Raw genomic sequence first — 57671 nt, forward strand, 5'->3', positions numbered from 1 at the left:
GAGAGTAGGTCATCGTCAGGCTCTTATTCAAAAAGGCTCATCCGAAAGGATGGGCCTTTTTTTATGTCTGCTTGTCGGTGTTGTTACAAAAAAGATAAACCTCGCCTTCTGCGAACGAGAATGCCCCGTTGAATAAGTCGCTCGTTTTTACGCTTTATATTTAATGGCTGGCGTTTGATTGTCATATACGAAGTGGCAACATTTTTGTTGGCGCTTGTTGCGTTTATCTTGGGCCTTAAGCTACTAGTTATCAGTGCTAGCAAGCACTTACTTTTGCTTTTTGTGTCACTACTATTGCAGCTTAGCTACGCGTATACTTAGCGGCCCTAATTTGTGTGTGTTTTAACTATGCAGGCTTCCTCAGGTAAGAGCTTTCAGGCTTCCAAGCCCTATCTTGTGTTTAGCTCTGTCGGCGATCAGGCATTGATTGAGTCGTGGTGTAAAGGTAAAGGCCGGGACAGCTTTGATTTGGCGGTGTTTTATTACGGTGACAGCGAGCCTGAGTATTTAGCAGCAGCGGACTATGTGCAAAAAAGAAAGGGAAGTAAGTTTCAGAACTTAAAAGCGTTTTATAGTGCCAACTCAGCAGTGCTGGCCAACTACGATGCAGTATTGGTGTTGGATGACGACATCGAGATCGATGCGGATCGTATCGCGTATTTATTTGAATTAAGGAAAAAACTGGAGCTTTGGTTAATTCAGCCCAGTTTTAGTTACGATGGAAAGATTAGTTTTGAGCACACTCAGCAAAATCCTAAGTATCGCTACCGCTTTACCAATTTTGTCGAAATGAACTGTCCTTTGTTTGTCGAGCATAAACTTGCCGATTTTATGAGCATTTATGACGGCTCCTTACCTGGCTGGGGCATGGATTGGTGGTATCACAATGTTATCGGCGGTGCAGAGCAAAATAAAATAGCCATTGTCGATGAGGTTGCGGTCAGGAATCCTTTTGATCAAGAAAAGCGCGGTGGCCAGCGGGAAATAAACAAATTGGTCGGAACCAAGGATAGAAAAAAGCTTTGGCGCCAATGCATGGAAAAAAACGGTTATGAAGAGTTTGAGCCAGAGGTCTTCGGAGGAGAGAAGCGTAAGTTTGATCTTTTCCGCCTGTGTTACGGCTTTATTGCTTTGTCACGTTTTATTAAGCGCAAGCGTATTAAAGGGTTTTAGTCGCAAAAATGAAGCTGTTGTATAAAGAGAAGCAGGGGTTTCTGCGTCGCTGGTATCTCTTTGGAGTTCCCATTTTTAGTTATCGTCGTTTTCGCAGTGAAGAGCAGAAGCGGCGAGTTCTCGCATTACTACAAAGGAAGCGCGAGTTAGACCGGTCTTTTTGGGCGGGATCTGAGCCGTGGCGCTTCAGCTCTGATCCTGCTGCACCAATTGTTAGCTTAACAAGCTATGGGCAGCGCTTAGAGGCAGTGCATTTAACCTTGCAGTCTCTGGCGTCTCAAAGTGTGAGTGTTCACAAGGTAGTGCTGTGGTTGTCTGAAACTGAGTTTAACCAGGAAAACTTACCGGACAACATTCTGCACGCAGTTCGCAGGGGCTTGGAGCTTCGCTTTTGCCCAGACTGGCGCTCGTATAAAAAACTAGTGCCAACGTTAAGCGAGTGGGGGCATATGAATATCATCACAGCCGATGATGATGTGTTGTATCCCAGCACCTTTGTCGAAGGTTTATTAAAAGGTGCCGCGCGTTTTCCAGAAGCTATTATTGCTTATCGTGGACACCGCTGTACGTTTTCGTCTGAAGGGCAGTTGCTGCCCTACGATCAGTGGCAACATTGTGTGAAAGAGAGTGATCCGAGTGATGAGTTAATCGCCACCGGGGCGGGCGGTATTTATTACCCCGCCAATTCACTAAGTGGCGCAGCGCTTGAGCACAAGTTATTTATGAGTTTGGCGCCGAGCACGGATGACTTATGGTTTAAATGCATGGCTTTACTTAAAGGCACAAAAGTAGCCGTTATTGATGATCTTAACGGCTGGAGTCGTTACCCGTCCGAGCTATTTGAATCGAGCCAGCGCGATAGCTTGTATAGCATTAACTGCAAGGGTGAAAATGACCGAGCCCTCGCACGTTTATTTAAGCACTTTGATTTGACGGTAAGTGCGCGAGATAAATAACAGCAATGCGAAGTGGGCCAAGCTGGCACTGTGCTGTGAGTTTGCCGTGGGCGGTTTAAGACGACTTTACATTCAGCCCATAGCCCTTGAGCATTCCAACAACCCATTCGATGCTTTCGCGTGTTGGCGGTTCAAGGTTGCCCAATGGGTAGTCCAGGCCCATCTCGGCCCACTTGGTTTTACCTATGCGGTGATAGGGCAGGATATCCACTTTTTTTACATTCTTCATCGGCGCGAGAAATTCCCCAAGCTGCCTTAAGCTATCGCCGTCGTCGGTATAACCGGGCACAAGTACGTAGCGTATCCAGGTGGTTTTATTAATCTCAGCCAGGTGTTTGGCAAAGCGCAGCGTATACGTGTTGGGTACCTCAACCAAGTCGATATGCTTGGCGTTATTCATTTGTTTGATATCCAGCAGTACGTGGTCGGTAACCTCCATGAGCGCATCGAGTTTTTCACCCCAGAGCTGATTTCTAACGTAGCCGTTGGTATCGAGGCAGGTGTGGATGCCAAGCTTTTTAAACTGTCTAAATAGCAGGGTCAAAAACTCAGCTTGTAGCAAAGCTTCGCCGCCGGAGACGGTTACGCCGCCATTTGAGCTTTTCAGGAAGCTCGCAAATGGCAAAACTTTCTCGACTACCTCTGCAACACTGTAGAGTGTTCCCGCATTTAGATCCCAGCTGTCGCGGTTGTGGCAGTATTTACAGCGAAACTGGCAGCCCTGCAAAAAAATAGTTACCCGCAAGCCGGGCCCGTCCAGCGCCGAACAATTTTCAAAACTGTGTACGCGACCAAGCATGTGCTCCTGGTCGATGTCGATGATGTTGATATCTTGAAAGCGGTTGGCCATGGCTGTCTCTACTGCTTAACAACGGGGTAAAGCATTAACTATATTACTGCTTTTGTGTAAATTGCGGGCAAAAAAAAGAAGCCCCGAGGGACTTCTTCTTAGGCAGGTTGCGATACAGCCGATCAGATATCGCAACCGCTCACACAACCGTGGAAGGTACGGCTAATTACATCCGCCTGCTGCTCTTTAGTGAGCTTGTTAAAGTTCACCGCATAGCCTGATACGCGGATAGTCAGCTGAGGATATTTCTCAGGGTTCTCCATCGCATCGACCAGCATTTCGCGAGCAAAGACGTTTACGTTCACGTGGTGGCCACGGGCGCCGGCATAGCCGTCGAGCAAGCCAACAAGGTTGGTGATTTTGCTCTGCTCATCGCTGCCAAGTGAATTTGGCACCATGCTCATGGTGTAGCTGATACCGTCTTCGGCAAACTCATAGGGCAGTTTGGCTACGGAGAGCAAGGCGGCCAGGGCGCCCTCGGTATCGCGACCGTGCATAGGGTTTGCACCCGGAGCAAATGGCTCACCAGCGCGGCGACCGTCAGGAGTATTACCCGTTTTCTTACCGTAAACAACGTTAGAAGTGATGGTCAGAACACTCTGGGTAGCTTCGGCGTTGCGGTAAGTCTTGTGGCTTTGAACGTGCTCCATAAAACGCTTAACGATTTCTTGTGCAATGCTGTCAACACGGTCGTCGTTGTTGCCAAATTTAGGGAAGTCACCTTCAATTTCGTAGTCGGTAGCCAAGCCGTTTTCGTCGACAATTGGAGTAACCTTAGCGTACTTAATGGCACTGAAGGCATCGGCAACAATCGATAGCCCGGCGATACCGCAAGCCAGAGTGCGCTTGATATCGCGATCGTGCAGGGCCATCAGCGGGGTTTCGTAAGCGTACTTATCGTGCATGTAGTGAATAACGTTTAATGCACTGACGTAAACTTTAGCCAGCCACGCCATGTAGTCGTCAAAGCGCTTGTAAACCACGTCGTAGTCGAGCTCGCCGGTCAGAACGTCCATCTTAGGGCCGACCTGAGCACCGCTCTTCTCATCAACACCGCCGTTGATGGCGTAAAGCATGGTTTTAGCGAGGTTGGCACGGGCGCCGAAGAACTGCATTTGCTTGCCGATAGGCATCGCACTGACACAACAGGCAATACCGTAGTCGTCGCCGAACTTGTCGCGCATCAGGTCGTCACTTTCGTACTGGATAGAAGACGTGTCGATACTGACTTTGGCACAGAACTCTTTAAAGCCCAGTGGCATTTTTTCAGACCACAGTACAGTCAGGTTGGGCTCTGGAGCGGGGCCTAAGTTGTACAGGGTTTGCAGAACACGGAAAGAGCTCTTAGTTACCAGTGGGCGACCGTCGAGGCCAACACCGCCGATAGATTCAGTTACCCAGGTTGGGTCGCCAGAGAACAGCTCGTCGTATTCAGGGGTGCGCAAGAAGCGAACCAAGCGCAGCTTGATCACAAGATCGTCGATCATTTGCTGAGCTTCGTCTTCACTCAGAGTGCCCGCGTCGAGGTCGCGCTGAATAAATACATCGAGGAAGGTCGATACCCGGCCAAAGCTCATTGCCGCGCCGTTCTGGCTCTTCACGGCCGCGAGGTAGGCAAAGTAAGTCCACTGAATAGCTTCTTGAGCTGTTGCCGCAGGGCCGCTGATGTCGAAACCGTAGCTTGCCGCCATCTCTTTAATTTCACCGAGGGCGCGCACTTGCTCGCTGAGTTCTTCACGCAGGCGAATTGTGTCTTCAGTCAGTTCCCAGCTGTCGGTTTCGGCTTTCTCGGCCAGTTTGGCTTTAACGAGGTAATCGATACCGTACAGAGCCACGCGGCGGTAGTCACCGATAATGCGGCCGCGGCCATAGGCATCTGGCAGGCCGGTAACAATGCCGGCCTTGCGGCATTTAAGTATTTCTGGGGTGTAGGCGTCAAAGACACCGTTGTTGTGGGTCTTGCGATACTTCGTGAAAATCTCGGTCACTTTTGGATCGAGCGGTTTGTTGTAGGTATCGCAAGAGCCTTGAACCATGCGAATGCCACCGTAGGGAACAATCGCGCGCTTCAGTGGCGCGTCGGTTTGCAGGCCGACGATGCTTTCAAGGTCTTTGTTGATGTAACCGGGCTCAAAGGCTGTGACGCCAGCTGGATTTACCGTATCGATATCCAGAGGGCCGCCGGCTTTTTGCTCTTCTTTCAGCAGTTCAAGAACTTCGGCCCACAGTTTTTGGGTTGTTTCGGTAGGACCTGACAGAAACTCTGCGTTGCCCTCATAAACGGTGAAGTTGCGCTGAATAAAGTCGCGCACATCAACGCTGCTCTGCCACGGGCCGGCGTTAAAACCCTGCCACTGAGCAGGTATTTCGGCTTGACTTTGTTCGGCTTTATCCAAGTTGATATCGGCTTTTTGATTCATTATGTCCTACCTTGTTAATGCATCCCACGACCTCGGCCTTTTGGGCTGCAGTCGCCTTTGGATAGTTAGTGAATAGTCCGCTTAGAGCTAGTCCAGCTATGAGTGCATAGTAAGCCCTGTCTGTCCAAAAATTTTGATCTCGCGCAAATTTTGAAAGCTTTGTTACCAAAGGTACCGAGGCTTTAAAAGTGTTACGTTGCTTCGCACTTGGCGCCTTTTTTGCAATGTTGATTTAAGCTGTTTTTAGCTTGCTTTAGCGTACTTGTCGTTGAAACTCCTGTGTGTTTTTACTTACCAGCGCCGGCGTGAGCCTCTATAATTTCGAGCCTTTATTTCCGGCCGAGCTAGAAGCATGACCTGCCCGTTTATTCACCTGCGTGTGCGTACCGAATTTTCCCTTGTCGATAGCATAGTGCGAGTGAAAGCCCTAGTTTCTAACTTGGAGAAACTAAATCAGCCCGCGTGTGCCATCAGTGATGTGCACAACTTTTTTGGCCTTATTAAGTATTACAAAAGCGCTCAGGGTTTAGGTGTCAAACCGATATGTGCGGCCGATTTGTATTTGCTTGCCGACGACGAAGATGCCAGGCCCTCTTTGCTGACTCTTTACGCAATGAACGAGCGGGGCTATCGCAATATCACCGAGTTGATATCGCTATCCTATACCCACGGTCAGAAGCTGGGCCTGCCCCATATCAAAAAAGCGTGGCTGCAGGAAAAGAGCGAAGGTGTCATTGCTTTGTCCGGGGCAAAATTTGGCGATATCGGCCAGGCCCTGTTAAACGGTGATCGGGAGCTTGCACAAAGCCTTGCGAAAGACTATGCCGGTATTTACCCGCAGCGCTTTTATCTTGAACTGCAGCGCACCTCGCGCGAAGGTGACGAGCGCTATCTCCACGAGGCACTGGCGCTGGCTGATGAGCTCGGCCTGCCTGTTGTGGCAACCAACGATGTGCGCTTTTTAAAGTCTGACGAGTTTGAGGTACACGAAGCGCGGGTGTGCATTGGCGAGGGGCGAGCGCTCGACGACCCTCGCCGCGAGCGCCGTTACAGCGATCAGCAGTATTTAAAAAGCTCGGAAGAAATGTGCGAGCTGTTTGCCGATATTCCCGATGCCCTGGCCAACACCGTTGAAATTGCCAAGCGCTGCAGCTTAGATATTCGCCTCGGCGAGTATTTTCTACCGGAGTTCCCGATTCCTGACGGCCTGACTGAAGATGAATTTTTTGCCAAAATTTCATACGAGGGCCTCGATGAGCGCCTCGAACGTATTTTGGATAAAAGCGCCGCCGACTACGCCGAGCAAAAAAAGGTCTATAGCGAGCGTTTGCAGTTTGAGCTCGATATTATTTGCCAGATGGGCTTCCCCGGTTATTTCCTGATTGTGATGGACTTTATCCAGTGGGCCAAAGATCACGATATACCGGTCGGCCCCGGGCGCGGCTCCGGTGCAGGCTCCCTGGTGGCCTACGCGCTAAAAATTACCGACCTCGACCCACTTGAATACGACCTGCTGTTCGAGCGCTTTTTGAACCCAGAGCGGGTGTCGATGCCGGATTTTGATATCGACTTTTGCATGGAAAAGCGCGACCGGGTAATCAGCTACGTTGCCGACAACTACGGCCGCGACGCGGTCAGCCAGATTGTAACTTTCGGAACCATGGCCGCTAAGGCGGTGGTGCGCGATGTCGCACGTGTGCAGGGTAAAAGCTACGGCCTTGCCGACAAACTTTCCAAGGCCATTCCGCCCGATCCGGGCATGACCCTGAACAAGGCCTTCGAGCAAGAAGAACCTCTGCGCGAGATGCTTGAGCACGACGGCGACGCCGGTGAAATTTGGGAGATGGCGCTGCAGCTCGAAGGTGTTGCGCGCAACACCGGCAAGCACGCGGGCGGCGTGGTGATCGCTCCAACCAAGCTCACCGACTTTGCGCCGCTGTACTGCGATGAGAGCGGTGGCGGCCTGGTGACTCAGTACGACAAAAACGACGTTGAAGACGCCGGCCTGGTGAAATTTGACTTCCTCGGTCTGCGTACGCTGACCATTATCGACTGGGCGCTGGCGATGATTAATGCCCAGCTCGCCAAGCGCGGTGAAGCACCCGTCGATATCAGCGCCATTGAACTCGACGACGATGCGACTTTTAAACTGCTAAAACGGGCCGAGACGACCGCCGTGTTCCAGCTGGAGTCGCGCGGTATGAAAGACCTGATTACCCGCCTGCAACCGGATAATCTCGAAGATATGATTGCTCTGGTGGCTCTGTTCCGGCCCGGGCCTTTGCAGTCGGGCATGGTGGATGATTTTATCAACCGCAAACACGGCCGCGCCGAAGTGGCCTACCCGGATGCAAAATACCAGCACGAAAAATTAAAGCCCATTCTTGAGCCAACTTACGGTGTTATTGTTTATCAGGAACAGGTGATGCAAATCGCCCAGGAACTCGCCGGCTACACCTTAGGCGGCGCCGATATGCTGCGTCGGGCGATGGGTAAGAAAAAGCCCGAAGAGATGGCCAAGCAGCGCTCGACCTTTGAAGAGGGCGCAGCCAAGCAGGGCGTAGACCCCGAGCTGGCGATGAAAATCTTTGATCTGGTGGAAAAGTTTGCCGGTTACGGTTTTAACAAGAGTCACTCGGCGGCTTATGCCCTGGTTAGTTATCAAACGGCCTGGTTGAAGGCGCATTATCCGGCGCACTTTATGGCGGCGACGATGAGCTCGGATATGGACAAAACCGACAAGGTGGTGACCTTTATCGAAGAGTGCCGCAACATGAAATTAAACTTGCTGCCACCGGATGTGAATCGCGGCGAGTTTCATTTCACCGTCGACGACAGCAACAACATTATTTACGGTCTCGGCGCCATTAAGGGGCTCGGCGAGGGGCCCATTGAAAGCATACTCGAAGCGCGAAACAGTGGTGGGCCGTTTAAAGATCTGTTTGATTTTTGCGACAGGGTGGACCTGCGCAAAGTCAATAAGCGTGCGCTCGAAGCGCTGGTGCGCAGTGGTGCAGTCGACAAGCTCGGCTCCGGCGCAGAGCTCGACTACGACAGGGCACTGATGAACGATGCGATTCCCGAAGCTGTGAAAGCCGCCGAACAAAGCGCCGCCAATGCCAGCGCCGGCATGATGGATTTATTTGGCGAGGTTGTGCCCGGCGCGGATGCCGACAGCGACCCCTACGCCGAATTTAAGCGCGTACATCCGTGGAGTATTAAAGAGCGCTTAAATGGCGAGCGCGATACTTTGGGGTTGTATTTGACCGGCCACCCCATTGATGAGTACGACGCCGAGCTTAAATATTTTGTCAGCAGTCGTTTGGTCGAATTAAAAGCTGATAAAAATAGACAGACGGTTTGTGGTTTGGTGGTTGCCTTTCGGGTGATGAAAACCAAGCGCGGCGACTCAATGGCCTTTGTTACCCTCGACGACAGAACCGCGCGGCTCGAAGTTGCGGTGTTCTCAGATACCTACAACGAGAACCGGGAAAAGCTGCGCAAGGACGCACTGTTAGTTATCGAGGGGCAGGTCAGCCGCGACGATTACAACGGCGGTTTAAAAATGCGCGCCGATGCGATCAAAGAGTTTGCCGAAGCCAGGCAAAACAAAGTGCGGGCGCTCGAGCTTCAATTGCACGGCGCCAAGCTTGGACCGGCCTATGCCAAAGAGCTGGGTGCCTGCCTGCAGACGTATGCGGGTGCCTGTCCGGTGAAAGTGCGCTACCACCACGCAGACGCCAGTGTTGAGCTGGAACTTGGGCAAAACTGGGCGGTTGATGCTTCCGACGAGTGCATGCACAACTTGCGCGCGCTCTACGGTTCTCAGGCGGTAAGCTTGCGCTATCGTTGATGTGCGTGACTCGGCTTTCAGCCGCAGGCCATGAATGGTAGACTTGCGGCCGATTTTTTGCGGAGAATCAAACTTTCTTCGCGGGCGCATACCGCCCTTAGCAGCCCTTAGGCCTACAGGTACACAGACACATGAATTTAAACTATCTCGACTTTGAGCAGCCCATCGCGGACCTTGAAGGCAAGATTGCCGAGCTGAAGCTGGTTGGTGCCGACAACGACATCAATATAGGTGAAGAAATAAGCCGCTTGCAGGAAAAAAGCGTCAAACTCACCGAGAACATATACAGCAGTCTCAGCCCCTGGCAGATTGTACAGGTGGCTCGCCACCCTCAGCGCCCCTATGCGGCCGATTACATCAGCCGTATCTTTGACGATTGGGACGAGCTGCACGGCGATCGACATTTTGGTGACGACCACGCCATTATCGGCGGCATCGGCCGCATCGCCGGTAAGCCGGTGATGGTTATCGGTGAAGAAAAAGGCCGCAGTGTTAAAGACAAGGTCTACCGCAATTTCGGCATGCCAAAGCCCGAAGGTTATCGCAAAGCTCTGCGCCTGATGGAGATGGCCGAGCGTTTTAAACTGCCGGTGCTGACCTTAATCGACACTCCGGGGGCCTATCCCGGCATCGATTCAGAGGAGCGCGGTATTTCCGAATCGATTGCTCAGAACCTCGCGGTGATGAGCCGCCTGCGCACGCCGATTATATGTACGGTTATCGGTGAGGGCAGTTCTGGTGGCGCTTTGGCCATCGGTGTTGGCGATCAGCTAAATATGTTGCAGTACGCAACCTATTTTGTGATTTCACCTGAAGGCTGCGCCAATATTATTTGGAAAACGGTCGACAAAGCGCCACTTGCCGCCGAAGCGATGGGGGTGACCTCAAGTGTGCTCGAAGACCTTGGCATAGTCGATGAGACTATCCCCGAGCCCTTGGGTGGGGCACATCGCGATATGGACGCGATGGCTGAAAACCTAAAACAGCGTCTGCTTGCGCAGCTGGAAGAGCTGGAAGAGCAAGATATCGACAGCCTGCTCGACAAACGCTACGAGCGTTTGATGAGTTACGGCAACGGGCCAATCTAAAGCAGCGCGTACTTCGCATTTTAAGAAACGCATTAAAAAAACCGCACTTTATGTGCGGTTTTTTTTGAGCGCAACAATATGCCGCTGTGACATCGAAGCGTTGTTTTTGTGTTTATTTGCCACGGTTTATCAGGCACGTGTTTAGATTCTGGACTCCTAATATGGCGGTGTCACGCAGATGCCTGTCTATACTGAAGTCTGGATTTATAGCGAAAAACAACCATGTTTCAGATGAGCATACGCAAAACGGTGATGGCGCTGGTGGTCGGTAGTACGAGCATAGTCGGTCTGGTCGCCATTATCGCTTTTAGTAGTTTTAGTACCAAAGTTAAACACTTTGAGCAACTGATCGGCACGGAGATACATGCGGCGCTTCGAGCAGAGCGCTTGACGGTCGACTTTAAGCGTCAGGTTCAGGAATGGAAAAATGTGTTATTGCGCGGTCACACTGAAAAAGACCGCAGCAAGTACTGGGGGCGTTTTCAGACGCTCCAGCAGGAAAACCAGAACCTAGTCGCTGAGTTATTGGCAATGGACCTGCCCAGCGATGTCAGCAGTCATCTGCAGAGCTTTAAAAACGAACACGCGCGTATTTATTCGAGTTATCAAACTGGCTATCAGAAATTTCTTGCCGCTTACGATCACAAGCTCGGTGATCGCAGTGTGCGTGGAATTGATAGGCAGCCGACCAAAGCTTTGGAAGCTGCGGTTGCTGAGCTCAACGCTCTGGTTGAGCAGCACAGCGTTGAACTCATCGAAGCCTCCGCAGCTACAGCGCGTATTAGCATCGGGCTGATTACTGTCGTCGCCATTTTGGTCACCGCACTTAGCTGGTTTATCGCGACTAAACGAGTCAGTCTTCCAATCGTGCACCTGCGTCAGGCCTTGGTGCGTATTGCCGATGGCGACTTCAGTACTGCTCTGCCGCCGGCCGACGAAGATGAAGTCGGTGATGTCACGCGCGCTGTTGGTATTTTGCAAGATAAGCTGCAGCACTCAACGGAAAACTTGTTGTCGACAATGCAGGTGCTCGAAAACGCCGATGTGGCTTTGGCCGGTGCGACCAGCAAAATTCAAAATGCGACTCAAGAGCAGTATCAGCGCACCGACATGGTGGCCTCAGCTATGACCGAGTTGTCGGCCAGCTCTCGAGAAATTGCCGGTCAGGCTCAAGATGCTGCAGAGGCCTCGTCTCAGGCAGATCAAGCGGCTACCGAAGGTGAGCAGACGATGGCGAAGGCGATTCATACCATCGGTGAGATGAAAGCGCATATTAGTTCGACCACCGATGTGATCCGCTCTTTAGAGCAGAACACGACTCAAGTCGGCACCGTGCTCGATGTGATTGGAGGCATTGCCGAACAAACCAACTTGCTGGCATTAAATGCTGCGATTGAGGCTGCTCGTGCCGGTGAACAGGGGCGGGGTTTTGCCGTGGTTGCCGATGAGGTTCGCACCTTGGCTCAGCGAACTCAGGAGAGCACCGCCGAAATAAACCAAATTATTGAAACGGTGCAAAGTGGTGTTGCTGAAGCGGTTAAGGCGATTGAAACCGGTCAGGCTCAGTCCGAAGACAGTATGAGCACGGTTAGTGCTACCGGAGAGTCCTTGGCCGCGATTCGCTTGGCTGTCGACCGTATCCCGGCGTCAACCAATTTATTGCAGGCTCTGTGCAAGAGCAGAGCACGGTCAGTGATGATATCACTCAAAAAATCACCGAGATCGCCGGCATCGCCAACGACAGTGCTGAGCAGGCCAGTGCCGTGATGAACGCAGCTGCCGATGTTCGCTCAACTCGAGAGCAGCTTGAGGTTGTTGTCAACGAAATCCGTCATAGCTAAGCCCTGGTAATGAGGCCTCAACAAGTGCCTGATTTACTTGCTTGAGCTGCGTATAATGCGCGGCTCACAGCAGGTAGATCGATGTCAGAGCCCAAAACGCCCCCGTCTCTTCAAGAGCAGCAACAAACTTACACGTTATGCCAAACAACACTAGCTGAGCTCGATGCCCAGACTCAGGCGCGCTTGCGTAAGCTCGCGAGCTTTATCGGCAAGCGTTTAAAGCAAGCGTTGCCCGCTGATGCCAAGCTGGCGCAGTTGCAGCGTGAGATCGATGCCGCTCAGCAGCGTTTGTTAAAACGCATGGCTGCTATTCCGGCGCTTATTGAGTTTCCTGAAAACCTGCCTGTTGTTGCGCGTAAAGATGAAATTGCCGAGGCGATAGAAAAAAATCAGGTGGTGGTTGTCGCCGGCGAAACGGGCTCCGGTAAAACCACGCAGTTGCCGAAAGTGTGTCTTGAGCTGGGGTTGGCAAGTAAAGGCCTAATTGCCCACACCCAGCCGCGACGAATAGCTGCACGAACGGTTGCCGCGCGTATTGCTGAAGAGCTAAAGAGCCCGCTTGGCTCTTTGGTTGGTTATCAGGTTCGATTTACCGATCACAGTGATGAGCAGACCGCAATCAAGTTGATGACCGACGGTATCTTGCTCGCTGAAATCCAAAAAGATCCTTTACTGCAGCGCTATCAGGTCATCATTATTGATGAGGCCCACGAGCGCAGCCTCAACATTGATTTCTTGTTGGGCTATTTAAAGCAGCTATTACCAAAGCGCCCGGATCTGAAAGTGATTGTGACCTCGGCGACCATCGATGTTGAGCGTTTCAGCGAGCACTTTAACAAAGCGCCGGTAATCGAAGTCAGCGGCCGTACTTACCCGGTGGAGCTGCGCTACAGCCCTTGGCAGGAAGATGCTGAAGAATTAAGTCAGGCGGTGCTGGCTTGTACTGAAGAAATCCTTGCGGAAAGTCGCGGCAAGGGCGGCGACATTCTCGTATTTTTAAGTGGCGAAAGAGATATCCGCGAAGTGTCACTGGCGTTAAAAAAAGCTCAGTTGCCAGGCCTTGAAGTATTACCTCTTTATGCGCGCTTGAGCTTGGCCGAACAGAATCGTGTTTTTCAAAATCACAAAGGTCGGCGCATCGTATTGGCCACCAACGTTGCTGAAACTTCGTTGACGGTGCCCGGTATTCGCTATGTGATCGATACCGGTACCGCGCGTATCAGCCGTTACAGTTTGCGCACTAAGGTGCAGCGCCTGCCGATTGAGGCGATATCACAAGCCAGTGCCAATCAGCGCGCCGGTCGCTGTGGCCGGGTCAGTGAGGGCATTTGCTACCGCCTGTACTCGGAAGAAGATTTTTTGAGCCGGCCGGAATTTACCGACGCTGAAATTTTGCGCACTAATCTCGCTGCCGTGGTGTTGCAAATGCTGCACCTGCGCATGGGCAAAGTCGAAGATTTTCCTTTTGTCGACAAGCCGGATATGCGTTTGATTAAAGATGGCTACAAGCTGTTAGAAGAATTAAAAGCTGTTGATAAAAAAGGTCATATGACCCAGCTAGGCCGCCAGTTTAATCGCCTTGCTGTCGACCCGCGCTTTGCGCGTATGATTCTTGCCGCAGCCGAGCAGGGTTGCCTCAACGAAGTATTAATCATTGTTACGGCACTGACCATTCAAGACCCGCGTGAGCGCCCAGCAGATAAACAGCAAGCCGCCGATGAAAAACACCGGCGCTTTTGGCACGAAGGCAGTGACTTTTTAGCTTTTGTAAATCTGTGGAACTACGTTGAAGAACAGCGTCAAGAACTCAGCCAGAACCAGCTGCGCAAGCTGTGTAAAAAAGAGTTTTTAAATTTTCTGCGCTTAAAAGAGTGGCGCGAGCTGCACTACCAATTAAAGCTTCAGTGCAAAGATTTAGGTTTTCGAATAAACCAGGAGCCAGCGCGCGACGATGCTGTGCACCATGCTTTGTTAACGGGTTTGTTGTCGAATGTTGGCAAGCGCAACCTCGAAGAAAGCGAGCGCGATTATTTGGGCTCGCGCTCAAGAAAGTTTCATATTTTTCCCGGCTCGAGTTTACGTAAAAAGAAGTTACCGTGGTTAATGGCTGCGGACTTTATTGAAACAACACAGTTGTACGCGCACTGTGTCGCAAAAATAGATCCCGCCTGGGTTATTCGCTCGGCCTCGCATTTGTTAAATCGCCAGTATTTTGAGCCGCACTACGATGTAAAGTCGGGCTCAGTTAAGGCGTATATGAAAGTCAGCCTTTGGGGATTGGTGCTGGCTGAAAAACAGCGCGTCGATTTCAGCCAGATCGAGCCTGAGACATGCCGACAAGTATTTATTCGAAGTGCTTTGGTAGAGGGGCGTTACCGAGGCAAAGGCGAGTTTTTTAAGGCCAATCAGGCTTTGATTGACGAGCTCAGTGAGCTTGAGGCCAAGGCCCGGCGCCGCGATATTCTTGTCGACGACGAGCAGATTTATCAATTTTACGAAGCCTTGATTCCCGAGCGTATTGTTAACCTCAAAGGTTTTGAGCACTGGCGCCGGGAGCAGGAGAAAACTGACAAGCAGCGGCTGTTTCTCAAGCGCGAACAGCTTATGTTGCACAGTGCAGACAACTTGGGGGAAGAGCAATTTCCTGCCTCGCTTGTTAACGGTGATTTACGCTTAGCAGTGCGCTATGAGTTTGAGCCGACCCGCGCCAACGACGGCCTAAATGTATTTGTACCGGTTGATTTGTTGCATCAGGTAGATGAGCTACAGCTCGAGTGGTTGGTACCGGGCATGCTAAGGGACAAGTGCATAGCCTTGGTCAAAAGTTTGCCTAAGGCGCTGCGCAAACAGTTGGTGCCGGTGCCGGCGTTTGTCGACAGGGCGCTGGCGCGCATGAACTCAGGGCCTTACGCTTTAACTCAGGCGCTCGCCGATGAGTTGAGGGTCATAGCCGCTGTTGATATCGACGCGCAGCAGTGGAAACTCGACGAGCTTGATGACTACTATAAAGCCAATGTTGTTGTGGTCGACGATAAAGATAAAATCATCGATCAAAGCCGCGATGTGCAGCAGCTTCGCAAGCAATACAAAGCCACAGTTGAGCACTCGCTGCGCGATATCGGCAGCTCGATAGAGCGCAAAGATCTGCGCAACTGGGATTTTGACAAGCTCGATAGCAGTATGGAAATCGAGCGCGGGCGGGTGAAAGTTAAGACCTATCCGGCGCTGCTGTGTGACAGCGGTGCGCGCAGTGTGGAGATTAAGCTCTTTGATAATCCGCTCGATGCCAATTGGGCGCATCAGCGCGGCCTGTGCCAGCTGGCCTTGAACGAGCTTGGTGAAACAGCGAAATACGCGCGTAAGAATTTGCTAAAAGGCAAAGACTTAGGTTTGTCGCTGGTGGATATTGGTTCTCGCGAGCAAGTTGCCGATGACATTTTACAGGCGGCGATCAAGCGCGCCTGTTTTGCCGAAAGTGCCTCGGTGCGTGAAAAACCGCAGTTTGAAGCGGCGCTGGCACAGGGGCGGTCTGAGTTAGTTGAGATTGCCGAGCAATATGAAAAACTGTTGCTGGCATCCCTGGCGCAGGTGCTTGAAATACGCAAGCAACTTAAAGCCAGTAAAAATGCTCTGGCGCTAGCGCTGGCTTTTGGTGATATCCAGCACCAACTGGGCGAGATTTTTTACCGGGGTTTTTTGTTTGATACCCCCTGGCACTGGCTGCAGCAACTGCCTCGCTATTTAAAGGCAATAAACTTGCGGTTAGAAAAAGCCGCGCAAAAAAATCAGGCAGACCGGGCGGCTATGTATCAGCTGCAGCCGCTGTGGCAGCAGCACGAAGACAGGTTGCAGCGCGAAGGGCTCGCGGCTTACAGCGCCAATGCCGCCTGGCAGGACTACCGCTGGATGCTAGAGGAGCTAAGGGTGTCCCTATTTGCTCAAAGCTTAAAAACGCTGCTTCCGGTTTCTGAAAAACGCTTGAAAAAACAATGGCAGGAAAGCCTGTAATTTTATGCAAAATTTTTTGTTTTTTTGTTTATCTATTCGTATGTCTTTTTATTTGTGTGGGCGCACGTTGGCCACTGCCTTGAGCCTTGTTTCACTGCTGGCTTTGAGCGCCTGTGCGACAAAGTCGCACAATGACTATCAAGACCCGGACCCATGGGAAGGTATGAACCGCGGTGTTTTTGCTTTTAACTCCAAGCTCGATAGCTGGGTGTTAAGGCCGGTGGCAAAAGGCTACGACTTTATAGCCCCTGCGCCAGTGCAACAGGGCGTGGGCAATTTTTTTGGCAACCTCGGTGAAATTGGCAATATCAGCAACGATGTATTGCAGTGGAAATGGCGGCAGGCCGGCAACGACAGCGCCCGCTTTGTTGTCAACTCAACCTTAGGCCTGCTCGGCCTGCTCGATGTTGCCACCCCGATGGGGCTCGAACCCAATGAAGGTGAAGATTTTGGCCAGACGCTGGCCCACTGGGGTGTCGCCCGCGGCCCCTATGTTGTCCTGCCTTTTCTCGGGCCGAGTACCGTGCGCGACGGTTTGGCTTTACCGGTCGATTTTTACGTGATGGACCCGGTCTCTTATGCCGAGCGCCAAGCGGTAGTCAACACGGCAGTGGCGACGCGCATCGTGCACCGTCGAGCCGAGCTGTTTGATATTGAAGAGCTCGCTTCCGGCGATATGTATGTATTTATGCGCGATGCGTATTTACAGCGTAGAGATTATTTAGAGGGAGACGGGGAGCTGGCCGAAGACTATGAAGATGAGTTCGGCGACGAAGATTTTTAAAGGCTAAAACAGCCCTCACTGCACGGTGAGTAAAAAGCTGTACCCGCGAACAACTGCTTATAGCTTGGTGCCTGCGGCGATCAAGCTAACGCGGTGGGCTCACTGCCTTAGCGCGAAAAAATGCTAGTCGTGTACTTTGTCGATCTCAAGGCCGAGCAGGCAGCTGCTATGCTCTGAACTCGGTTGAGCGACAACTCTGGCAACCAGCGTATTCGCCTCTAGTATTGGGGCGTGGCCGTGGCCTGACGCGATACGAACCTTTAGCTCGCTGCCCACAGGCAAGGTGCTGTCAATTTCTACCAGCATGCCTCCGCCGCTTAAGTCGCGACAGATACCGCGATGGTGCGAGCCGTCTTCGAGCAACTCAATATCAACGGGGCTGTCTATTTTCATGCGGAGGAAACCGCGTTTTTCCTGATAGTTTCGGTCGGCTAGGCTCATAGCTACTCCATTTGAAACGCAATTAACAGGCGCCACCTGGCTAACAGCAAAGGAGTTAAGGCATCGCATAACAACGAGTTCGATACGCAGTTTGGCAAGCGGGCATCGCTCAGATCTGAGGCGAAGGCCTAGCGCAAAAAAGGCATATCGCGTATTTGTTGTTATTGGGCCTTACGCACATTTAAGCAAGGTGGCCAAATACCGCCCATACAGGCTGCGGCTGGGACAATAAGTTAACGCAAAAAATACTATTTGTGTAGCTTTTGATCACGCTCAGTGCCTGGCGCCTCAGATAAACTTTACTTCGTTTATTTCGAGCTACGAAGTGAGCGCCAAATCAGCTAAACTTGCCCGATGGCTTGGGGCGACAGCGGTCGAGCTCAGCGCTTATAGAATTTACAATCTTACAATAATAGTCGCGCAGCCCACGTGGACTGCGCCGTCGAAGGATGTGGCACCGTTCGACAGTTTTGCTTTCGGCAAGCCCGGCCAAAACTGTATTGAGCAAGTTTGAATCAAGGTAGTAGTACTATGAATACAGGTGAGATAAAAGTCGCTGACAAGGACGGGGTCTTTGTCATTAAGATGCTTGGCGACGTTCGCCTCACTCTCAGCCTGAGCTTCGACGAATTTATCGATCAGATGTTCGCCAGCGAGGATTTCAGCTCCGTCATTTTTGACCTGACTGAAGCAGAGGCAATCGACAGCACCACCCTGGGCCTAATGGCCAAAATTTCGTTAAAGGGCCGCGCTTTGCACTATATGGACCCAATCGTAATCTCGAGTAACGCTGCGATTATTCGCCTGCTCGATTCGATGGGCTTTGCAGAGATTTTGCAGATCGTCGAGTCGGCAGATATCGGCCACGATGATTTCCAGGTTTTGCACAGCCACGACCTGGCGGTGGATGAAGAGGCCGTCAGGCAAAAGGTGCTCGAGGCCCACCGCAGCTTGGTTGAGTTAAATGCCGACAACAAAGAAGTTTTCAAAGAGCTTTTACATTCGCTCGAGCGCGGTTAGCTCTGCCTTTGTTTTAACTCAAGTCCCGGCCTGCGCCAGTTCACGCTTTGTTGTCTGGAGCCGGGGCGAGTCTTCAGTTGCTCGGGGCCGTCGTTATAATGTACTTCAGTAATGGTACTTTTAGCTGGTCTTGATGCATGCCTTTTTTAAAACACAGCGTGAATGGCGCCACAGTCAACATTGTTGAACTGGCCTCGCCCGTCCGTTTTGGTCGCGCTGCCGATAACAACCTGATTCTTGACGATCCCACTGTCAGTCAGTACCACGCTGAGCTGGTCGAGCGCGACGGGCAGTGGTTGCTGCAAGATTGCGATTCAACCAACGGTTTGTTTGTTGAAGGTGAGCGCAGCAGCGGCGCCCGGCTTCAGCACGGTTCGGTGTTCCGCATGGGCGCACAGAGTTTTGAATTTCTCAACGATGTCCCCAGTGCACTTGAGCAAACCCTGCGTATTAAAAAAAGTTGGATACCCGGTGTTTATTACACAGAGTAGTTTTCTTTGTCCCTGCGTTGTGAAGCTGCCTTTGACAGGTGGCTTTTTGGCTAAGGTGCCGCGATGACAGGTGTGTACTGAGTGAAGAGCTTTGCTCTGAGGTGTGAAAAAAGCTGGGATGCGCTGGCGCGTTTAGTTAGTCGGCGCAGCTTGCGCTTTTACCTGCTTTTACTGCTGTGTGCAGTGCTGTGTTTGCCCGGCCAGTATGCCGCGTTAGGCGGTATCGATAGCTTGAGCCTAAACATACTGGGTAAGTTTCGCGGCGCGGAGCAAAACGCGGTTGATATTGCCATTGTCAGTGTGCCCGATGCTACTGTGCGCCGCTGGAGCGCAGATGTCTATCACAGCGGTGAGCTGAGCTCGCTGGTGTCCAACGTATTGCACGCATCTCAGGCGCGCCTTGCGCTTGTTTTACCGCGCCCGCTGTTTCTCGGCAGTACTGAGCTCGATCGCAGCCTGGCCGAAGGTAGCGACGAGGATAGGCGTATGCTCGCGCGCAAGCAGTATTTGCTGTCGCTGCTCGGTGATCAGCGCGTAGCACTTGGGCTCAGTTCGTGGCAGCCGGAGCTGGCGCCGGCTCATACTCAGGGCCAAGCCTATGCCTGGCTAAGATCCTGGTTTAATGCAAAGCCAGGTTGCGAGGGCAGCTGCGCGGCGCCGCTGGAGCCTCTGCCGTGGCTGCCTCTATTGCAGGCAGACCGGGTTCGGTTGTGGTTGGAGCTCGATAACGGCAGCGTGATCGCCAGTCTAATGGCGGCCATGCTTGAGTTAAACAATAGGCCGGAGCTCGCGCTAAAGCTGGCGCCGTGGCTCGCTGACTCAGTTTTGGCGCCCTTGGCTTCGGATGCCTATATCACTGAGGGCCGTTTCGATAGCCATTCGGCTCGGGTCAGTGTGCTCAGTCTCGACGAAGCGCTGGCTGTCAGCAGTTTCCCCTCGTATGTGTTGATCGGTCCGGCGTCGCAGCTTGCGGCCTTAAAACATAGTGCCCATCAGTTATACAGTCTCAACAAGGCGCAGGCCTATGTTCAGCCGTGGTGGGCGGAGCCGCTGGTTCGGGTACTGCTACTTATTTTTGTGCTGTTATTGAGTTGCCTGGCCAGTGCCAATGCTTCACTTAAGCTGCGTTTGGGCGCCATCGCTTCGCTGCTGTTTTTTGCACTCGGCCTACAGTTCTATGCGGCGCTGGCTCTGAGCCTTTGGCTGCCGATGTCACTGCTCTTTGTTGTTGCGCTTTTGCTGCTTCCACTTTTGAGTTTGTGGCGGCTAAACCACAGGCGCCAGCTGCGCGAGCAAGTAGCGCTGCAGCACGCGCTGAGCGACGCCAGCGATATTCTTGAGGCGGAGCACTGTATTGCCGAGGCGGTGGCGCTGCTCGCTCAGGCTCCGCGCCGGAGCAACGCTTCGGCACGTATTCAGCGCATGCTTGAAACCCTGGCAAAACGCGAGGATAAGATGGAGCAAGCGCTTACTTTGCTGAACCAATGCCTGCTCATTATGGGGCCCGATAAGCGCCTGTTGAGCTTGCGCAAGCGCCTGCGCGCCAGCGGTGCAATGCATAAGAGCCTGGCTAAAACTCTGGTTCGGGGGCGAAGTGGCGACGGGCCAAAACCGCAGCGCCTAGGGCGCTATCAAATTAAAGAAGAGCTCGGTCGCGGCGCCGTCGGTGTGGTGTACTTAGGTTTTGATCCGGCGATCGCGCGCAAAGTGGCGGTAAAAACTCTCGACTCACGAGGTTTTGCCGGTGAGCATTTATCCTCGCTTAAAGCGCGCTTCTTCCGCGAGGCGGAAGCTGCCGGGCGTTTGAACCACCCGAATATCGTCTCGGTTTACGATCTTGGTGAAGAGGGCGATCTGGCTTATATCGCGATGGATTTTGTCGATGGCCAGCCGCTGTCTGAGTTTGTCAGTGCCGAACGGTTGTTACCGGTGAGCACGGTTTATCGCATTGTTTACGATGCGGCAATGGCTTTGCACTACGCTCACGAAAACCAAATTGTGCACCGGGATATTAAGCCTGGAAACCTGATGTACAGTAATTCGCCCTACACTTTAAAAGTTGCCGACTTTGGCATTGCACGCCTGCTTGATGCCAGCCGCACCAGCACCGGTGAGATACTCGGCAGCCCGCTTTATATGGCGCCCGAGCAGTTGCGCGGTGCACGCGTTGGGGCGACGGCAGATATCTTTAGTTTGGGGGTGAGTTTTTACCAGCTGCTGTGCGGCGCGCTGCCATTTAATGCCGACAACCTTGCGGCGCTGACTTACGAAATTATTCACACCAAACATCGCAGTGTGCGCCGCGTGCGCAAAGAGCTGCCGGCCAGTGCCTCGCGTATTATTAATCAGTGTCTGCAGAAAAATCCCGATGACCGCTACGCGAGCGCCGCCGAACTTGCGCAGGCTCTACGCCGGGCCATCAAGCGTGATTTTCCGGCGATGGCTAAAAAGCCCGGTTATTAAGTGCCCGAGCAGTGGCTGGCAGAAATGCCAGGGGCTCAGGTCAAACAACTAAAACGGCCAAACGATTAACGCAATCAGCGCTTCAGTTGTTGCCGCACTTAAGCCCTTGCTATCTCGGCCTGGGGCTTAGCGATAGCGCCGGGGCCTGGGGACAGTCCTAACTGATTAATTCAAAGGCGATGCGGCGCTTGTCCTGGTCTACGGAGGCTATTTTTATCTCTACTTCGTCGTTGATAAACCAGCTTTGCTCACCAACTTTTAAACTCAGGCGCTTGGCGTCAAAACTCTTTTCCTGGTCTTTGCCAAACAAGACAAACCCCTCCAAACCGCTGTCGTCGAGTTTCACGCCAAAGCCCTGTTGAGTGACGATGCGCACCCGGCCTTTGGCGCTGTTGCCAACTTGCTTTTGGGCGTACAGGCACAGTAACCACTGCTGCAACTCTCGGTCAGCCTGGCGGCCGTTGCGCAGATTCTCGTTGAGTGACTGCAGTTGTTGTTCACTAAGTTTCGGTGCTTTGTTTCCGTTGAGTACGGCTTCTATACACCAGTGATTAAACAAGTCGGCAAAGCGGCGAATCGGTGAGCTCACTGTGGCATAAAAGTCTGCGCCGAGGCCCAGGTGAGGGCCCTGCTCGTGGCTGAGCTCGGCGCCTTGCATCAGGCGGCGCAGTGCCGGTAGATACTTGCTGCGTTCACTGTCGGCACTGAGACTTCTGTGCATAGTTTTGTGTGAGTCCAGCGTGTTGAGCTCGCCGAAGTCGAGACCCTCTTCTTTAAATAGTGCGGCAGCTTCGCCGATACGGTCTTCGCGAAAACCTTTGTGCACGGTAAACAGGCCGGCGTTGTGCTCGGCGAGAAAATGGCCGGCGGCGATGTTGCACGCAACCATGGCCTCTTCGACCAGTTGGTTGGCGCTGCTGCGTTCGCGCAGGCGGATGCTGTCGATATGGCCGCGTTCATCGAGGCTGAAGTCGTAGTCGCCGCTGTCGTCGTTAAGTAGCATGTGCTGTTCGCGATAGTTGCGGCGCAGCACGCTAATCTCTGCCAGCAGTGTTAGGTTGGCCTGCAGCGACTCGTCAACAGCGTCGCTATTGCCCCGGTCGAGAAAGTTGGCGACTTGCTCGTAACTTAACTTCGCAGCCGAGCGCAGCTTGGCTCGGCTAAAGTTGGCGCTGCTCACCTCGCCATTGGCGTTAATTTCCATGCTGCACACGAGCGCGGGTTTGAGTTTTTCGGCTTCGAGTGAAAAGGCGTAGTGGGCAATAGCTGCGGGCAGCATCGGCACGGTACCGCCGAGTAAATAAACCGATTGCGCGCAGTTTTGCGCCTGCTCAGCGAGCGCTGAGCCTTGTGCAAGAAAGCTCGCCGGGTCGGCGATGGCAACTTTGAGTTCGTAGCCGTCGCCTTTCTTTTGTGCATACAGAGCGTCGTCCATGTCGAGCGTTGAGGCCGAATCAATGGTGACAAAAGGCAGTGCGCTTAAATCGTCGCGCTCGCCAAAATTTTCATTGGCAAAATCGTTTTGTACGGCTTCGAGCTGTTTGCTGTGTTCTTCGCCACTGCGGTAGTTCAAATCGTACTTGGCTTTGATGTATTTGTGTTCAATAAAGGCGTCGTCGGGCTGGCCTATACGAAATAATATGTTTGCCTGGGCGCGGCCGTCACGCCACGGGTGGCGGGAAATCTTGGCGATAACAAAATCGCCTTCTTTGGCGCCTTTGCGCTGCTGCGGTGGGATAAAAATCCAGCGACTAAAATCGCGGCCGCCAGGCACAACAAAATGGCCTTTACCGCGAACGCGGTATTGGCCAACAAATTTGCTCAAGCCCGGCTCTTGCAGCTTTTCTAGTTCAGCTTCGAGTTTGCCTTTGGCGTTTTCGTTTAAGCTGACCTGAACCCGGTCTCCAGGTAAAACGCGTTCCATTTTTTCCGGGGCTAAAAACGCGTCGCGGCCGTCGTCGCAGCGAACAAAACCGAAACGGCCGGAGGTGGCGGCAACCACTCCTTCGGCGTAGTCCTTGGTGGCTTGAATATCGGTTTTCAGTTGCGATAGGGCTGCAAGCGCATTGGGGTCTAACATGGGGTCAGCTGTCTCAGTAAATCAGAAAGGCGGCGATTTTATCAGGTAAGCGCCGCCGCTGTATGTAGCTCAAGTTGCAGTTTTCGTCGACAAAGCGCTATTTGTGTTTGATTTTTAAACAGAGTCGTCGGGCTGTTTTACACTTGGTACAAAAGTTTTAGTTTGGCGTGTACGTAGCTATGTCGCTTAATGTATGCTCGCTTAAATTGCGCCGCGGTAGTCGAGCTGGCGCCAGGCCTCGTAGACAAGCACTGAGCAGGCATTGCTCAAATTCATACTGCGGCTACCCTCAAGCATGGGGATACGCAACATATGTTTTGTCGAGCAGTGTTCTAGAATGTGCGCGGGTAAACCGCGGCTTTCCGGGCCAAAGATAAAGTATGCGTTTTGTTCAAAGTGTGCTTGGCTGTGATTAATTTGGCCTTTCGTTGTCAGAGCCCACAGGGCTTCAGGCTTTTCGTTGTCGAGAAACGCCTGCCAGTTTTGGTGGCGCACGATGCCGGCCCACTCTCCGTAGTCGAGACCGGCGCGGCGCAGGCGCTTGTCGTCAAGTTCAAAACCCAGCGGCTCGATAACGTGTAGGCGGCAGGGGGTGTTGGCGCAGAGACGGATAATATTGCCCGTGTTTGGCGGGATTTCCGGCTCAAACAAAACGATGTTAAACAGGTGCATTGTTTGGCTAAGGGCCTTATTTTGAGTAACAAAAACGAATTGGTGTGCTAAGAGCCTATAATATATAGGTTTAATGAGGCTTTGCGGCCACAATAATTATAAAACGTAGATCACTGAGGAAAACTAGTAAGATGCGCTTTATGGGAAACGCTCGTGAACTGGTTGACTAAATTTTCACGCCCTCGAGGGTGGCTTGCGGTTGAGCTCGGCTCTGAGTATGTGAGTTTTGCGCTTGCCCGTGCCGGCGAAAGCAAACTGCATAAGCTCGCCTGTATGCGCTGTGAACAGGGCAGCAGTTCCTGGCCGTCACTGCTTGAAGACTATGTTAATAAACATCAGCTTGCCGGTTACCACTGCCGCTTGGTGCTGCGCGCAAGTGATTATCAACTGTTGTTAGTTGAGGCGCCAGAAGTACCTGAAAATGAGCTGCGCGAAGCGCTAAAATGGCGTGTTAAAGAGCTGCTGCAAAGCAGTGTTGAGCAAAGTGCTATCGATGTATTTACTCTGCCCGCCGGCATCAGCCGCAGCGGTAAAACCATGGCCTACGTGGTTGCCGCAGAATTGAGCTTAATTAAATCGCTGATTGAATTGACAAAAAACGCCGATCTCGAGCTCGATAGTATTGATATTGAAGTGTTGGCGCTGCGCAATTTATTGCAGCTAAAGGCACTTGAGCGCGGTGCGGCGCTGGTGCGCTTACATCAGGGCGCCGGCGAAGTAAGTATTTATCGCGATGGCGATTTGTATCTGTCGCGCAACTTTAAGGTTGATTACGGCGCCGGCCTGCTCGATGAACTCCCCGCTGAGCAACTAGCCTTAGAAATTCAGCGCTCGCTCGATTATTTTGAGCGACAAATGGGGCAGGCGCCGCCGGGTATTTTGTATTTGTGTGGCGAAGGCATAGGCCCGGAAAAAATTAGCGAGGAGCTAAAACGTTCACTTTCACTGCCGGTGGCCTTTCTCGATTTAAGTGAGGAGCTTGGTATCGATAGCGATGAGCTTGATGAGGGCTTGTTACAGCTTTGTCTCGGAGCCGCTGGCGGTGCGCTGCGGGAGCAGGCGAGTTAAATGCAAAATATTAATTTGTATTTACCCGAACTAAGGGTAAAAAAGGAGTGGATGACGGCGCACACCGCAGCGCTGTCGTGTCTGGGTTTTGTGCTGCTGCTATTGCTGGTGTCTATCGTCAACAGCCATCGCCTGCAAGCGTTAAAAAAAGATGTGGTGATGCTTGAGCACCAACAGTTGCTGGCCGAGCAGCGCTTGCAAAGCGTTAAAGATCGCGGTCCGATCGGCAATAGTTTAAAGCTCGACAAACAAATCGATCAGTTAAAGCTGGACATCAACAGCCGTTTACTGGTTCAAGACCTGATTGAAGGTCAGAGCCTTGGCAATGACAACGGCTTTTCGTCACGCCTGCAAGGCCTCGCTCGTTTTAGCAGTGAAGCTTTAAGTCTCGATCGTTTTCGTTTTACCGGTGGGGCTTCGCTGATTGAAATGAGCGGTGTGTGTACCAAGCCTGAGCTGTTACTGGCGTATCTTGCCGAGCTGCAAAACGATAGCGCTTTTGTTCAATCTGCTTTTGGTTCGCTGAGCATCGCCGAGAAAAACAGCCAAAAGCGTTTTGATTTTTCCCTGGGTTACGAGCCGCTGATGAGCTCGAAGGAAGATGGGGGGGCGCAGCGGTGAAAGCACTGTGGTTGAAATACAGCGACGCGTTTAATCTGCGCCCACTGCGCGAACGTTTGCTGATAGCACTTTGTATATTGGCTTTTGTTTATGTCTGCTGGGAACTGCTGATCTATTCGTCGATCAACAGCGAAAATAAGAAACTACAACAGCGTTTCAGCTCCGCGGAGTCGGCCTTGGAGCGGCTGACTCAAGAAGAAAAAATCTATACCAAGACCTTGATGAATAACCCCAATGCGCTGAAACAAAAACAGGTGTTGGAGCTTGAGAGTAAACTTCAAAACCTGGATCAAGAGCTTGCTGAATTAAGCGTTGGCCTGGTTCAGGCGCGAGAGTTACCGCAGATTATTCGCTCGATGTTGCAAAAACGCGAAAAGTTAAGCCTGCTTGCGATGCAAGCACTGCCGCCCCAGCGTTTGAGCTTTGATACCGCCAAAAACACTGACAGCGACGCCGACGAAGATGAAAAACCTGAATTAAGCGCCAAACCTGTCGGAGTGTTTAAACACAGCGTGCGTTTTCGTTTAGAGGGCTCGTATTTTGAGCTGACAAGGTACTTACAGGAGCTTGAGCAGGGCGACTGGCAGTTTTACTGGTCGAGTTTGGCCTACGAGGTGACCTCGTGGCCAACAGCAATGGTTGAGCTCGAAGCCTATACCCTGTCTACTCAGCGGGGCTTTATCGGTGAATAGCTATTTCTTCCGCGCATTATGTATCTGTGTTTGTGCCACTGCCGCGCCAGGGCAGAGCCTTGCGAATACGACTTTGAATACTAAGCCGGTTTCAGAAGTCGCTGGCGAGGCGCTGCGCGATCCGACCAAACCGCTATTTTACCGGGCCGCCAAAGCCAAGCGGCAAACATTTAATTTGCAGGCGACCTATGTGCGCGCGGATGGCAGTAGCGCGATTATTAATGGCCGCCATATTAATCGCGGACAAACAATAGCTGGTTGGACTTTGACGCGTGTTGAACGCAACCGCGTTGTATTGACGTCGGCGGGTGAAACTCGCGTATTAAATTTGAGAAATAAAGTGATCAGTGGCGGCTAGCTCTGCCTAACAGGCGCTAATGTGAATGATGGTTAACAACGTGAATAACAGAAAAATGCTAAAAAAACGGCTGCCGGTGTTTGGCGTATTGTTGAGTGCGCTGATATTGGCTGCGTGTATGAATCAGCCAATCGGCACCACAACGGCAGATAAAGAATACGAGGCGTTTGTCGACGAACACCAAAACAGCGAGCTTGAAGTACCTGCCCAGATTGATCAAGCGCTGCTTGATCACGGTGCCGAGCAGCCGGTCGCCGCTTCGCAAAAAGCGCGCTTTGATGTCAGTGTCAACCGTGTGCCTGCGCGCCTGTTTTTTGTAAGTTTGGTCAGTGAATCGGGTGAGAACGTTGTTGCCCACCCGGATATAGAGGGGCAAATCAGCCTCGACTTACGCAACGTTAGTATCGATGAAGTGCTCAATGTTGTGCGCGATGTCTACGGCTACGAATACAAGCACGCCAATGGTATTTACACTATTTATCCGCGCACTTTGCGCACTCAGGTCTTTCCTATTAACTACCTCGATGTGCAGCGTGTCGGCGTAACCGATACCAGTGTACTCATCGGCAAGATCACTTCGAATTCTTCCGGTTCAAACAACAGCAGTGGCAACTCGTCATCCAATAGTGGCAACAGTGACGACGGCGGCGCTAATTTGCTCAGCTATCTCGGTTTGGATGATGGCCAGGGCAACTCCGGGCAGGAGGACTTAACGCCGGGTACGCGTGTGCAAACACTCAACACCACCGATTTTTGGAGCGGTTTGCAAAAAACCTTGGTGGGCATTATTGGTGGCGAAGATGAGGGCCGCTTTGTTATGACTAATGCCCAGGCTGGCATCGTCGTTGTCCGAGCCTTGCCGTCTGAGTTAAGCACAGTGCGCAGTTTTCTCGAAGAGAGTGAGCTAAGTGTTCAGCGCCAGGTTGTGCTTGAGACCAAGATACTCGAAGTGCAGCTGAACGATCACTACGCCAGTGGTATTAACTGGGGTGCGATAGGTGGTGCTTTGGCCGTAGAGCAAACGATTAGCGGCATTGGTGATATGGGCGAAGTGATTTTTGGCGGCGCCGGTCAGAGCGAAGTGCTGTTTTCATCAGTGCTCGGAGTCACAGATATTACCAAGTTAATTGATTTGCTTGATCAGCAGGGCGATGTGCAAGTGTTGTCGAGCCCGCGTATTTCTACGGTCAACAATCAGAAGGCGGTGATTCGCGTTGGTTCGGATGAGTTTTTTGTTACCGGTATTTCCAACTCTCAAACCACCAGTGCAGCGACTGTAAGCAACACGCCGGAAATTGAACTGAGCTCGTTTTTCAGCGGTATCAGCCTCGATGTAACGCCGCAGATTGCCGAAGATGGCGATGTGATTTTGCATGTGCACCCGATCGTCAGCAAGGTTCAGGATCAAATTAAAGATATTGAAATCAGCGGTGACAATTTTTCTTTGCCGCTGGCGCTACGCGATGTGCGCGAATCCGATTCCATTGTTCGCGCTGAAAGTGGCCAAGTGGTTGTGCTCGGTGGCCTGATGCAAGAAACCACACAGGAGGTCAGTACCGACCGGGGTTTTCTCGCTAGTATCCCTATTATCAACGTCTTTTTTAAACACGAAGAAAAGCGCCTGTTGAAAAACGAGTTGGTTATTCTTATGCGGCCTATCGTGATTGAAGATGGATCGTGGGAAGAGTTGGTGTCCGAAGGCCGGAGCACTTTTGATTTTGGCGGCCGAAGTCAATAACCGACTATGTATGAAGCCCACTTTAATTTTTCCGAAGCGCCATTTTCTCTGACGCCGGATACTCAGTTTTTTTTAAATCAAAGCAGCCACAAAGATGCTTTGAATACGATCTTAATTGCACTCAAACACTGTGAAGGTTTTGTAAAGGTTGTCGGCGAAGTGGGCACCGGTAAAACTTTGCTCAGCCGCATATTGTTGACCCACCTGAAAAGCTCCTGTGTGACAGCCTATGTGCCGAACCCCTATTTAAGCGCAGAGGAGTTAAAGTCTTTTGTGGCGCAAGAAGTCGGGGCTCAGTTTGATAAAACCATGGCATCTCACGAGTTGATGTCGGCGCTTTACCGGCGTCTGGTACAGCTGCACCGCAGCGGCAAACAGGTGGTGTTAATTGTCGACGAAGCGCAGGCCATGCCGCGCGATACGGTTGAATGTTTGCGCCTTTTGACCAATCTCGAAACGGAAAAACGAAAATTATTGCAGGTAGTTATGTTGGGGCAGCCCGAGCTCGACAACTTGCTCAAACGCAAAGACTTGCGCCAGCTAAAGCAGCGCATTGTTTTTTCCGAGTATTTAAAACCTCTGCGTCGCGGCGCCTGTCGTGCGTATATCCAGCACCGCCTGGCATCCGTCGATGCAAGCAGTGCATTATTTTCGTCGGCGGCGATGGATTTTGTTTATCTTTCCTCCGGCGGTATTCCGCGCTTGATTAATATTCTTTGTCACAAAGCGCTGATTGTCGCCTATGGGCGCGGACAGCAGCGTATTTCTTTGTGGCATGTGGCCAAAGCGGTGCGCGACACCGAAGAGAGCCGTGCACGCAGTTGGGCGGGGCTGTTGGCACTTTTTTCACCGGGGCGGGAGCAGCTCGGATGAGCCTGATTAACGATGCCTTAAACGACCTTGAATTGCGCAGCGCCAAAACGGCAAACTACGTCGAGGCAAAATCAAGCTTTTGGGCTGGGCCCGTCGCTAAAATTACGAGTCTTTTTTTACTGGCGTTTGCCTGTTTTGGCGCGGGTTATTATTTTGCAGGCACCGGGCTTGCAAGCTCTGAGAACAAAGCTCAAATACAAGAGCTAAGTACTTCCTCTTTAGAGCATGCACCTTCACATAGCTCTTCTAATTCAATCGCCTCGCCAGCACAGCACGCAGCGCCTGAAATTAAGAACGTTGAAACTGTGCCGCTTACAATTGGGCAGCCCGGCAAAGTAAAGTCGGAAACAATGCCGGTCTCGCCAGTTGAAATTCAGCAAGCAAATTCGAACAAGGCCGAACAGCAGCGTATCGCCGCGCTGCTTCAGCAGGCAGAGCTGGCACAAAAGCAATATCGTTTAAGTTCACCTGAAAAGAACAATGCGGTGTATTTTTACAACTCGGTTTTGCAGTTGCGGCCTGAAAATACCCAGGCGCTGGCCGGCCTGGATCAAGTAAAAGAGCGCTACGTTCAGTTGTACCGGCGCAGCCTCGAGCGTAATGAACAGCAAAAGGCCACGACCTACGCCGCTCGCCTGTCTAAGCTTTTAGCCGCCGATGAAGTGGCGCTCTTTGGCCAGCGCATGCAAAAACTCCAGCAGCAATACAGTGTGGATCGCGCCTTAGAGGGCTCGGAGGGGGGGGCGCAAAGTGTTGGCGGCAATAGTGTGGCAAGTGCGCCGGCCTTATCGGAAACACCAGCGCTTAAACATTACGGTGGTGCTGAGCCAACTTCGGATAAGCGCCTAAGCATTAACAAGTCACAACAGCAAAAGCGCAGTGAAACCTTAGCGCAGTTAAAGCGCCTGATGCGCCAGCAAGATTACGTTGCGGCAAGAGCGCTTGTCGATAAAAACGCCGCAGCTATGCAAGATGTTGAGCCTTTTATCGAAACGCAGTTAGAGCTGTATTTGCAGCAGCAAGATTGGCCGGCGATGACTCGGGTGCTCGCCGAGCAGGAAAAGCGCGAGCGCGTTTTTGTTTATTATCAGGCTCGCTTGACCCAGCACTACCAGGGAGAAAACGCAGCTCAGCAATATTTGGCCGGGCAGAGCACAGCGCTTGCCAGCACTATGCCGGCACAAGCTCGCGCGATGTACGCCGGTTTATTACAAAAAAATAAGCAGCACGAGCAAGCCTTGCAGCAATATCGTGTGCTGGTTGATCAGCAGCAGCAAAACGCACTGTACTGGCTCGGTCTTGCTGTCAGCGCCGATAAATTAAAGTTTCGTTCCGAGGCGATGTCGGCCTACAGTGTTAGTGCGCGGCTCGGCGGTCACAGTGTGACTGTGCAAGAATTTATTCAAAAACGCTATCAGCAGCTGCAGCAAGAGCAGCAGAATAGGGAGCCTAGCTAATTGGTTGAACAAAAGCGCATCCGTTTAGGTGATCTGCTTGTCGCGCAACAATATATTAGCGCCGAGCAGCTCGATGAAGCCCTCGCCGAACAAAAACGCTCTGGGCTTAAACTCGGCCGCCAGCTTATTGCCCTGGGTATGGTCGAAGAAAATACCCTGCTGGATTTATTGTCAAAACAACTGGGCATTCCTTTTGTTGAATTAAAGCACTTTCGTTTTGATCGCGAACTGGTGCAAACCTTGCCCGAGTCGCTGGCGCGCCGCTACCGGGTAATGATACTCAGCGAAGACAGTGAATCTGTGTTGTTGGGCATGGCCGACCCCACTGATATTTTCAGCCTCGATGATATTCAGGCTGTCATTCACAAGCCGATAAAAACGGCGGTGGTGCGCGAGTCGGAACTGCTGGATATTCTCGATATCGCCTACAGTCGCGCCGATGAAATTGCCAGCCTTGCAGGCCAGTTGGATGAAGAGCTCGCCGAAGAGTCTGTCGACCTTAGCGATATTGTCACCGATGCCTCTGACAGCGATGCACCGGTTGTTAAATTGCTGCAAAAAATCTTTGAAGAGGCGATTAGCACCAAAGCGTCGGATATTCATATTGAACCCGATGAAAGTGTATTGCGTATACGCCAGCGTATCGACGGCGTGCTGATTGAGCAGGTGATGAATGAAAAGCGCATTGCTGCGGCGCTGGTTGTGCGCTTAAAGCTGATGTCCAATTTGGATATCAGTGAAAAACGCCTGCCGCAGGATGGCCGTTTTAATTTGCGCTTAGGAAAAAGTAATATCGACGTGCGGGTATCGACAATGCCGGTGCAGTACGGTGAATCGGTGGTAATGCGTATACTCGATCAGAGCGAGGGGGTAAGGCCGCTTGCGTCTGTCGGCATGCCGCCGGCCTATATTCAGCGTTTTCGCTCGGTGATTCAGCGCCCCTACGGTTTGGTACTGGTAACCGGGCCGACCGGCAGCGGTAAAACCACCACGCTTTACGGAGCGCTGTCAGAGCTCAACACGCCTGAGAAAAAAATTATCACCGTTGAAGACCCGGTAGAATACCGCCTGCCGCGTATTAGCCAGGTGCAAATTCACGAGCGCATCGGCCTCGATTTTGGTTCGGTGCTGCGCGCAACCTTGCGTCAGGATCCCGACATACTTTTAGTCGGTGAGATTCGCGATGCCGAGTCGGCAGAAATTGCTCTGCGCGCAGCGATGACCGGGCACTTGGTGCTCTCTACCTTGCACACTAACGACGCCGTGACATCAGCTCTGCGCTTGGTGGATATGGGTGTTGACCCGTTTCTGGTTGCCGCGAGCTTAAAGGCCATTGTTGCCCAGCGTTTGGTGCGCAAAGTCTGTGAAAGCTGTGCAGAGCCCTACGAACTTGAGCCCGGCGAACAGGCTCTGTTTGCCAAGCTGCGCCCCGATGTAAGCCTTACAGCGACAAGCTTTAAGCGCGGTGCCGGTTGCCCCCATTGTTTTAACAGTGGTTTTCGCGGTCGTATAGGCGTGTTTGAGCTACTGGAAATTAATGGCGAAATGGCCGACGCTCTACGAGAAAACAGCGTTAAAAACTTTAATGACGCAGCCCATCGCAGCGCCTCGTATCGCTCCCTCGGCGCCAACGCTTTAGATTTGGCCGTCGAAGGGCGCATCGCGTTTTCTGAAGTACTCAGGGTAAGCGCAGAGCTTGCCGATGAGAGCCTCAGTGATATGGCAGAATAAAGGCGCGGGCGATGGCACAGTTTCAGTATCAGGGGCGAACCAACCGAGGCCAGAGTGTGCAGGGGCGCATGGAGGCCTCTTCTATCGATACCGTAGCGGCGCAGTTGGTTGGCCGCGGCATCACGCCAATTAAAATTGACGAAGTCAGCAAAGGTGCGTCGCTGCTTCGGCAGGTGAATGATTTTATCGGTGCCAACAAGGTTCGCCCGGTTGATCTTATTATGTTCTGCCGGCAGATGTTTACCATTACCAAAGCCGGTATTCCGTTGACACGCGGTATACGCGGGCTCGCAGCGAGCCTGCGCCACGAATATTTTCAGGAAGTACTAAACGAAGTGGCCGACCGGCTCGAAGCGGGCTCGTCGCTGTCGGTAGCTATGCGTCACTACCCCAAGGTCTTTGACCAGTTGTTTGTCAGCATGATTGCTGTTGGCGAAAGCAGCGGCAAGCTCGACGAAGTATTTCGTCAGATTGGTTTTTATATTGAGCGCGATGAAGAAACCAAAAAACGCATTAAATCGGCCATGCGTTATCCGAGCTTTGTTTTAATTGCGATTAGCGCCGCAATTGTGATTTTAAATATTTTTGTTATTCCGGAATTTGCCAAGCTATTTTCACGCTTTGGCGCAGAATTACCGCTACTGACGCGCATATTAATCGGTACATCCAATCTTTTTGTTCACTACGGCCACTTTATTGCGTTAGGCGCGGCCGCGCTTGTTGGCGGCACTATTTATTATTTAAAAAGCGAGCCCGGAGCACTTATGTGGGGGCGCTACAAAATGCGTATGCCCATTGTCGGCTCGCTGATTGAGCGCGCGTCGATGGCGCGTTATGCCAGAAGTTTTAGTTTGATGCTCGGGGCGGGGGTGCCGATAAGCCAGGCGCTCGGCTTGTGTGCGGCGGCCATCGATAACCCCTGGCTGGAACAAAAAATTCAAGGCATACGCGAGGGCATAGAGCGCGGCGATTCGCTCTTGCGCACCCACCTGCAGGCTGCATTATTTACGCCACTGGTATTGCAGATGATCAGCGTCGGTGAAGAGAGCGGTCAGGTTGAGTCGCTGCTAACGGAAGTTGCCGAATTTTACGAACGCGAAGTGGATTACGATTTAAAAACCCTGACCGATAAAATTGAGCCGCTGTTGATTACCGTTATGGCCGGTTTTGTGTTGGTTATGGCGCTTGGAATCTTTTTGCCGATGTGGAGTCTATATGAAGTCCAGACCGGCAAATAAGGGCTTTAGTTTATTGGAGCTCATTGTTGTTGTCTGTTTGATTGCAATTTTGTTTGCTATCTCTGTGCGCTTTTACATCCCGCAAATCGAAGACAGTCAGCGCAAAACATTAAACTTTCAAGCCGCTGTTTTTAAGCGCAGTGTCGACAATATTCACGCGCTGTCAGCGCTGCAAGGTGGGCGTAGTTACACACTTAGTGATGGCACACGCTACTATTTAAATCAGTGGGGCTGGCCAGTCTCGAGCAATGCTCTTGAGGTTAATCCGCGCCGCCGGGTAAGTGATTTAAGCTGTCGCAGTTTGTGGCTGGGTTTATTTAGTCAAGTAGAAGCTGGCACGGAACAGGCCACTTTGGATCAGTTTATCGCTTCGGCGGCATCAAGACGAAGCTGTCGCTACAGTTTGAGCCGAACTAAGGAGGCTTTGTATTTTTTTGACTACGATATAAAAACAGGCAAATTAAGTATAAGCATAAAATAGTGTAAAAAAGCGCGACACTTTGGTGCTATTTGTCGATAAATGGTCGTATTTAGTGCTTCAAGACTATTGCTTTTGTTAGTTTATGTGACAGAATACTCAAAACTCATTCTTTATTATTACTTTTTATTTTGAAAAGTTATTTGGAGCTAACCATGAAACAACAATCTGGTTTTACTTTAGTTGAGCTGGTTGCCGTATTGGTAATCCTCGGTATTTTGGCAGCCACGGCGGTACCAAAATTTATTGATTTATCTGATGAAGCGAGCCAAGCCTCTGTTGATAACCTGGCCGGTTCTTTGGAGAGCGCAAGTTCTTTGAATTACGCCGTTTATGTTGCTGTGCAAGCAGGCTTAACAACTGAAACGACAGACCCCGTCGTTACTGTTAATTCTTGTACCCTCAGTGACCTCAACAATCTTTTGCAAAGCCCGCTGGATACAACTCAGTATAGCTCTGCTGTTTCAAGTGGAACTTTTACCAACCCCGGTGATTCAGTTGTATGTACCCTGACTGGCCCAACACCGAAAAGTGATACAGCTGATTTTGCGGTAATTGCTACGGCTTCTCCGTAATTTAAATGTACAGTGCGTTACCCAAGAGGCTTTACTCTAGTTGAATTAGTGGCGGTTATGGTCCTCGTGGGCCTGCTTGCTGCTGCAGCTTCAAGCCGTTTCTTTGGCAATGACATTCAGCGTATACAAAAAAGCCGCGACCATCTGGTCGCGGCTTTTTTTTCGGCCCAACAACTGGCGATGGCGCAGCGCGACCCGGTGCGCTTAGTTGTTCAAACAAACTCAACGTCGGGTTTAGACGAGATAGATTTACAGCAAAATAGCGGTGCAGGTTTTACCAGTTTACGTTTTTGGGACGGGCAAAATTACCCGCTGGCGCTGGATGCAGACCAGGGCTTAACGGCGGCGACCTTTAATTTTGATCGCCTCGGCCAAACAGCTGCCAGAAACTTAACCCTGACTCAAGGCTCCAGCTCAACGACAATTAGTATTAATGAGGCCGGTTTTGTTCAATAAAAAGAATCGTTCGGCCGTGTTTACTGTCAGCCCCGCGCGCGGCGCAACCTTAATTGAACTGATCAGTTTTATTGTGATTGTCGGTTTGGCCTTTGCTGGTGTTGTTGCGGTATTTTCTCAATTTATTGTAAGCAGCAATGACCCGCTAATTCGTGTGCGCGCATTGGAGCTGGCGCAAGCCCAGCTCGACGATGTGCTGGCGCGAAAATTTGATGAAAACACACCCGCAGGTGGGGTACCGGCCTGCAATGCAAGTGGCGGCCCGGTTTGCGCAGGTATTACTGTGCCAGATAGCGCTTATGATGACGTCGGCGATTTTCATGGCTTTAGTGATAACAGCCATGCGCCCTACGTGATTCAAGTGACGGTTACGGAAGCGGGCAGTGATTTAGGTTTAACAAATAATCAGGCGCGTTTAATTTCAGTGCGGGTGTCGACGCCGGCCACCGGTGCTAGTGCGCTCGGTTCGCCCGTTACGCTAAGTGCTTACAAGGTGAATTTTTAGTGCCTGGTCGCCAGTCGTTTAAGTCTTGCCGCGACAGCCGGGGTTTTACCTTGGTTGAATTGGTGGCGGTATTGGTATTGCTCGGCATCATCGCCGCAGTGAGCACAGATTTTATTGTGCGCTCGGTCGAGAGCTACCGCGAGGCGCAGATTCGCAATCGGCTACTGGCAAAAGGTCGCGTGGCGATTGAACATATGAGCCGAGTGTTGCGAAGTGCCGTGCCCAACAGTTTGCGTGTAAGCACTTCGGGCAATTGTGTGGAAGTATTGCCAAGCACTGGTGCAGCGTTTTACGAAAATGAGCTGCCGGATCAAAATAACGGTGCGCCGCGTGTTTTAACGATTGCGACCTCGCCTTTTGTTTTAGATCACGGCGGCGCGGTGCACGCTGTGGTCGGAAGTTATTTTGATACTGAAATCTATACCACAGCAAGCACGGCGGCGCGTGCGACGATAGACAGCACCAACAGCGTTGCAGGCGGGCCAATTACTGAACTTAGTCTCAGTTTATTGCACGAATTTATTCGCAATTCAAATAGCAAGCGTATATATGTTGCGGCCGATCCTCAGCGTTTTTGCCTGGTCGGCAGTGAGCTGTGGCTGTATAGAAATTACGGTTTGCGTACGGCGCTGGCCGATGGCAGCCCCGGTGCACCGGTTGATGCAGTGCAATTGGCAGATGCAGTATCGACATCGGGCGCCGCTTTTAGCCGTTCTGCCGGCAGTGAAACACGCGGCGCAGCGGTGGACATCAACTTAAGTTTTTCCGAAGCTCAGATAAGCATCGATTTAAATCAACGTATCTTGGCGAGAAATGTTCCGTAATATGCAAGCGAGTTTAATACGAGCTCAGCGCGGTTATCTAATGCCTATGGCAATATTTATTGTCGTTGGTTTGGCTGCGCTCGCCACCGCTATTGCTCACCTTGCGAACCAGTCGGGCACAAGCTCCTTTCGCGAGGCCTTAAGTGTACAGGCCCTGTACAGCGCAGATAGCGCCGCCCAGTGGGCCTTAAATCAACTGTTTTTCCCAAGCGCAACACGCGCAAGTGCCGATTCGGCCTGCACGTCCTTAGCGGCGAACCTGAACTTTAACGCCGCTTCAATGCAAGGCTGTGTGGCCGCCTTGCAGTGCAGCATTGCCAACGATGCAGCAAACGCAACATCTATCTATACCGTGACCAGTACCGCAAGCTGTGGCGCCGGTGAGCTGTTGAGTGAACGGCGTGTTCAGGTGAGGGCGTTTATCAGTGACTAGATTTGCGCGCTTTTTTTTACTTTGTTTTAGCTTGTTACCGGGCGCAGCTTGGGCGGCGGCCTGTACGGATATTTGGCCGGACGGCCTGCAAAACAGCCGTAACAATGGCGAAATTGTTTTTGAGGGGCTGGCCAAGCTTGTTGGCAGCCCCGACAATATTTTGGATACGCGCAATTTAACTAATGCACCGCAGGGCAATGATTGCGATAGCGCGATGTGTTCGCAGTCGGGCCAGCCGGTGCCGCGTGGAGATATTCGCGACTACCCAACAGGTCAACCGGATGTCTATCTCGACTATCGCGAAACCGTCACCTTAAGCCCCGGCAGCTATGGCGAATTAACCTCAAATACTGAGGCTGTTTTACGGCTGGAGCCGGGTGTGTATCGTTTTCGCGACTCGTTTATTTTGAGTTACCGAGGTCGTATAGAGCTGACCGAGCCCGGTTCGGCTACTATCTTTGTGCGCAAGAATGTCGAGTTTGCCGAAGAAACTGAATTGAATCTAAACACCGGTGATCGTCATTTATTTGTATTTAGCCGTGAGAAAATTGAACTGAAATACCGCGCAAAGGCTGATGTGCTGCTGTATGCCCGCCAGGATATTGTGGTTCAGAACGAGGTGGAAATCACCGGCGCGCTGACTTCAGAACAAAAAATCGATATGAAATATCTCTCTCAAGTTAGCTTCGATGACTCGGCAATTAACTACCTGGATTTTGACGGCTTTTGTGAGGGTGGCTCTGTTGTTGTACCGGAGCCAATTGCCGAATGGCGGCTCGATGAAACGAGCTGGAACGGCGGTGCAAACGAAGTTGACGATGCGACTGGTAATGGCTGGCACGGTCAGGCGGTAAATTTAAATGCATTTCCCGGCAGTGACAACAGCGACCCGGTTGTTGACGGTAGCCCGGGCACTTGCTCCTATGGCGATTTTATGGGCACAAGCGATGGTTATTTGCAAATCGATGATGCCGGTAACAGCGACCTGGATCAGAATCGAAATTTCACGGTGGCGACGTGGGTGTACCCCTATAGCTGGGCCAGTTCGGGCTTGGCAACCATCGTTTCAAAAGATGAAAACTGGGAGTTTCATTTAAACGGCAGTGGCCAAATTAACTGGTGGTGGGAAGAGTTAAATGCGAGTAGCACTTCGATAACCAGTTCCACTTCGGTGCCGCTAAATCAGTGGAGCCATATTGCAATTACCTTTGAAGAAGGTACGCAAAATATTTACCTCAACGGCGTCGTGGTTGCCAGTGATAATCGCAGCAGCCGCACAGAGACAAATAACGATCCGATTTTGATTGGTACAGATCTTAATTTTCACAGCCGCCGCTTTAACGGCCGCATCGATGAGGTTAAATATTATAACGAGACCTTAAATCAGGCCCAGGTTATAGAGGTTATGGGGCAAGTACACGAGTGTGTCTCTGGCTCGACCCTGGATCATTTTAATATTGATACTAACGGCAATAACGCGTCGGTATGTGCGCCTCAGGCTATTACCATCAGTGCGCGCGACAGTTCAGATGCTATTTTAACCGGTTATGTTGGCACGATGGCGTTAACGACATCGACAGGGAACGGCACATGGCTGAATGACCTCGGCGCTGCCTTGGGCAGTTTTACTCCGGGCGCCTTAGACTCCGGTCAAGCCTCGTATATTTTTGAAATAAACGGCAACGATGAGGGGGAAATTAGCCTGTCGCTCGATAACAGCCACGCAGAAACCTTAACCATTAGTGTTGCCGACAATGACCTGGGCATTAGTTCTACGTCGTCAACGCTTACTTACGCCGAGAATGGTTTTGTGGTTGAGCCTACGGATGGCCCCGGTGCTGTGCACGATGACTTTATTGCGGCTCGTGCGCATAACTTTACGGTCACGGCTATGGAGCAAGACCCGACAAACCCCGATGATTGCCAGGTATTAAGTGGCTACAACCAACCGGCTATAAAAGTTTGGTTTGATCGCAGTTCCAGCGATGCAGGTGGGCAAGCGCCGAGTATTTCAGGCGCAGCTCTGCCGGAAGCGGCGACAACAAATGTAAATTTAAATTTTAGTAGCGGCGTGGCTCAGTTTGCACTGGATACCTATGACGTTGGTCAATTTAGTTTATTTTTCCGCGACGACAGCAATGCGTTTAGTGATCAGTTGATCGAGGGTTCATCTAGCTTGCTGACTTTTAGGCCCTTTGCTTTTGCAGTAACTGCCCCGCACACAGGTCACGCTGACAGTGCTTTGGGGCCGGTTTTTACTGCGGCGGGACAGGATTTTCAGGTAAATGTTATCGCCAAAGGTTGGCACAGCGCTGACGACAGTGACGATAACGGTGTACCCGATATTTATGAAGACAGCGGCAATGAGTCGAACAACGATGTGCTAAATGGCCCAGATTTAGTTCGCTTTGCTCAAGAGGGGGCAGGCACCGCCGTTGTGCTTGCTGCGAACTTGTATTTACCGCAGCCGGGGAATGACCCGGGCCTGGCCAGTTCGGTGCCGGGAGCTAATCGTTTAACTAGTTTCAGCTCTGGTTTAGCCAGCACTAGCCAGGTGAACTACCCGGAAGTCGGTATTATTTTACTTAGCGCTGAACTGGAAAACCCGTATTTAGGTATAAGCCAAAGCCGCAGTGAAAAAAGTCACAGTCGATCTGCTCATGTTGGGCGCTTTATTCCTTCGTACTTTTTATTAAATGATGCAAGCCTAGTAGAGGCGTGCACCAGCTTTAGTTATTTGGGCCAGGTTTTAAATGCAGATATTAACAACCTAAGTGCTCACAACCTCGGCGCAGCTATAACACGCAATTACGAAGGCGACTTTGCCAAACTCAGCAATAGTAGCCACTTGAATTACCAGGCCATTGATCAAGCCTTGCCAACGCCTTTTACTGGCCGGGTGAGCGAGCAAAACAGTTCGTTTAATTGGAGCCAGGGTGTATTGAGCCTAGATAGTGAGCTGATTCTTGAGCGCGATAACAGCAACTTAGAGGGCCCGTTTAATAATGTAGCCTTTGGTCTTGCCGTGGCCGATGGCGACGATGTTCGTTTTCGTAGCAGTGATTTTGATCTGGATACGGACAACGATACGGTGAGCGATAGTATTGAGGTTGGCCGCTCGGTTCAGCGTTTTGGTCGTTTAAGGCTCGAGGATGCGTTTGGGCCTGAGAGTTCTGCGCTACCAGTACTTTATCAAACAGAGTTCTGGAATGGTGCCTGGTTTGAGTTAAGCGCGGCGGATTCATGTACAGAGATATTGCTTAGCGATCAACAATATGCCGGGCAGAGCATAGACATTCCCGCCAATCGAAGTGTCACAGTTGGCTCTGGTAGCACAACCGGAAGCTATAGCCAAAGCGATGCGATTCAAGTGCAGTTTGCCGGCGGTGATGCTGGTTTAAGTTTTAGTGCGCCCGGCGCAGGTAATACCGGCAGCTTTTTTATTAACGCTGATTTAAACAATTATCCGTGGCTGCGCTTTGATTGGGATCAGGATGGTAGCCACAGCGATACGACTATTCAGGCAGAGATTCGTTTTGGCACTTATCGCAATCACGACCGGGTAATCTTTTGGCAAGAGGTGCTCGATAACTCTTCAATTAAACCTTAGCTACCCAGGTTTTAGATTAACGTGGTTGCATCGCTAGTTTGGTAATTAGTGTTAACAGGCCCTAGTAGTTTAACCAGCTATTCAGCGCCTGCATTTTAAATTGTGTGTTGCCCTGGCGCATGACGATGCCGTCGCGAAGTATTTTTTCCAGCACGATGCCAGCTGAGACACTTGCTCCTTCGCGATAGGGTTTGCCGTTTAAGGTTACGTAAGAGCCGCCGTCGGGTTGATATATGTGGCCGCCGTACATCAGTGTTGGGATGTTTTCTTGAGCTTTTAAGGGCAGGCCTTTTATAAAAAATACACCGCCATAAAAATTAATACTGTCGTTTGCAGGGCTTGTTACCTGTCTGGCCTGTTTGCTTGGGCTGGCGGCTTTGGTTTTTTGTGCGCTTCTCTTGTCGCCGTTGCTATTTGATGCCTGGCTTGCGCTCTGGGTCTGATAAAGCTTGGCAATATCCTTTTGTTTTTCTTTGCTCTCTTGTTCTTGGTACTGCTGAGCAATTAAGTCTTTTCTGAGTTCGTCGACTTTTTGTTGGCGTGTACTTATGGTTTTTGTGCCGGTTTTTTTCTGCTGGTTTATTTCACTTGTGGCTCCAGCAGTGTTTTGTGTTGGTTCAGTAGTGTTTGTTTGGCCGCTTTTTTCTGGTGTTTCAGTCTCTTGTTGAGGTCGTGTAGCCAAGCTCTGTTTTATTTCATTGGCAGCTGGTGCTTCAGGCGTGGTTTTTGCGGATTCAAGTTGCTGTATTAGCGGGGCTTGTTTGCTGTGAATATTGTTATCTGCTTTGTTTATGCTCGTATAAATAAGCCACAAAATTGCAGTTAACAAAATAAGGCTGACGACAACAAGCACGATAATTAGCGGGGAGTGCTTCTGTTTGGAGGCATCGATTAACTCAGCGTAATTGCCTGCGTCAGTAGTGTTGCCCTGGCTTTCACTGCGTTCATGTTCGGCTTTTTTTAAAGCGTCAAGAATTAAAGACATGCGATTACTCTACTAAATCAAGGGTGCCAATTAAGCCGAGCTTTTCGTTGAGCTTCATAAGTGTTTGTTCGCCGATAATGCCATCGGCCTTTAAGCCTTCGCTGGTTTGGAATATTTTAATGCGGGTTTCGAGGCGCTTGCTAAAGTAGCTGTCGGTAATAGCGCGCGCTTGGCTATCGAGTAGGGCGAACTGTTCGGCAACCCACAGCACCACCGGCGAGCGCGAACCCTGGGTAAGGGGCTTTTCATAGCCGTCGGGTTTGCGCCACAAATAATACACCGCTCCGTTCCACAAGCGCCCAAGTTCCAGCAGACTGTACTGTTCTTTTTCACCGCTGTGATTAAGCACACTTACCTGATTGGCACTGAGCCCGGTAACGACGGCATAAGCCAGGCGCTTGTCTTCGGTAACCAGGCTAATGACCGCGGGCCTGTTTAATTGGCGCAGCTCCTGCCAGGTGTCGAGGTGGGTGACAGAGCAGCTAAGTTGGTGCTCTTCGGTTTGCCAGCAAGGGTGGCTCAAGCTTTCACCTCGGTAGCCGTAGTGTTGGAACAGCTGGGCGTAGGCTTCGGTGCGGTTGCGAAACTCGTAACTAGCGGCGTTGCTGTCGTGAACCAAAGCCGCTGCGCCGCGGCTAATTTGCCCCTGCCGAGTGCTTGATTCTGCTTCGGCATTTTTTTCTGCGCTGTGCTGTCGTTGCTCGAAGTCTGTAGAAGCCGAGCCCTGTACACTGTTTTGAGCAAAAGGCTCTGACAAGCCTTGGCTGTTATGCCCCGCTTGGCTTTTTTTCTCTGTTGTTGTACTTGTCAGCGCTCGGTTATCTGAGCTGCTATCTGCCACTGAGGTAGCTGGGGTGTCGGGTGTTTGAATAACACTAAAGGCAATGACCAGAGCGCCGCAGAGTATGGCTGCGGCCAGGCCGTACTGGCTTAAGGGCAGCGCGCGCGATGGTGCCTGTTCAATTTTGGCCGCGCCAACTTCTTTTAAAGCCTGGTTAAAAATGTCATTGTCGACTTCAATTTTGTTGTGGCCGTAGGCCCCGATTAACAGGCGTTCACAGAGTATGTTAATTAAGCGGGGGGTGCCGCCGCTAAAACTGTGAATACGCTTGATCACCGCCGGTGAGAAAATACTGCGCTCGTCTTTTTTCCCTGCAATACGCAGCCGGTGTTGAATGTAGCGCTGAGTCTCGGCGAGGTTCAGTGGCTCGAGTTTAAAACGCGCAGTAATTCGCTGGCTAAGTTGGCGCAGGCGTGGCTGGCTTAATAATTCATCGAGTTCCGGCTGGCCGACCAAAACAATTTGCAGCAGTTTTTCTGTCGCAGTTTCAAGGTTAGTTAGCAATCGTACCTGTTCAAGTACGTCGACAGAAAGCAGCTGCGCCTCGTCAATCAGCAGTACCGTGCGTTTGCCTTCGGCATGGTTGTCGAGCAGCTTTTGCTGCAGCGTATCCATTAGGTACTTGATGCTGTGCGGACCTTCACTGAGCTCAAGTTTGAGCTCTTCGCAGATGGTACTGAGCATATCCTCAACGTTGGCCATTGGGTTGAGGATAAACGCAACTTCGGTCTTTGGCGGCAGTTGATCAAGCAGGCAGCGGATAATGGTGGTTTTACCGGTGCCGACCTCACCGCTTAGCATAACAAAACCACCGCCTTGAATACCGTAGAGCAGGTGGGCGAGCGCTTCTTTGTGTTGCACGCTCATATAGAAATAGCGCGGATTAACGGCTATCGAGAACGCGGTTTCCTTGAGCCCAAAATATTCCTGATACATGGTTTTGCTGCAATTGTGACAATTTGATAATGATACCGTTAAAGATCAAGCAAAAGAATGTTTTGCCTTGCCTTTAGTTCACGCTTTGACCATGCTGGACAAATGATGACGATAACTACCCCAAGCCTATTATTTCCAGCCATTTCATTGATGATGCTGGCTTATACCAATCGCTTTGTCTCGCTGACCAAAGTAATACGTGAACTTGGGCGCATCGCCGAAGGGGATGATGGCGAGTTGATTCGCCGTCAGATTCGCAGCTTGCGCCTGCGGGTACATTTGATTCGCTGGATGCAGACGCTGGCTGTGCTCGCGTTTGCACTGTGTACCTTGTCTATGATTGCGCTATTTGGCAATCAAGCGGGCTTGGGAACCTGGATTTTCGGCAGTGCTTTGGCTTTGTTTATGGCGTCGTTGCTGGTGTCGCTGTATGAAGTACATATTTCTACCCGGGCAATTAACCTCGAGATAGAGCGCTTGGATACCCACTCTGCGGCGTGATTTGGTCGCTATGTGTTTTTTTTAACAGGCCCTAGATAGCTTCAACATCGAGGTCGAGGCCTAAGTCGTTGGCAATGGCATCCATTTTTTCATGCAAGCTGCGCAGTTCCAGATCGGCGGGTACGCTGAGCGTGCCCCTCGCCTCAAAGATTGGCTCGCCACTGTAGGGCATGCTGGAAAGGTCACTTTCGAGCTCTTCGACATTAATGTTGTGGCGGGAAAATGCGCGTGATATTTCTTTTATAATTCCGCTGCGGTCGGGGCCAACAGCGCTAAACCGCGCGTTGCTTGGCGCTTTGCTGGTTTCGCCGCTGGGAATATCAGCGGCGCTGATATCGATGCCGTCTTGTTTAAGTGCTTTAAGTTGCTGCAGCAGCTTTTCTGCGGCACTTTTTTCGATAGCAATGCGGACCACGCCAACAAACTTACCGCTGAGGTGGGCGAGGCGACTTTCGAGCCAGTTGCCTCCGCAGCCTTCTACCACTGATGCAATGGCTTCGACCAGGCCCGGTTTGTCATCGCTGGTCACGCTAAGTATGTAGTGTTTTTGCATGATTTGTTTTGCTTGCTATGTAATTCGTGTTAACAGGCTCGTGTTCAAGAGTATACTGGGCGCGCGTTGAAAGTCATCCCAAAAAGATCAAATGATTATCCCCCTAGAGTCCTTAGAGGCAAGTACACTTAATAATATTCTCGATGATTTTATCCACCGCGAGGGCACCGACTACGGCGAGCAGGAAGTGAGCTTGCAACAAAAACGGCAGCAACTGCTAACGCAGCTGCAGCGCGGGGATTTGTTTATCTGTTATGACCAGAGCAGCGAGAGTGTCACGCTTATTGATAAGTCGAGCTACGAAGCGAGCTTGTGACGTGAGCATCAATGCTCAAGCACGGTGATTTTTTCATTGCCAATCAGCATGGGCCGCATTTGGCGCAGCAAGCTGTCTCGCTCTTCGCTGTGGAACCAGCGCTGCCAGTCTTCGAGGCTGCGCCATTTACACCAAAGGATGCGCTTATGGGGGTTGTCGATATCAGAGTAGGCTTCGCCAGCGATAAAACCGCTGACGACAAATGAGCGTCGCAGCGCACCTTTGAGCAGTTGTTCGTAAGTGGATACCATGCCGTCGGCGAGTTCGCGTTCGATCAATACGTGGATCATGTATTCCTTCTTAACAAGCGTGATGCTTGTGTTGCTGCGATAAGTCATTCAAGTGATATATTAGTTTAAAAGAAAGCCAACAAGCCAGTATGACAGCAGATCACTTTTTGGACACAAAAGGTTTAACTTGCCCGGAGCCGGTGATGCTCCTGCATGGAGCCGTGCGCGACGCAGGTGTTGGTGAGTCGATTCGTATCGAGGCGACAGACCCATCAACCGAGCGCGATATCCCCAAGTTTTGTAATTTTCTCGGCCACGAGTTGCGCCGCGCTTGGCGCGACGGCGACCTGTATTTATACGAGGTGGTAAAAGGCGCGGGTTAGCTCGCAATACTGTTCACTTAATGATGTAACGAGATGTTAGGAGCGAAGCTGAAGTGGGTTTGATTGGGTCTCTGCCGCAAGGATGCGGCGGCGAAGCCCCCATGGACGGGTTTACGGCGTCCCAAGAAAGCCCACTTCAGCTTCGTTCCGGGAAGCTTGCACTTAAGTGAACAGCACAGCCGGTTAGCTCGGCGTTTTTGTTTATTTATGCCGGGGCCGTGCCAGCCAAAAGCGGAACGTTTAAAAGCAAATAAGGAGGGCAAGCCCTCCTTATTTATCGCGCCGCGATGGCAAGTATTAAAACTTAACTGGCAGAGCCGGACTCTGAGCTTTCTTCAACCAGAACGGATATTGCAGCCAGGGCTTCCGGGTCTTCGGATTTAATTTTGTTGGCAATATGGTGCTGGAAAAAATAGCGAAAGTTGTCGTGGGTCTGGGCCGCATAGAGGCAGTCATCACCGGGCAGTACCGGCGTGCTTTGCACCGCGCTCTCATCGACAATCATCGCCAGTATCGCGCCGTCGTGATGCAGGCGCCAGCTAACGACTTCTTGCAGGGTCAGGGTGCGCGTTTCGGTATTGGTCATCACCGCGTGAGTGCCGATGATATCGGGGATCTCCTGAATGATTTCCGCCGGGTCATTGCACTGGTACTCGTAGTATTCGGCCGAGCTTTCAAGTTCAACCACCTTGTGAATTGGCGCTTCAAAAAACAGCTCGTCGATGCCCGGGTCGTAATAGCCTTCAAACTGGCCGTTCAGAGGGTCCTGGATCTCGGAACAGGGCACAACGCCGTCGAGCCAGGGCACTAAACCAACCACCTCGCCGTCAGCTTTTAGCGCCCAGCACAAAATACGCAGGCTAAAGAGCTTATCGGAGCTAGATTCGTTAGAATAGAGCATTTCGAGCCCGTCGAGCTCGGGGGATAGTCGTACATACTTGGCCTCTTCAAGAGAGGACAGTGGCTTTCCAGTGAACAGATCAATCACGTTATCCTTAGCGTGATCGGAGACCGTGGTATTCATTGTGGCGCCTCCATATAGCGCTCTCACGGCTGTGGCTCTAGGCCACAGGGCTTGAGCTCTGGTTGTAAGTGCGGTTGAGTGAACCGCTACGACATACAGTATCTTGCTCGCGGGCTGAACACAAGAACTTGTGGGCTTTCCTCCTGAGATTGATATGCGAGCCTCGGCCGGCTCAGATATATCGGCCGGTTATTAAGTAGTTTAGTTCAGATTTATGAGTCATAAGAGAAAGCCGTTAACAGAGGCTGAGCATCTAAATTTGGTGGTGGATGGTTTTAACCGGGTATTTCTGCCGACTTATCGTACAAAGCTCAAAGGCGGCTACGATGAACCCTTGTACTTGCCGGCAAAAAACGCCTCCGAATACCATCAAATTCAGTTTAGCCACGACTACGTTGCCAGCGCTTTACACGAGATTGCGCACTGGTGTGTCGCCGGCGAAAAGCGGCGCAAACAGGTCGATTACGGTTACTGGTATGCGCCCGATGGCCGCAGCGAGCGCCAGCAGCGTGAGTTCGAGCAAGTAGAAGTTAAGCCGCAGGCTATTGAATGGTTGTTATCAGTCGCCGCGGGCCTGCCTTTTCGTCTGAGTGTTGACAATTTAAACGGCTGTGCCCGGGCCAGCGACGAGTTTAGGTTGGCTGTTGCCGGACAGGCGCGCAGTTATGCGGCGTCGGGCCTGCCTAGCCGGGCGCAGTCGTTGGCCGAGTTTTATGCGCATCGCTTCGGCACCGATGAGGTATTTAAGCCCGGGTACTACTGCGAGCGGCTGCTTAGATGAAATCTTATGCGTTTCTGATCGATAGTTGCATTTATATCTTTCGTTATTATTTTTCAGCAAGGCCTTCTCATTTAAGTGAGGGTGGCAGTGAAGTTTCGACCGTGCTTGCCTTTAGTGAATGGCTGCTGCGCCTGTTAAATAACGAAAAACCCGAGCACTGCGCGGCGTGTTTTGACGAGAGTTTGCACAGCGGTTTTCGCCACCGGCTCGACGCCAACTACAAACGCAATCGCAGTTTGCCCGATGAAGCGTTGGCGTATCAATTGGCAGCTTGCCAGCAGGTCGCAGCGCTTTGCGGTGTGGTGGTATTTAAATCTCAGCGCTTTGAAGCTGATGACCTTATTGCAGCACTGGCGCGTTGCGCTCGCGCCAATGCACTGGAGCCTGTGATCATCAGTCGGGACAAAGATCTCGGTCAACTGCTACAGCCAGGCAGCGGTGTGCTCTGGGATTACTCCTTTGCAGACAAGCTGGATTATCAGGCTTTTAGCGAGGCTTTTTTAATTGCCCCCGAACGCGTGGCGGAATATCTGGCGATTGCTGGCGACAGCGGTGACTCGATAGAGGGGTTGCGGGGTATTGGCAAAAAAACAGTCGCTGCTTTATTTCAGCACTTACCATCGTGGCAGAGCATTAAGCAAGATTTCTCAGCCGTTGCCGAGTTGGATATACGCGCATCGCGCAGTTTGGCTAAAAAGCTTGAGCTCGGCCAAGCTCAGGTTGAGCACAACCTGAAATTAACCCGTTTGCGAGACGATAGCCTTGAGCTTAAATTGTTGCAAATAAACAAACAAAAGCCCGACAAACAATCACTCGCAAATATGTTTGATATGTGGCGAGCCCCGCGAAGGCTTTATAGTTTAATGGATCGTTTATGTTGAAAATATTAGCGGATGAAAATATCCCTTTTGCCAAAGAGTTATTTTCTGAACTAGGGGATGTGAGTTTAAAAGCCGGCAGGACGATGAATGCCGATGATTTAATTGGCGTTGACGCCTTGCTGGTTCGCTCTGTTACCAAAGTGAATCAAAATTTAATTGGCGCTACAGATTTAAAATTTGTCGGTACCTGCACCATTGGTACGGATCATCTCGACAAGACGTATCTGGAGTCTAGAGGTATTGCTTACAGCGCCGCTCCCGGTTGTAATGCGCTGGGTGTCGTGCAATATGTGCTCTGTGCGCTGGCGGCTTTAGATCGTTTGCGCTCGCCGGCGAAGGTGGCAATTATTGGTTGTGGCAATGTCGGCAGCCGAGTGTGGCAGGCTTTAAAAAATTTAGGTATGGATTGTTACTGTATCGACCCTCATTTAAGCAAAGACAATGTAGAAGACCTGGCCCCGTTTGAGGCCATCTATGACTGCGATATTATTTGCATGCATACGCCGCGTATCCGCGACGGTGCTTATCCGACAGAAAACCTGCTTGGCAGCGAACAGCTTAAACAGCTAAAAGCTGGAGCCCTGTTAATCAATGCTGGTCGAGGTGAGTGTATCGACAATCGTGCGCTGTTAAGTTATCTGCAGCAACACTCAGATTTAGATGTGGTACTCGACGTTTGGGCCGATGAGCCGAACATGTTGCCTGAATTATTTTCGCTGGTGAAATTTGGTTCGCCCCATATCGCCGGTTATAGCTTCGAGGGTAAGGTCAATGGGACGACGATGATTTTTGCCAAACTCGCCGCCGAGCTTGGTAAAAGCGAAGCCTGGATCTCGCAGCGTATCGATGCCTTGCGCAAAGAAAAATTTGGCAGTGGCCCCGCGTTGCAGGCCGACGATTTACAGCGGTTGTTAGTGCAGACCTACGACATTAACAGAGACCACCAGGCACTGGCGCAAGCCTTAACTGAGCTGCCACAAAGTTTTGATCTGTTGCGTAAACACTACCCTCAGCGCAGGGAGTTTTCTCACTTTAGTGTTCGCAGCGCCGATGGCGCCCTACTTAAAAAAGCAACAAAACTAGGTTTCACCAATGTCTGAGTGCGGCAGTCTCGCTTTAGTTGAGCAGCGCTTATTGCTTTGGCGCCAGCAGGTTGCTGATGGCTTGCGATCTGCCGAAGATAGCTGCCGGCTGTTTCACGGCCGCGGCCATTATTATCCGGGGCTTGAAGCGCTGAGCATCGATTATTTTTCACCGGCGCTAGTGGTGACTTTGTTTGCTGAGCTTAAACCCGACTTTGAAACCGCACTGCTCGATAAACTTGAGGTGTTTTTTGACGGGGCTGCGATTTATTTGCAGCGCCGTTATTTGCCCGCTCCACGTTATGAGTGTGTGCGAGGGGAAGTACTTGAGCGTGTATTTGCGCAGCGCGGTGGGCTGAAATTTGAACTCAGTTTTGCGCAGCAAAATATCGGTTTTTTTCTCGATATTGAGCCTGCGCGCCACTGGCTTGAACAGCGCGCCGCAGGCAAGTCGGTGTTAAACTTATTTGCTTATACCTGTACTTTTTCTCTGGTTGCTAGCGCCGCCGGCGCAAACTCGGTGTTAAATATGGATTTGAGCTCGCGCAGTTTAAACCAGGGGCGGTACAACTATCGTTTAAATGAATTAAGCCAGGAGTCGGTGCGCTTTTACGCCAATGACATATTAAAAAGTTGGAGTCGTTTAAAGCGTTTTGGCCCTTACGATGTGATTGTGTGTGACCCGCCAAGTTTTCAAAAAGGAAGCTTTGTAGCGACAAAAGACTATCAGAAGTTATTGCGGCGCATGAATACGCTTGTCGCCGATAATGGCGAGTTATTACTGTGCCTTAACTCACCGGAATACAGTTACAGTGAGTTTCGCTCTTTATGTGAGCAGCACCTGCAGGGCTTTGCTTTTGTTGAGCGTCTGCAGCCGAGTGAGGACTTCCCCGATGTTGATGAGCAGCGAGCGTTAAAGTTATTAGTTTATAAGCGTTTAGTTTAACTCTTAGTTTAGCTCTGCTTCGGCTTCTTCTTGAGCAAAATAAAAATCACTGAGTGCTTCGAGCGGCATGGGTTTGGCAATACCGAAACCCTGAGCGTAATCAATGCCGAGGGTTTTTAGCTCTTTCATAACTAAATCGTTCTCGACGTATTCGGCCACCGTTTTGATGTTCATTTCTTTGGCGACTTCGCTGATGGCGCGAATCATTGAGTGGGCTATTTTGTCGCGGATCAGATCTTGGACAAATGAGCCGTCAATTTTTAGATAGTCGACATCGAGGTTTTTAAGATAACTAAACGATGAAAAGCCGGTACCAAAATCATCGAGTGCAAAACGGCAACCGAGGGCGCGCAAGGTACGCATAAAATCGATGGCTTCATTTAAGTTTTGCATCGCACTGCTTTCAGTAATTTCAAAGCAAATTTTATTGGCCGGAAAGCCGCAGTTGCGAACCTGGGCGATAATAATGTCGCGGGCGCGCTCGTCGGCGATGGTATGGCTGGTTAAATTGACCGAACAGCACGCCAGCCCTTTGAAGTGCTCGGGGTGTTTTTTGAGGTAGGCAAAAGTTTGTTTGACGACCCACAAGTCAATGGCGCTGGATTTCCCATAGCGCTCTGCCGGTGGTAAAAACTGCGAGGGCTGCACCAAATTGCCGACGTCATCGCGATACTGAATGAGCACTTCGTAATGTACGTAGTGAGCATAGGGTTTGTTAATGGCAACAATAGGCTGAAAATTTAAAACAAATTTATTGTCGTTAATTGCCTCGTCCAGGCGGCTGACCCAGCGCATAGCCTGTTGGTCGCCATTGTTTTCATTGGCGCCGGCACAGATGTGTATCTGGTTGCGCCCGTGTTCTTTGGCGCTGTGGCAGGCGGCATCTGCGGCGCTAAGCATGGTGCTGAGCTTGTCGCAGTTATTACTTATTACAACTCCGATACTGATGCTTTGACGAAAGCTGCGTCCGTCCCAGCGAAAGCTAAATGCTTCGGCTTCATCGCGCAGCGCTTCGGCGAAAAGCTCTATCTGCTGGCGACTTCGATTTTCGAGTATTAGTGCAAACTCGTCGCCGCCGATACGGGCAAAAAACGCTTGTTCTTTTTCTATGCAGGGGCTGAGCACAGCGATTAACTGCTTTAATAGTTGATCGCCGGCACTGTGTCCACAGGTATCATTTACCACTTTAAACTGGTCGATATCAAAATAAATCAGTGACAACTTGGTACTTTTTTCTCGAGTACTTAGCTTTTCGTCAACGTACTGTTCGAGTGCGCGGCGGTTTTTCAAGCCGGTCAGTTCGTCGTGGTGAGCCTGGTAGGCGAGGGTCAAAGAGAGTTCGCGCGATTCGCTGATATCTTCGCAAAAGGCAATGGTGGTTTCACCGTAGTGGCGGCTAATGCGGTGGAGGTGCAGCACTACATGCAGCGGTTTTTTGTGGTGATCGAGCAAGATGCTTTCACAGCGGCAGCTTTCGGCGAGGCCGTCTTTAACCTGATCGAGCAAGCCGGCGACAACCGGGCGCACACCCGGTTCAACCAAATCTAAAAAGCGCATATTAAGCAGGTCGCTAAAACGATAGTTGAGGCTGTTGCAAGCGCTTTGGTTGATGTCGTCGATATGTAAACTGTCGCTTAAAGCAATACAGAAAATTGGGCTGTGGTCAAAAATCTTGCGGTAGAAGTCGGAGGTGTGCGAACCAAGCTCGGCTTGCTGGTGTTGTTTTTGATAGAGCAGTTCCAGTTCGGTGCGCAGGCTATCGATGGAGGCGGTAAGCTTTTGGTTGTCTGCGTGAAGTCGAGCTTGGCTGTTTGCGAGTGCGTTGCTTTGTTTGTGCGCCTGCTGAATTTGCTGTTTGCGCTTGCGGCCGCGCTGCCACAAAGTGCACAGTGCAACGAGCAAGGCGCCATAAAGCACCGCGTTGAGCAGAGTGAAATGTGTCAGGGAATCGGACATTGTTTTCTGGCCGGCTATCGAGGCGAACCAGCTTAACGCAATTTTGTTGCACGCACAGTAATTAGGGTAAAAAAGCCTGCATTTGCTCGATTATGTATGCGCACAGCTGATCGCTGCTTTTATTTTTTAATATCTGTTCAAGCTTGTGTATGCGCGTTTGTGTGCCAGTGCCGTCGGGCGTGCTGTTGCTGGCGTTGTCGAGCGTGTCAACGCCAGCAAAATAAACAAAGGCTTTTTGGCTTAATACAACTTCGTCAAAAGCTTCTTGTTGAATATTGTCGCCATAGCGCAGCCAACCTTCTTCGGCAAGCCAAACGACGGTGCTAAAACAGGCCATGTGGCGACTGCTGTGCAGACCAAAGTCGTCGGGGTTATCCGGCCCGCTTATGTCTTCAATATAGAGCGTACTTTTTTGCGGGAAACGCTGGTACAAACTTAAGATGATGCGCGCTGCGTCCTTGCAGAAATCGCCGATATTTAATTCGTGCATTATTTTCTATAGCGCTGTAAAAAGTTGCCAAATTTATCTATCGCTGTTTTCAGGTCGCCCGGCTGAGGCAAAAATACAATGCGGAAATGATCCGGGCTGGCCCAGTTAAATGCACTGCCTTGCACCAACAAAACTTTTTCGGCGAGCAAAAAGTCGAGAATCAGCTGTTGGTCGTCGTCGAAGTGATACATGTTCCGGTCGATTTTGGGGAACAAATAAATTGCGCCTTTGGGTTTAACGTAGGAAACACCCTCAATAGCATCTAAGGCAGCGCAGGCGACTTCGCGCTGTTCGTTTAAGCGGCCGCCGGGCAGGACCAGATCGTTAATACTCTGGTAGCCACCAAGTGCGGTTTGCACGGCGTACATGGCGGGCACGTTTGCGCACAGGCGCATGGAGGCAAGCATTTCTATGCCTGCCATATATTCGCGCGCAGCTTTTTTATCTCCGCTGATATACAGCCAGCCCGAGCGGAAGCCGGCGAGGCGATAACTTTTGCTAAGGCCGTTGAAGCTGATGCACGTGACGTCGTCGGCAAGGCTGGCCATAGGAATATATTTGGCGCCGTCATAGGTGATCTTGCTGTATATCTCATCGGCAAAAATTAGCAGATTGCGCTCGCGGGCAATGTCGATAATTTGCTCCAGCGTCTCTTTGCTGTAGACCGCTCCGGTTGGATTATTGGGGTTAATGATAACAATGGCGCGTGTGCGCTCGCTGAGCTTGCTGAGCATGTCGTCGAGGTCGGGCTGCCAATCGGCCTGTTCATCACAGACGTAGTGCACGGGGTTGCCGCCGGCAAGTTTGACTGCCGCAGTCCACAGCGGGTAATCGGGCGATGGAATCAGTACCTCATCGCCATCGTTGAGCAGGGCCTGGTTGGCCATGACGATCAACTCGCTGACACCGTTGCCGAGGAAAATATCCGCGACTTCTATATCCTTAATACCCTGGCGCTGGGTTTCTTGCATGATGGCTTTGCGCGCGGCAAACAGGCCCCGGCTTTCTACATAGCCCTGGGCCCGGCGCATATTGTGAATAACGTCGCCGATAATTTCATCGGGGGCGTCAAAACCAAACGGCGCGGGGTTGCCGATATTGAGCTTGAGAATCTTGTGGCCTTCTTCTTCGAGGCGATAAGCGTGCTGAAGTACGGGGCCGCGTATGTCGTAACAAACACCGTGGAGTTTGTCGGATTTATCAAACTTGTGCATGATTTGCCGTATGGGTCTGGGTAGCGGCGCTGCCGCTGCCTGTTGCTGAGAACTAAGAGGCGAATTATGGCAGAAGGCGATATAAAAAACGACGAATACTGGCGCGATAAGCTCAGTGCAAGCGAGTTTCGTATTTGTCGTGAAAAAGGCACTGAACCTGCGTTTACCGGTGAGTATTGGAACTGCCAGCGAGCGGGGCGCTACCGCTGCCGCTGCTGCGCTCAGATACTGTTTGACTCGCAGCACAAATACGATAGTGGCAGCGGTTGGCCGAGCTTTTATCAGCCAGTGAGTACTGACGCAATTGTGCAAACGCTCGATACTAGCCTGGGCATGCACAGAACCGAAATCTGTTGTTCGGCCTGCCGGGCCCACCTCGGCCACTTGTTTAGCGATGGCCCGGCACCCACTGGTATGCGTTATTGCGTGAATTCGGCGTCGCTGGTTTTACAGGGGAATGACGATGAGGAGCTTTAAAGCGATCTACGACACAGCCTGCTTGCACAAAGGTGGCCCCGAGCAAGTCGAAGTATTGCTGCCGAAGGCGCTTAGCGCCGCTGAACTTGCGGCCCGAGACGACGCGTATTATCTCAGCCACATGAGTTTGCGTATTTTTCGCGCGGGCCTGAAGCACTCACTGGTCGATGCGAAGTGGCCGCGCTTTGAGCGGGTTTTTCACGGTTTTGAGCCTATGGCCTGCGCCATGCTCAGCGATGAATTTATCGAGCAGTGCATGGGCGATAAAAGCCTAATTCGCCACTTGGGCAAAATCAAAAGCATTCGCGCCAACGCCCAGTTTATTGAAGCTGTGCGCACCGAGCACGGCAGTTTTGCCGCTTGGCTGGCGGCCTGGCCCCTGGAGGCAACCGACGAGCTCTGGGCCGAGTTGAAAAAGCGCGGCTCTCAGCTCGGTGGCGCCTCGGCGGGATACTTTTTGCGTATGGTTGGGCGCGATACCTATTTATTAACAAATGATGTCGCCGCCGTACTCGAGCTTGAAGGTGTGATTGATAAGCGCCCGGTAAGCAGCAAAAAAGAACTGGCCAGAGTCCAGCAGGCTTTTAATCAGTGGCGAGACGAAAGTGGCCGAAGCCTGTGTGAGATCAGCCGTGTGCTGGCGATGACCGTGCTTTAAGACGCTGGAAGAGCGCTCTTAGCGCCAGTGGCGCTGGGGGCTGTTGTCGCTCGTTTATTGTCAGTCGTAGATCTGCTTTTTTTTCCACTGGCTGTCGGCCGAGTCGTTCTCGAACTTGCTCCACTCGTCTTCGAGCTCGTTTTCCTCCTCGATATTGGCGACATGTTGGCCGGCGGCGATTTCTTCTTGCAGGGTTTGTTCAAGCTCGTCGAGGATCTTCGTGACCTGGGTGATGCGGGCTTGATAGTTGCCTATGTGGCCCTCGCGCTGCATCAGCTGGCGTGCCAAGTCAAAATAGTGCATGGCGAGCTTGGTTTTCTGGCTGCTTTGCGCGGTTTGCCCCTGCAGTACATAACCGTCCACCGTTGCCTGTAATACAAGCTGTTTAATTTGGCTGCGGTAGGCGTCTGCCTGGTTGCGGTTAAGTTGGGCGCGACCTTCTAAGTTAAAGACAAAGCGGTGCAGCTCTTCGAGACTCATTTTCACATCTTTGATTTGCTGGGCGGTGCTTAGCGTAACTTGCTGGGTGTCGGCGCGGCCTTGCTCTCGCTGGGCGTTGGCAAGCTGGCTGCTGGCGGTCTGCAGCTCTTGGGCGTGCACAGCTTCACCTGGCTCGAGTTTACTTAACTGTTCGGTAACGTCGATTAGGCTGCGCTGAATCAACATCAACAGTTCTTTGGGTAAAAAACCGTCCGGGCAACCGTTAAGCATGAACTTAAAGCCCCGGGCTTGGTTTTTGAGTTTGCTGAGCATACGTTTACGCTGTTCGCGTTTTTGAGCGATGGTTTGCGAGACAAAGGCGTAGCAGACCAGGGCGGCGAGCAGCACAACAATGCCCGATATCACGGTAACGGTAGACATAGTTGCAATAAGAAAAGCGCTTTACGGATAAAGTTAGTTGTAAATAGGCGCCGCCGCAACTTTGATCTTGTTGCAAAGCTGACTCAAGGGGGCTGATTTGTTTGCTTTTTGTTCGAACTGTCCGGGCTTTGTACATCTACAAAAAAAATTACATTTTTTTCATTTCGGGTGTTGACAGCTGAGGGGGGAGTCAATAATATGCGCGCCTCGTTGAGACGAGACGCAAGTTTCCAGATCAGCGAAGTCCTAAGTCCCCTTCGTCTAGAGGCCTAGGACACCGCCCTTTCACGGCGGTAACAGGGGTTCGAATCCCCTAGGGGACGCCATGCGGAAATAGCTCAGTTGGTAGAGCACAACCTTGCCAAGGTTGGGGTCGGGAGTTCGAGTCTCCTTTTCCGCTCCAAATTTTGAAAACCAGCCTTATAGGCTGGTTTTTTTTTGCCTGTTCGTTTTAAGCCTTTTACCGTTTGCTGGCGTATTGAGCGCAGGTTTGTCTGTGTTGGTCGTTGATAAAGCAGTGGAGCGCCTATGAGTTATGCCCTTGAGCTTGAAAACCTGAATAAAAGCTATAAAGCCGGAAGCCGGGCCCTCGACGATGTCAGCCTGAAAGTAGAGGCGGGGGATTTTTTTGCACTGCTGGGGCCAAATGGTGCAGGTAAAAGCACCTTGATCTCAATTCTCAGCTCGCTGGTGCAAAAAGACAGCGGCTGCGTGAAGATCTTTGGCCATGACATTGACAGCGATTTTGCCGCCGCCAAGCGCTGCCTGGGCATTGTGCCCCAGGAGTTCAACTTTAATACCTTTGAGAAAGTTCGCGACATTGTGATTAACCAGGCGGGCTTTTACGGCATTCGCGCCGCCCGGGCTGCCGAGCGCGCCGACTACTTGATTGAGCAGCTGGGTTTGTGGCCCAAGCGCAACGAGGTGAGTCGCTACTTAAGTGGCGGCATGAAAAGGCGCTTGATGATCGCCCGCGCTCTGGTGCACAAGCCCAAGCTATTGGTGCTCGATGAGCCGACAGCCGGTGTCGATATAGAACTAAGGCGTAGCCTCTGGCAGTTTGTTGAACAAATCAACGCCGAGGGTACGAGTATTATCTTAACAACTCACTACCTCGAAGAGGCCGAGGCGCTGTGCCGAAATGTGGCGATTATCGACGCCGGCCGAATTGTAAAGCAAAGTGATATGCGCTCTTTGCTTGCCGGTTTGCAGCGCGAGAGCTTTGTGCTTGACCTTAGCCGCGAGCCCGAGCTCGCCAGCTTGCCTTCGTATTGCGATGCCAAAATACTCGAGGGCGTACGCCTTGAGCTGAGTCTGGCCAAAGGGCAGGCGTTAAACGAGCTTGTGCTTGAGCTCGATCGTCAGGGGTGCAAGGTGCTGAGCATGCGCAATAAGTCGAATCGCCTTGAGGAGCTGTTTGTAAACCTAGTTGGCGCGGGGGTAGAACATGTTTAATGCAAATATGGTTGCCCTGCAGACCATTGTGCGCAAAGAGTGGCGGCGCTTTACCCGAATTTGGCTGCAGACCTTGTTGCCACCGGCGGTGACCATGGCGCTGTATTTCTTGATTTTTGGCGCCTTGATTGGCGCGCGTATCGGCGAAATCGCCGGTTTTAGTTACATGGCCTTTGTGATTCCTGGCTTGATTATGATGTCGGTTATCAACAACAGTTATAGTAATGTCGCCTCGTCATTTTTTAGCGCTAAGTACAATAAAAGTATTGAGGAGCTGTTAGTCAGCTCTACACCAAACTGGGTG

51 protein-coding genes and 2 tRNA genes (1 of these 53 running past the window's edge) are annotated in these 57671 nt (G+C 51.4%); 39 read left to right on the forward strand and 14 right to left on the reverse strand.

Annotated elements, in window-relative coordinates; all coding sequences use genetic code 11:
* The first annotated feature begins 348 nt into the window (after positions 1–348).
* Positions 349–1173 carry a hypothetical protein gene (locus tag CFK45_RS16555; RefSeq protein WP_096087563.1) on the forward strand — a complete coding sequence of 275 codons (825 nt, stop codon included), beginning with the start codon at positions 349–351 and terminating at the stop codon, positions 1171–1173.
* 284 nt (positions 1174–1457) lie between these two features.
* Entirely contained in the window at positions 1458–2129 is a 672-nt protein-coding gene (locus CFK45_RS16560; RefSeq protein WP_143247625.1) for a hypothetical protein, read from the forward strand.
* 55 nt (positions 2130–2184) lie between these two features.
* Here the strand turns inward: CFK45_RS16560 and pflA are convergent, their stop codons facing one another.
* Both pflA and pflB read right to left on the reverse strand, forming a co-directional pair.
* Positions 2185–2979 (reverse strand): pyruvate formate-lyase-activating protein, encoded by a 795-nt coding sequence (pflA, locus tag CFK45_RS16565; RefSeq protein ID WP_096087565.1) that lies wholly within the window; start codon positions 2977–2979, stop codon positions 2185–2187.
* A gap of 122 nt (positions 2980–3101) precedes the next feature.
* Positions 3102–5399, reverse strand: a complete 2298-nt coding sequence (pflB, locus tag CFK45_RS16570; protein WP_096087566.1) for a formate C-acetyltransferase — start codon at positions 5397–5399, stop codon at positions 3102–3104.
* Positions 5400–5751: 352 nt separating this feature from the next.
* On the opposite strand from pflB, the gene dnaE reads away from it, so the two are divergent.
* The 5 genes from dnaE (at position 5752) to CFK45_RS16595 (ending at position 16973) form a co-directional block, all read left to right on the forward strand.
* Positions 5752–9252 carry a DNA polymerase III subunit alpha gene (gene dnaE, locus CFK45_RS16575; protein WP_096087567.1) on the forward strand — a complete coding sequence of 1167 codons (3501 nt, stop codon included), beginning with the start codon at positions 5752–5754 and terminating at the stop codon, positions 9250–9252.
* 131 nt (positions 9253–9383) lie between these two features.
* Positions 9384–10340 carry an acetyl-CoA carboxylase carboxyltransferase subunit alpha gene (locus CFK45_RS16580; RefSeq protein ID WP_096087568.1) on the forward strand — a complete coding sequence of 319 codons (957 nt, stop codon included), beginning with the start codon at positions 9384–9386 and terminating at the stop codon, positions 10338–10340.
* 222 nt (positions 10341–10562) lie between these two features.
* Positions 10563–12107, forward strand: coding sequence for a methyl-accepting chemotaxis protein (locus CFK45_RS16585; RefSeq protein ID WP_096087569.1), 1545 nt, complete (start codon positions 10563–10565; stop codon positions 12105–12107).
* 155 nt (positions 12108–12262) lie between these two features.
* Positions 12263–16189, forward strand: coding sequence for an ATP-dependent RNA helicase HrpA (gene hrpA / locus CFK45_RS16590; protein ID WP_096087570.1), 3927 nt, complete (start codon positions 12263–12265; stop codon positions 16187–16189).
* 4 nt (positions 16190–16193) lie between these two features.
* Positions 16194–16973, forward strand: coding sequence for an MlaA family lipoprotein (locus CFK45_RS16595; protein ID WP_239923733.1), 780 nt, complete (start codon positions 16194–16196; stop codon positions 16971–16973).
* Between the two features lie 123 nt (positions 16974–17096).
* On the opposite strand, the gene CFK45_RS16600 is transcribed toward CFK45_RS16595, so the two are convergent.
* Complete coding sequence (locus CFK45_RS16600; protein WP_096087571.1) at positions 17097–17414, reverse strand: PilZ domain-containing protein; 318 nt, start codon at positions 17412–17414, stop codon at positions 17097–17099.
* A 531-nt stretch (positions 17415–17945) separates the two neighbouring features.
* Here CFK45_RS16600 and CFK45_RS16610 point away from each other — a divergent pair.
* The 3 genes from CFK45_RS16610 (at position 17946) to CFK45_RS16620 (ending at position 21388) form a co-directional block, all read left to right on the forward strand.
* Entirely contained in the window at positions 17946–18434 is a 489-nt protein-coding gene (locus CFK45_RS16610) for an STAS domain-containing protein (protein WP_096087573.1), read from the forward strand.
* Positions 18435–18571: 137 nt separating this feature from the next.
* Complete coding sequence (locus CFK45_RS16615) at positions 18572–18925, forward strand: FHA domain-containing protein (RefSeq protein WP_096087574.1); 354 nt, start codon at positions 18572–18574, stop codon at positions 18923–18925.
* Between the two features lie 81 nt (positions 18926–19006).
* Positions 19007–21388, forward strand: a complete 2382-nt coding sequence (locus tag CFK45_RS16620; RefSeq protein WP_096087575.1) for a serine/threonine-protein kinase — start codon at positions 19007–19009, stop codon at positions 21386–21388.
* 157 nt (positions 21389–21545) lie between these two features.
* On the opposite strand, the gene CFK45_RS16625 is transcribed toward CFK45_RS16620, so the two are convergent.
* Positions 21546–23468, reverse strand: coding sequence for a VacB/RNase II family 3'-5' exoribonuclease (locus CFK45_RS16625; RefSeq protein ID WP_096087576.1), 1923 nt, complete (start codon positions 23466–23468; stop codon positions 21546–21548).
* A 201-nt stretch (positions 23469–23669) separates the two neighbouring features.
* Positions 23670–24134 carry a tRNA (uridine(34)/cytosine(34)/5-carboxymethylaminomethyluridine(34)-2'-O)-methyltransferase TrmL gene (trmL, locus tag CFK45_RS16630; RefSeq protein WP_096087616.1) on the reverse strand — a complete coding sequence of 155 codons (465 nt, stop codon included), beginning with the start codon at positions 24132–24134 and terminating at the stop codon, positions 23670–23672.
* Between the two features lie 159 nt (positions 24135–24293).
* Here trmL and CFK45_RS16635 point away from each other — a divergent pair, with 159 nt between their 5' ends.
* The 16 genes from CFK45_RS16635 (at position 24294) to CFK45_RS16710 (ending at position 40797) form a co-directional block, all read left to right on the forward strand.
* Positions 24294–25208 carry a type IV pilus biogenesis protein PilM gene (locus CFK45_RS16635; protein ID WP_096087577.1) on the forward strand — a complete coding sequence of 305 codons (915 nt, stop codon included), beginning with the start codon at positions 24294–24296 and terminating at the stop codon, positions 25206–25208.
* Positions 25209–25829, forward strand: a complete 621-nt coding sequence (locus CFK45_RS16640; RefSeq protein WP_096087578.1) for a hypothetical protein — start codon at positions 25209–25211, stop codon at positions 25827–25829.
* Positions 25826–26521, forward strand: a complete 696-nt coding sequence (locus tag CFK45_RS16645; protein WP_096087579.1) for a hypothetical protein — start codon at positions 25826–25828, stop codon at positions 26519–26521. The genes CFK45_RS16640 and CFK45_RS16645 overlap by 4 nt, the downstream gene beginning before the upstream one ends.
* A gap of 73 nt (positions 26522–26594) precedes the next feature.
* The gene (locus CFK45_RS16650) at positions 26595–26879 is read left to right on the forward strand and encodes a hypothetical protein (protein ID WP_096087580.1); all 285 of its coding nucleotides are present in this window, start codon (positions 26595–26597) and stop codon (positions 26877–26879) included.
* A 55-nt stretch (positions 26880–26934) separates the two neighbouring features.
* Positions 26935–28617, forward strand: a complete 1683-nt coding sequence (mshL, locus tag CFK45_RS16655) for a pilus (MSHA type) biogenesis protein MshL (RefSeq protein WP_192870773.1) — start codon at positions 26935–26937, stop codon at positions 28615–28617.
* A 6-nt stretch (positions 28618–28623) separates the two neighbouring features.
* Positions 28624–29490 (forward strand): ExeA family protein, encoded by an 867-nt coding sequence (locus CFK45_RS16660; protein WP_096087581.1) that lies wholly within the window; start codon positions 28624–28626, stop codon positions 29488–29490.
* Positions 29487–30947 carry a hypothetical protein gene (locus CFK45_RS16665; RefSeq protein ID WP_096087582.1) on the forward strand — a complete coding sequence of 487 codons (1461 nt, stop codon included), beginning with the start codon at positions 29487–29489 and terminating at the stop codon, positions 30945–30947. Before CFK45_RS16660 ends, CFK45_RS16665 begins: the two co-directional genes overlap by 4 nt.
* The gene (locus tag CFK45_RS16670; RefSeq protein WP_096087583.1) at positions 30948–32678 is read left to right on the forward strand and encodes a GspE/PulE family protein; all 1731 of its coding nucleotides are present in this window, start codon (positions 30948–30950) and stop codon (positions 32676–32678) included.
* An 11-nt stretch (positions 32679–32689) separates the two neighbouring features.
* Positions 32690–33916 carry a type II secretion system F family protein gene (locus CFK45_RS16675; protein ID WP_096087584.1) on the forward strand — a complete coding sequence of 409 codons (1227 nt, stop codon included), beginning with the start codon at positions 32690–32692 and terminating at the stop codon, positions 33914–33916.
* Complete coding sequence (locus tag CFK45_RS16680; RefSeq protein WP_096087585.1) at positions 33894–34397, forward strand: type II secretion system protein; 504 nt, start codon at positions 33894–33896, stop codon at positions 34395–34397. Before CFK45_RS16675 ends, CFK45_RS16680 begins: the two co-directional genes overlap by 23 nt.
* A gap of 152 nt (positions 34398–34549) precedes the next feature.
* Positions 34550–34969, forward strand: coding sequence for a type II secretion system protein (locus tag CFK45_RS16685; protein ID WP_096087586.1), 420 nt, complete (start codon positions 34550–34552; stop codon positions 34967–34969).
* Between the two features lie 12 nt (positions 34970–34981).
* Positions 34982–35425, forward strand: a complete 444-nt coding sequence (locus tag CFK45_RS16690; RefSeq protein WP_096087587.1) for a prepilin-type N-terminal cleavage/methylation domain-containing protein — start codon at positions 34982–34984, stop codon at positions 35423–35425.
* A complete protein-coding gene (locus CFK45_RS16695) occupies positions 35415–35930 on the forward strand; it encodes a type IV pilus modification PilV family protein (protein ID WP_239923736.1) in 516 nt (171 codons plus the stop codon). The genes CFK45_RS16690 and CFK45_RS16695 overlap by 11 nt, the downstream gene beginning before the upstream one ends.
* Positions 35930–36754 carry a prepilin-type N-terminal cleavage/methylation domain-containing protein gene (locus CFK45_RS16700; RefSeq protein ID WP_096087589.1) on the forward strand — a complete coding sequence of 275 codons (825 nt, stop codon included), beginning with the start codon at positions 35930–35932 and terminating at the stop codon, positions 36752–36754. The genes CFK45_RS16695 and CFK45_RS16700 overlap by 1 nt, the downstream gene beginning before the upstream one ends.
* Complete coding sequence (locus tag CFK45_RS16705) at positions 36744–37187, forward strand: MSHA biogenesis protein MshP (RefSeq protein WP_096087590.1); 444 nt, start codon at positions 36744–36746, stop codon at positions 37185–37187. Before CFK45_RS16700 ends, CFK45_RS16705 begins: the two co-directional genes overlap by 11 nt.
* Positions 37180–40797, forward strand: a complete 3618-nt coding sequence (locus CFK45_RS16710; RefSeq protein ID WP_096087591.1) for a LamG domain-containing protein — start codon at positions 37180–37182, stop codon at positions 40795–40797. The genes CFK45_RS16705 and CFK45_RS16710 overlap by 8 nt, the downstream gene beginning before the upstream one ends.
* 61 nt (positions 40798–40858) lie before the next feature.
* Here the strand turns inward: CFK45_RS16710 and CFK45_RS16715 are convergent, their stop codons facing one another.
* Together CFK45_RS16715 and CFK45_RS16720 are read right to left on the reverse strand one after the other, a co-directional pair.
* Positions 40859–41782: a general secretion pathway protein GspB gene (locus tag CFK45_RS16715; RefSeq protein ID WP_096087592.1), complete on the reverse strand. Its 924-nt coding sequence runs from the start codon at positions 41780–41782 to the stop codon at positions 40859–40861.
* A gap of 4 nt (positions 41783–41786) precedes the next feature.
* The gene (locus CFK45_RS16720; RefSeq protein WP_096087593.1) at positions 41787–43559 is read right to left on the reverse strand and encodes an AAA family ATPase; all 1773 of its coding nucleotides are present in this window, start codon (positions 43557–43559) and stop codon (positions 41787–41789) included.
* Positions 43560–43661: 102 nt separating this feature from the next.
* On the opposite strand from CFK45_RS16720, the gene CFK45_RS16725 reads away from it, so the two are divergent.
* Positions 43662–44060: a DUF2721 domain-containing protein gene (locus CFK45_RS16725; protein WP_239923737.1), complete on the forward strand. Its 399-nt coding sequence runs from the start codon at positions 43662–43664 to the stop codon at positions 44058–44060.
* A 31-nt stretch (positions 44061–44091) separates the two neighbouring features.
* Here CFK45_RS16725 and CFK45_RS16730 read toward each other — a convergent pair whose 3' ends face one another.
* Positions 44092–44613 (reverse strand): glycine cleavage system transcriptional repressor, encoded by a 522-nt coding sequence (locus CFK45_RS16730; protein ID WP_096087594.1) that lies wholly within the window; start codon positions 44611–44613, stop codon positions 44092–44094.
* 91 nt (positions 44614–44704) lie between these two features.
* Here CFK45_RS16730 and CFK45_RS16735 point away from each other — a divergent pair, with 91 nt between their 5' ends.
* The gene (locus CFK45_RS16735) at positions 44705–44929 is read left to right on the forward strand and encodes a YheU family protein (RefSeq protein ID WP_096087595.1); all 225 of its coding nucleotides are present in this window, start codon (positions 44705–44707) and stop codon (positions 44927–44929) included.
* 8 nt (positions 44930–44937) lie between these two features.
* Here the strand turns inward: CFK45_RS16735 and CFK45_RS16740 are convergent, their stop codons facing one another.
* Positions 44938–45219: an antibiotic biosynthesis monooxygenase family protein gene (locus CFK45_RS16740; RefSeq protein ID WP_096087596.1), complete on the reverse strand. Its 282-nt coding sequence runs from the start codon at positions 45217–45219 to the stop codon at positions 44938–44940.
* A gap of 89 nt (positions 45220–45308) precedes the next feature.
* Here CFK45_RS16740 and tusA point away from each other — a divergent pair, with 89 nt between their 5' ends.
* A complete protein-coding gene (gene tusA, locus CFK45_RS16745; protein ID WP_096087597.1) occupies positions 45309–45542 on the forward strand; it encodes a sulfurtransferase TusA in 234 nt (77 codons plus the stop codon).
* Between the two features lie 304 nt (positions 45543–45846).
* Here the strand turns inward: tusA and CFK45_RS16750 are convergent, their stop codons facing one another.
* Positions 45847–46566, reverse strand: a complete 720-nt coding sequence (locus CFK45_RS16750) for a hypothetical protein (RefSeq protein ID WP_096087598.1) — start codon at positions 46564–46566, stop codon at positions 45847–45849.
* 214 nt (positions 46567–46780) lie between these two features.
* Between CFK45_RS16750 and CFK45_RS16755 the strand changes: the two genes are divergently transcribed.
* From CFK45_RS16755 to CFK45_RS16770, 4 genes are read left to right on the forward strand one after another with little or no spacing between them, the layout of a single operon-like run.
* A complete protein-coding gene (locus tag CFK45_RS16755; RefSeq protein ID WP_096087599.1) occupies positions 46781–47347 on the forward strand; it encodes an elongation factor P hydroxylase in 567 nt (188 codons plus the stop codon).
* Positions 47344–48228 (forward strand): 5'-3' exonuclease, encoded by an 885-nt coding sequence (locus CFK45_RS16760; protein ID WP_096087600.1) that lies wholly within the window; start codon positions 47344–47346, stop codon positions 48226–48228. Before CFK45_RS16755 ends, CFK45_RS16760 begins: the two co-directional genes overlap by 4 nt.
* Positions 48222–49328, forward strand: a complete 1107-nt coding sequence (locus CFK45_RS16765; protein WP_239923739.1) for a 4-phosphoerythronate dehydrogenase — start codon at positions 48222–48224, stop codon at positions 49326–49328. The genes CFK45_RS16760 and CFK45_RS16765 overlap by 7 nt, the downstream gene beginning before the upstream one ends.
* Positions 49321–50256, forward strand: a complete 936-nt coding sequence (locus tag CFK45_RS16770; RefSeq protein ID WP_096087601.1) for a class I SAM-dependent methyltransferase — start codon at positions 49321–49323, stop codon at positions 50254–50256. The genes CFK45_RS16765 and CFK45_RS16770 overlap by 8 nt, the downstream gene beginning before the upstream one ends.
* A gap of 3 nt (positions 50257–50259) precedes the next feature.
* Here CFK45_RS16770 and CFK45_RS16775 read toward each other — a convergent pair whose 3' ends face one another.
* The 3 genes from CFK45_RS16775 to CFK45_RS16785 form a co-directional block, all read right to left on the reverse strand.
* The gene (locus CFK45_RS16775; protein ID WP_096087602.1) at positions 50260–52212 is read right to left on the reverse strand and encodes a putative bifunctional diguanylate cyclase/phosphodiesterase; all 1953 of its coding nucleotides are present in this window, start codon (positions 52210–52212) and stop codon (positions 50260–50262) included.
* Positions 52213–52273: 61 nt separating this feature from the next.
* Positions 52274–52702 carry a hypothetical protein gene (locus tag CFK45_RS16780; protein WP_096087603.1) on the reverse strand — a complete coding sequence of 143 codons (429 nt, stop codon included), beginning with the start codon at positions 52700–52702 and terminating at the stop codon, positions 52274–52276.
* Entirely contained in the window at positions 52702–53916 is a 1215-nt protein-coding gene (locus CFK45_RS16785; RefSeq protein ID WP_096087604.1) for a pyridoxal phosphate-dependent aminotransferase, read from the reverse strand. The genes CFK45_RS16780 and CFK45_RS16785 overlap by 1 nt, the downstream gene beginning before the upstream one ends.
* 66 nt (positions 53917–53982) lie before the next feature.
* Between CFK45_RS16785 and msrB the strand changes: the two genes are divergently transcribed.
* Both msrB and CFK45_RS16795 read left to right on the forward strand, forming a co-directional pair.
* A complete protein-coding gene (gene msrB / locus CFK45_RS16790; RefSeq protein WP_096087605.1) occupies positions 53983–54393 on the forward strand; it encodes a peptide-methionine (R)-S-oxide reductase MsrB in 411 nt (136 codons plus the stop codon).
* On the forward strand, positions 54380–55051 hold the full coding sequence (locus CFK45_RS16795; RefSeq protein ID WP_096087606.1) for a DNA-3-methyladenine glycosylase I: 672 nt from the start codon (positions 54380–54382) through the stop codon (positions 55049–55051). Before msrB ends, CFK45_RS16795 begins: the two co-directional genes overlap by 14 nt.
* Positions 55052–55111: 60 nt before the next feature.
* On the opposite strand, the gene CFK45_RS16800 is transcribed toward CFK45_RS16795, so the two are convergent.
* On the reverse strand, positions 55112–55912 hold the full coding sequence (locus tag CFK45_RS16800) for a hypothetical protein (protein ID WP_096087607.1): 801 nt from the start codon (positions 55910–55912) through the stop codon (positions 55112–55114).
* A gap of 250 nt (positions 55913–56162) precedes the next feature.
* Between CFK45_RS16800 and CFK45_RS16805 the strand changes: the two genes are divergently transcribed.
* The 4 genes from CFK45_RS16805 to CFK45_RS16820 form a co-directional block, all read left to right on the forward strand.
* Positions 56163–56238 (forward strand) — tRNA-Glu (locus CFK45_RS16805).
* Between the two features lies 1 nt (position 56239).
* Positions 56240–56315 (forward strand) — tRNA-Gly (locus CFK45_RS16810).
* A gap of 125 nt (positions 56316–56440) precedes the next feature.
* Positions 56441–57367, forward strand: coding sequence for an ABC transporter ATP-binding protein (locus tag CFK45_RS16815; RefSeq protein WP_096087608.1), 927 nt, complete (start codon positions 56441–56443; stop codon positions 57365–57367).
* Positions 57360–57671 carry the 5' end (the start) of an ABC transporter permease gene (locus CFK45_RS16820; RefSeq protein WP_096087609.1) on the forward strand. It continues 459 nt past the right edge of the window, so only the first 312 of its 771 coding nucleotides appear in the window; its start codon is at positions 57360–57362; its stop codon lies off the right edge, out of view. The genes CFK45_RS16815 and CFK45_RS16820 overlap by 8 nt, the downstream gene beginning before the upstream one ends.

This window comes from Agaribacterium haliotis (assembly GCF_002312815.1).
In the GTDB taxonomy this organism is placed as follows: Bacteria; Pseudomonadota; Gammaproteobacteria; order Pseudomonadales; family Cellvibrionaceae; genus Agaribacterium; species Agaribacterium haliotis.

Excerpts from the sequence above, each read along its gene's own strand:
- CFK45_RS16785 (WP_096087604.1), bottom strand. The coding sequence starts at position 53,916 with ATGCACAAGTTTGATAAATCCGACAAACTCCACGGTGTTTGTTACGAC.
- CFK45_RS16760 (WP_096087600.1), top strand. The coding sequence starts at position 47,344 with ATGAAATCTTATGCGTTTCTGATCGATAGTTGCATTTATATCTTTCGT.
- CFK45_RS16740 (WP_096087596.1), bottom strand. The coding sequence starts at position 45,219 with ATGATCCACGTATTGATCGAACGCGAACTCGCCGACGGCATGGTATCC.
- CFK45_RS16680 (WP_096087585.1), top strand. The coding sequence starts at position 33,894 with ATGAAGTCCAGACCGGCAAATAAGGGCTTTAGTTTATTGGAGCTCATT.
- CFK45_RS16675 (WP_096087584.1), top strand. The coding sequence starts at position 32,690 with ATGGCACAGTTTCAGTATCAGGGGCGAACCAACCGAGGCCAGAGTGTG.
- CFK45_RS16765 (WP_239923739.1), top strand. The coding sequence starts at position 48,222 with ATGTTGAAAATATTAGCGGATGAAAATATCCCTTTTGCCAAAGAGTTA.
- CFK45_RS16770 (WP_096087601.1), top strand. The coding sequence starts at position 49,321 with ATGTCTGAGTGCGGCAGTCTCGCTTTAGTTGAGCAGCGCTTATTGCTT.
- CFK45_RS16555 (WP_096087563.1), top strand. The coding sequence starts at position 349 with ATGCAGGCTTCCTCAGGTAAGAGCTTTCAGGCTTCCAAGCCCTATCTT.
- CFK45_RS16725 (WP_239923737.1), top strand. The coding sequence starts at position 43,662 with ATGATGACGATAACTACCCCAAGCCTATTATTTCCAGCCATTTCATTG.
- CFK45_RS16625 (WP_096087576.1), bottom strand. The coding sequence starts at position 23,468 with ATGTTAGACCCCAATGCGCTTGCAGCCCTATCGCAACTGAAAACCGAT.
- CFK45_RS16600 (WP_096087571.1), bottom strand. The coding sequence starts at position 17,414 with ATGAGCCTAGCCGACCGAAACTATCAGGAAAAACGCGGTTTCCTCCGC.
- CFK45_RS16750 (WP_096087598.1), bottom strand. The coding sequence starts at position 46,566 with ATGAATACCACGGTCTCCGATCACGCTAAGGATAACGTGATTGATCTG.
- CFK45_RS16815 (WP_096087608.1), top strand. The coding sequence starts at position 56,441 with ATGAGTTATGCCCTTGAGCTTGAAAACCTGAATAAAAGCTATAAAGCC.
- CFK45_RS16580 (WP_096087568.1), top strand. The coding sequence starts at position 9,384 with ATGAATTTAAACTATCTCGACTTTGAGCAGCCCATCGCGGACCTTGAA.
- CFK45_RS16660 (WP_096087581.1), top strand. The coding sequence starts at position 28,624 with ATGTATGAAGCCCACTTTAATTTTTCCGAAGCGCCATTTTCTCTGACG.
- pflA (WP_096087565.1), bottom strand. The coding sequence starts at position 2,979 with ATGGCCAACCGCTTTCAAGATATCAACATCATCGACATCGACCAGGAG.
- CFK45_RS16795 (WP_096087606.1), top strand. The coding sequence starts at position 54,380 with ATGAGGAGCTTTAAAGCGATCTACGACACAGCCTGCTTGCACAAAGGT.
- CFK45_RS16755 (WP_096087599.1), top strand. The coding sequence starts at position 46,781 with ATGAGTCATAAGAGAAAGCCGTTAACAGAGGCTGAGCATCTAAATTTG.
- CFK45_RS16730 (WP_096087594.1), bottom strand. The coding sequence starts at position 44,613 with ATGCAAAAACACTACATACTTAGCGTGACCAGCGATGACAAACCGGGC.
- CFK45_RS16665 (WP_096087582.1), top strand. The coding sequence starts at position 29,487 with ATGAGCCTGATTAACGATGCCTTAAACGACCTTGAATTGCGCAGCGCC.
- dnaE (WP_096087567.1), top strand. The coding sequence starts at position 5,752 with ATGACCTGCCCGTTTATTCACCTGCGTGTGCGTACCGAATTTTCCCTT.
- CFK45_RS16715 (WP_096087592.1), bottom strand. The coding sequence starts at position 41,782 with ATGTCTTTAATTCTTGACGCTTTAAAAAAAGCCGAACATGAACGCAGT.
- msrB (WP_096087605.1), top strand. The coding sequence starts at position 53,983 with ATGGCAGAAGGCGATATAAAAAACGACGAATACTGGCGCGATAAGCTC.
- CFK45_RS16615 (WP_096087574.1), top strand. The coding sequence starts at position 18,572 with ATGCCTTTTTTAAAACACAGCGTGAATGGCGCCACAGTCAACATTGTT.
- pflB (WP_096087566.1), bottom strand. The coding sequence starts at position 5,399 with ATGAATCAAAAAGCCGATATCAACTTGGATAAAGCCGAACAAAGTCAA.
- CFK45_RS16735 (WP_096087595.1), top strand. The coding sequence starts at position 44,705 with ATGATTATCCCCCTAGAGTCCTTAGAGGCAAGTACACTTAATAATATT.
- CFK45_RS16640 (WP_096087578.1), top strand. The coding sequence starts at position 25,209 with ATGCAAAATATTAATTTGTATTTACCCGAACTAAGGGTAAAAAAGGAG.
- CFK45_RS16585 (WP_096087569.1), top strand. The coding sequence starts at position 10,563 with ATGTTTCAGATGAGCATACGCAAAACGGTGATGGCGCTGGTGGTCGGT.
- CFK45_RS16610 (WP_096087573.1), top strand. The coding sequence starts at position 17,946 with ATGAATACAGGTGAGATAAAAGTCGCTGACAAGGACGGGGTCTTTGTC.
- CFK45_RS16780 (WP_096087603.1), bottom strand. The coding sequence starts at position 52,702 with ATGCACGAATTAAATATCGGCGATTTCTGCAAGGACGCAGCGCGCATC.
- mshL (WP_192870773.1), top strand. The coding sequence starts at position 26,935 with ATGCTAAAAAAACGGCTGCCGGTGTTTGGCGTATTGTTGAGTGCGCTG.
- CFK45_RS16720 (WP_096087593.1), bottom strand. The coding sequence starts at position 43,559 with ATGTATCAGGAATATTTTGGGCTCAAGGAAACCGCGTTCTCGATAGCC.
- hrpA (WP_096087570.1), top strand. The coding sequence starts at position 12,263 with ATGTCAGAGCCCAAAACGCCCCCGTCTCTTCAAGAGCAGCAACAAACT.
- CFK45_RS16705 (WP_096087590.1), top strand. The coding sequence starts at position 36,744 with ATGTTCCGTAATATGCAAGCGAGTTTAATACGAGCTCAGCGCGGTTAT.
- CFK45_RS16775 (WP_096087602.1), bottom strand. The coding sequence starts at position 52,212 with ATGTCCGATTCCCTGACACATTTCACTCTGCTCAACGCGGTGCTTTAT.
- CFK45_RS16800 (WP_096087607.1), bottom strand. The coding sequence starts at position 55,912 with ATGTCTACCGTTACCGTGATATCGGGCATTGTTGTGCTGCTCGCCGCC.
- tusA (WP_096087597.1), top strand. The coding sequence starts at position 45,309 with ATGACAGCAGATCACTTTTTGGACACAAAAGGTTTAACTTGCCCGGAG.
- CFK45_RS16685 (WP_096087586.1), top strand. The coding sequence starts at position 34,550 with ATGAAACAACAATCTGGTTTTACTTTAGTTGAGCTGGTTGCCGTATTG.
- CFK45_RS16595 (WP_239923733.1), top strand. The coding sequence starts at position 16,194 with ATGCAAAATTTTTTGTTTTTTTGTTTATCTATTCGTATGTCTTTTTAT.